The sequence below is a fragment of the Amycolatopsis sp. NPDC057786 genome (assembly GCF_042797905.1).
Classification (GTDB): Bacteria; Actinomycetota; Actinomycetes; order Mycobacteriales; family Pseudonocardiaceae; genus Amycolatopsis.
In genome coordinates this window covers 1-43,617 of the sequence record NZ_JBHVKW010000012.1, presented here as the reverse complement: position 1 = coordinate 43,617, position 43,617 = coordinate 1, and the positions used below count along the sequence as shown (strand labels likewise).

General features: G+C 69.9%; 44 protein-coding genes and 1 pseudogene. 29 read left to right on the top strand and 16 right to left on the bottom strand.

The features are described from left to right. Positions 1-104: 104 nt before the first annotated feature. On the bottom strand, positions 105-560 hold the full coding sequence (locus tag ACFVM3_RS10475; protein ID WP_378437503.1) for a GtrA family protein: 456 nt from the start codon (positions 558-560) through the stop codon (positions 105-107). A 172-nt stretch (positions 561-732) separates the two neighbouring features. Here ACFVM3_RS10475 and ACFVM3_RS10470 point away from each other — a divergent pair. Together ACFVM3_RS10470 and ACFVM3_RS10465 are read left to right on the top strand one after the other, a co-directional pair. Beyond that, positions 733-933 (top strand): annotated as a pseudogene (locus ACFVM3_RS10470) (hypothetical protein); the annotation flags it as partial. Between the two features lie 96 nt (positions 934-1,029). Further along, a complete protein-coding gene (locus ACFVM3_RS10465) occupies positions 1,030-1,341 on the top strand; it encodes an iron-sulfur cluster biosynthesis protein (RefSeq protein ID WP_378437501.1) in 312 nt (103 codons plus the stop codon). Between the two features lie 113 nt (positions 1,342-1,454). Here ACFVM3_RS10465 and ACFVM3_RS10460 read toward each other — a convergent pair whose 3' ends face one another. Both ACFVM3_RS10460 and ACFVM3_RS10455 read right to left on the bottom strand, forming a co-directional pair. Further along, entirely contained in the window at positions 1,455-2,579 is a 1,125-nt protein-coding gene (locus tag ACFVM3_RS10460) for a glycerate kinase (protein WP_378437499.1), read from the bottom strand. Next, positions 2,576-3,541 (bottom strand): 2-hydroxyacid dehydrogenase, encoded by a 966-nt coding sequence (locus tag ACFVM3_RS10455; protein ID WP_378437497.1) that lies wholly within the window; start codon positions 3,539-3,541, stop codon positions 2,576-2,578. The genes ACFVM3_RS10460 and ACFVM3_RS10455 overlap by 4 nt, the downstream gene beginning before the upstream one ends. Positions 3,542-3,699: 158 nt before the next feature. On the opposite strand from ACFVM3_RS10455, the gene ACFVM3_RS10450 reads away from it, so the two are divergent. Further along, positions 3,700-4,308 carry a hypothetical protein gene (locus ACFVM3_RS10450; protein WP_378437495.1) on the top strand — a complete coding sequence of 203 codons (609 nt, stop codon included), beginning with the start codon at positions 3,700-3,702 and terminating at the stop codon, positions 4,306-4,308. On the opposite strand, the gene ACFVM3_RS10445 is transcribed toward ACFVM3_RS10450, so the two are convergent. The 3 genes from ACFVM3_RS10445 to ACFVM3_RS10435 all read right to left on the bottom strand — a co-directional run bounded on the left by ACFVM3_RS10445 (position 4,221) and on the right by ACFVM3_RS10435 (position 6,463). Next, positions 4,221-4,904, bottom strand: coding sequence for a type 1 glutamine amidotransferase domain-containing protein (locus tag ACFVM3_RS10445; protein WP_378437493.1), 684 nt, complete (start codon positions 4,902-4,904; stop codon positions 4,221-4,223). The genes ACFVM3_RS10450 and ACFVM3_RS10445 overlap by 88 nt on opposite strands. Next, positions 4,901-5,818: an acetoacetate decarboxylase family protein gene (locus tag ACFVM3_RS10440; RefSeq protein ID WP_378437491.1), complete on the bottom strand. Its 918-nt coding sequence runs from the start codon at positions 5,816-5,818 to the stop codon at positions 4,901-4,903. The genes ACFVM3_RS10445 and ACFVM3_RS10440 overlap by 4 nt, the downstream gene beginning before the upstream one ends. A gap of 69 nt (positions 5,819-5,887) precedes the next feature. Then, entirely contained in the window at positions 5,888-6,463 is a 576-nt protein-coding gene (locus ACFVM3_RS10435) for a TetR/AcrR family transcriptional regulator (protein WP_378437490.1), read from the bottom strand. A gap of 61 nt (positions 6,464-6,524) precedes the next feature. Here ACFVM3_RS10435 and ACFVM3_RS10430 point away from each other — a divergent pair, with 61 nt between their 5' ends. The 11 genes from ACFVM3_RS10430 (at position 6,525) to ACFVM3_RS10380 (ending at position 15,565) form a co-directional block, all read left to right on the top strand. Then, positions 6,525-7,784 carry an NADH:flavin oxidoreductase/NADH oxidase family protein gene (locus tag ACFVM3_RS10430; protein WP_378437488.1) on the top strand — a complete coding sequence of 420 codons (1,260 nt, stop codon included), beginning with the start codon at positions 6,525-6,527 and terminating at the stop codon, positions 7,782-7,784. Positions 7,785-7,896: 112 nt separating this feature from the next. Then, positions 7,897-8,706, top strand: coding sequence for a CoA transferase subunit A (locus ACFVM3_RS10425; RefSeq protein WP_378437486.1), 810 nt, complete (start codon positions 7,897-7,899; stop codon positions 8,704-8,706). Beyond that, positions 8,703-9,458 carry a CoA-transferase subunit beta gene (locus tag ACFVM3_RS10420; RefSeq protein WP_340687253.1) on the top strand — a complete coding sequence of 252 codons (756 nt, stop codon included), beginning with the start codon at positions 8,703-8,705 and terminating at the stop codon, positions 9,456-9,458. The genes ACFVM3_RS10425 and ACFVM3_RS10420 overlap by 4 nt, the downstream gene beginning before the upstream one ends. Next, positions 9,455-10,633, top strand: coding sequence for a thiolase family protein (locus ACFVM3_RS10415; protein WP_378437484.1), 1,179 nt, complete (start codon positions 9,455-9,457; stop codon positions 10,631-10,633). The genes ACFVM3_RS10420 and ACFVM3_RS10415 overlap by 4 nt, the downstream gene beginning before the upstream one ends. 28 nt (positions 10,634-10,661) lie before the next feature. Further along, positions 10,662-11,396 (top strand): protocatechuate 3,4-dioxygenase subunit beta, encoded by a 735-nt coding sequence (gene pcaH, locus ACFVM3_RS10410; protein ID WP_378437482.1) that lies wholly within the window; start codon positions 10,662-10,664, stop codon positions 11,394-11,396. Further along, positions 11,396-11,944, top strand: coding sequence for a protocatechuate 3,4-dioxygenase subunit alpha (gene pcaG, locus ACFVM3_RS10405; protein ID WP_378437481.1), 549 nt, complete (start codon positions 11,396-11,398; stop codon positions 11,942-11,944). The genes pcaH and pcaG overlap by 1 nt, the downstream gene beginning before the upstream one ends. Further along, the gene (gene pcaD / locus ACFVM3_RS10400; RefSeq protein ID WP_378437479.1) at positions 11,937-12,734 is read left to right on the top strand and encodes a 3-oxoadipate enol-lactonase; all 798 of its coding nucleotides are present in this window, start codon (positions 11,937-11,939) and stop codon (positions 12,732-12,734) included. Before pcaG ends, pcaD begins: the two co-directional genes overlap by 8 nt. After that, complete coding sequence (pcaC, locus tag ACFVM3_RS10395; protein ID WP_378437477.1) at positions 12,731-13,135, top strand: 4-carboxymuconolactone decarboxylase; 405 nt, start codon at positions 12,731-12,733, stop codon at positions 13,133-13,135. The genes pcaD and pcaC overlap by 4 nt, the downstream gene beginning before the upstream one ends. Before the next feature lie 157 nt (positions 13,136-13,292). Further along, positions 13,293-14,099, top strand: a complete 807-nt coding sequence (locus ACFVM3_RS10390) for an IclR family transcriptional regulator C-terminal domain-containing protein (RefSeq protein ID WP_378437475.1) — start codon at positions 13,293-13,295, stop codon at positions 14,097-14,099. After that, positions 14,092-14,661 (top strand): NTP transferase domain-containing protein, encoded by a 570-nt coding sequence (locus ACFVM3_RS10385; protein WP_378437473.1) that lies wholly within the window; start codon positions 14,092-14,094, stop codon positions 14,659-14,661. Before ACFVM3_RS10390 ends, ACFVM3_RS10385 begins: the two co-directional genes overlap by 8 nt. Positions 14,662-14,692: 31 nt before the next feature. After that, the gene (locus tag ACFVM3_RS10380) at positions 14,693-15,565 is read left to right on the top strand and encodes an AAA family ATPase (protein WP_378437471.1); all 873 of its coding nucleotides are present in this window, start codon (positions 14,693-14,695) and stop codon (positions 15,563-15,565) included. 3 nt (positions 15,566-15,568) lie between these two features. Here the strand turns inward: ACFVM3_RS10380 and ACFVM3_RS10375 are convergent, their stop codons facing one another. Beyond that, positions 15,569-16,588, bottom strand: coding sequence for an aldo/keto reductase (locus ACFVM3_RS10375; RefSeq protein WP_378437616.1), 1,020 nt, complete (start codon positions 16,586-16,588; stop codon positions 15,569-15,571). A 101-nt stretch (positions 16,589-16,689) separates the two neighbouring features. On the opposite strand from ACFVM3_RS10375, the gene ACFVM3_RS10370 reads away from it, so the two are divergent. From ACFVM3_RS10370 to ACFVM3_RS10355, 4 genes are all read left to right on the top strand, one after another. Further along, positions 16,690-17,256, top strand: a complete 567-nt coding sequence (locus ACFVM3_RS10370) for a TetR/AcrR family transcriptional regulator (RefSeq protein ID WP_378437470.1) — start codon at positions 16,690-16,692, stop codon at positions 17,254-17,256. 41 nt (positions 17,257-17,297) lie between these two features. Then, a complete protein-coding gene (locus ACFVM3_RS10365; RefSeq protein WP_378437468.1) occupies positions 17,298-18,509 on the top strand; it encodes an FAD-dependent oxidoreductase in 1,212 nt (403 codons plus the stop codon). Between the two features lie 79 nt (positions 18,510-18,588). Continuing rightward, complete coding sequence (locus tag ACFVM3_RS10360; RefSeq protein ID WP_378437466.1) at positions 18,589-19,689, top strand: VWA domain-containing protein; 1,101 nt, start codon at positions 18,589-18,591, stop codon at positions 19,687-19,689. Further along, complete coding sequence (locus tag ACFVM3_RS10355; RefSeq protein ID WP_378437464.1) at positions 19,682-20,794, top strand: XdhC family protein; 1,113 nt, start codon at positions 19,682-19,684, stop codon at positions 20,792-20,794. The genes ACFVM3_RS10360 and ACFVM3_RS10355 overlap by 8 nt, the downstream gene beginning before the upstream one ends. Here ACFVM3_RS10355 and ACFVM3_RS10350 read toward each other — a convergent pair. Beyond that, positions 20,772-21,251, bottom strand: a complete 480-nt coding sequence (locus ACFVM3_RS10350) for an Lrp/AsnC family transcriptional regulator (RefSeq protein ID WP_378437462.1) — start codon at positions 21,249-21,251, stop codon at positions 20,772-20,774. The two genes, ACFVM3_RS10355 and ACFVM3_RS10350, sit on opposite strands and share 23 nt — an antisense overlap. Before the next feature lie 70 nt (positions 21,252-21,321). On the opposite strand from ACFVM3_RS10350, the gene ACFVM3_RS10345 reads away from it, so the two are divergent. The 8 genes from ACFVM3_RS10345 (at position 21,322) to ACFVM3_RS10310 (ending at position 29,598) form a co-directional block, all read left to right on the top strand. Continuing rightward, entirely contained in the window at positions 21,322-22,287 is a 966-nt protein-coding gene (locus ACFVM3_RS10345; RefSeq protein WP_378437460.1) for a threonine/serine dehydratase, read from the top strand. A gap of 186 nt (positions 22,288-22,473) precedes the next feature. After that, positions 22,474-23,004 carry a (2Fe-2S)-binding protein gene (locus ACFVM3_RS10340; RefSeq protein ID WP_016336316.1) on the top strand — a complete coding sequence of 177 codons (531 nt, stop codon included), beginning with the start codon at positions 22,474-22,476 and terminating at the stop codon, positions 23,002-23,004. Further along, positions 23,004-25,442, top strand: coding sequence for a xanthine dehydrogenase family protein molybdopterin-binding subunit (locus ACFVM3_RS10335; RefSeq protein ID WP_378437458.1), 2,439 nt, complete (start codon positions 23,004-23,006; stop codon positions 25,440-25,442). The genes ACFVM3_RS10340 and ACFVM3_RS10335 overlap by 1 nt, the downstream gene beginning before the upstream one ends. After that, positions 25,439-26,293 (top strand): FAD binding domain-containing protein, encoded by an 855-nt coding sequence (locus ACFVM3_RS10330; protein WP_378437456.1) that lies wholly within the window; start codon positions 25,439-25,441, stop codon positions 26,291-26,293. The genes ACFVM3_RS10335 and ACFVM3_RS10330 overlap by 4 nt, the downstream gene beginning before the upstream one ends. 19 nt (positions 26,294-26,312) lie before the next feature. After that, a complete protein-coding gene (locus ACFVM3_RS10325) occupies positions 26,313-26,948 on the top strand; it encodes an SRPBCC family protein (protein WP_378437455.1) in 636 nt (211 codons plus the stop codon). Positions 26,949-26,975: 27 nt separating this feature from the next. Beyond that, positions 26,976-28,034, top strand: a complete 1,059-nt coding sequence (locus ACFVM3_RS10320; protein WP_378437453.1) for an NAD(P)-binding domain-containing protein — start codon at positions 26,976-26,978, stop codon at positions 28,032-28,034. Between the two features lie 52 nt (positions 28,035-28,086). Beyond that, a complete protein-coding gene (locus ACFVM3_RS10315; RefSeq protein ID WP_378437451.1) occupies positions 28,087-28,665 on the top strand; it encodes a TetR/AcrR family transcriptional regulator in 579 nt (192 codons plus the stop codon). A gap of 66 nt (positions 28,666-28,731) precedes the next feature. Next, complete coding sequence (locus ACFVM3_RS10310; protein WP_378437450.1) at positions 28,732-29,598, top strand: NAD(P)-dependent oxidoreductase; 867 nt, start codon at positions 28,732-28,734, stop codon at positions 29,596-29,598. Between the two features lie 4 nt (positions 29,599-29,602). On the opposite strand, the gene iolD is transcribed toward ACFVM3_RS10310, so the two are convergent. From iolD to ACFVM3_RS10275, 7 genes are read right to left on the bottom strand one after another with little or no spacing between them, the layout of a single operon-like run. Beyond that, on the bottom strand, positions 29,603-31,447 hold the full coding sequence (gene iolD, locus ACFVM3_RS10305; RefSeq protein WP_378437448.1) for a 3D-(3,5/4)-trihydroxycyclohexane-1,2-dione acylhydrolase (decyclizing): 1,845 nt from the start codon (positions 31,445-31,447) through the stop codon (positions 29,603-29,605). Next, positions 31,444-32,334, bottom strand: coding sequence for a 5-deoxy-glucuronate isomerase (gene iolB, locus ACFVM3_RS10300; RefSeq protein WP_378437446.1), 891 nt, complete (start codon positions 32,332-32,334; stop codon positions 31,444-31,446). Before iolB ends, iolD begins: the two co-directional genes overlap by 4 nt. After that, positions 32,331-33,263: a 5-dehydro-2-deoxygluconokinase gene (iolC, locus tag ACFVM3_RS10295; protein ID WP_378437444.1), complete on the bottom strand. Its 933-nt coding sequence runs from the start codon at positions 33,261-33,263 to the stop codon at positions 32,331-32,333. The genes iolB and iolC overlap by 4 nt, the downstream gene beginning before the upstream one ends. Beyond that, positions 33,260-34,045: an ATP-binding cassette domain-containing protein gene (locus ACFVM3_RS10290; protein WP_257485143.1), complete on the bottom strand. Its 786-nt coding sequence runs from the start codon at positions 34,043-34,045 to the stop codon at positions 33,260-33,262. Before ACFVM3_RS10290 ends, iolC begins: the two co-directional genes overlap by 4 nt. After that, positions 34,042-35,076: an ABC transporter permease gene (locus tag ACFVM3_RS10285; RefSeq protein WP_192742683.1), complete on the bottom strand. Its 1,035-nt coding sequence runs from the start codon at positions 35,074-35,076 to the stop codon at positions 34,042-34,044. Before ACFVM3_RS10285 ends, ACFVM3_RS10290 begins: the two co-directional genes overlap by 4 nt. Next, the gene (locus tag ACFVM3_RS10280; RefSeq protein WP_378437442.1) at positions 35,073-36,062 is read right to left on the bottom strand and encodes a sugar ABC transporter substrate-binding protein; all 990 of its coding nucleotides are present in this window, start codon (positions 36,060-36,062) and stop codon (positions 35,073-35,075) included. Before ACFVM3_RS10280 ends, ACFVM3_RS10285 begins: the two co-directional genes overlap by 4 nt. A 24-nt stretch (positions 36,063-36,086) precedes the next feature. Continuing rightward, positions 36,087-36,986, bottom strand: coding sequence for a sugar phosphate isomerase/epimerase family protein (locus ACFVM3_RS10275; RefSeq protein WP_378437440.1), 900 nt, complete (start codon positions 36,984-36,986; stop codon positions 36,087-36,089). 102 nt (positions 36,987-37,088) lie between these two features. Here ACFVM3_RS10275 and ACFVM3_RS10270 point away from each other — a divergent pair, with 102 nt between their 5' ends. The 3 genes from ACFVM3_RS10270 to ACFVM3_RS10260 all read left to right on the top strand — a co-directional run bounded on the left by ACFVM3_RS10270 (position 37,089) and on the right by ACFVM3_RS10260 (position 40,306). Then, the gene (locus tag ACFVM3_RS10270; protein WP_378437439.1) at positions 37,089-38,093 is read left to right on the top strand and encodes a LacI family DNA-binding transcriptional regulator; all 1,005 of its coding nucleotides are present in this window, start codon (positions 37,089-37,091) and stop codon (positions 38,091-38,093) included. Positions 38,094-38,097: 4 nt separating this feature from the next. Then, positions 38,098-39,099, top strand: a complete 1,002-nt coding sequence (locus tag ACFVM3_RS10265) for a Gfo/Idh/MocA family oxidoreductase (protein WP_378437437.1) — start codon at positions 38,098-38,100, stop codon at positions 39,097-39,099. Positions 39,100-39,778: 679 nt separating this feature from the next. Then, positions 39,779-40,306: a hypothetical protein gene (locus ACFVM3_RS10260; RefSeq protein WP_378437435.1), complete on the top strand. Its 528-nt coding sequence runs from the start codon at positions 39,779-39,781 to the stop codon at positions 40,304-40,306. On the opposite strand, the gene ACFVM3_RS10255 is transcribed toward ACFVM3_RS10260, so the two are convergent. Continuing rightward, positions 40,303-43,290 carry a BTAD domain-containing putative transcriptional regulator gene (locus tag ACFVM3_RS10255; RefSeq protein WP_378437434.1) on the bottom strand — a complete coding sequence of 996 codons (2,988 nt, stop codon included), beginning with the start codon at positions 43,288-43,290 and terminating at the stop codon, positions 40,303-40,305. The two genes, ACFVM3_RS10260 and ACFVM3_RS10255, sit on opposite strands and share 4 nt — an antisense overlap. Positions 43,291-43,617: the final 327 nt, after the last annotated feature.

Below are 43,617 nucleotides of genomic sequence, written 5' to 3'. Positions count from 1 at the left end.
CCCCAACCCCTTTGTGGCGCTGTGTTGGGCCCCCACGGGCGCTCCCCCGACACTGGGGCGCTGAGGCTGCCAACAGGACTTACGGGGCGGCACTTGAAGGGGGCTTAGGCGCTCCGGCGCGCGAAGACCCACCAGCGAAGGACCGCGAAGCGCGCGACGCCGCCCACGACGCTGGCCGCGAGCAAGGCGCCTGTCTGTTCCAGTGCGGTCGGCTCGGTGATCACCGCGTCGAGCGAGGCGAGCACGATCGAGCCGTACGCGGCGTAGAAGGCGAAGGTCGCCAGATCCTGGAAATGGCGTTTGCCGGCGTTGCTCTTCCGGGTGGCGAAAGTGACCCTGCGGTGGAATTCGGTGTTCCCGACGGTCGTGACCGCGAGCGCGACCAGATTGGCGAACTGGGGGCCGAGGATCGGCTGCAGGGCAAGGAACAACACCGCCTGCAGGCCGGTCGCGGCGACGCCGGCGACGACGTACCAGGCGGCATGGTTGCCGAGTTCGTGATGCCGCTCCGGCGCGCGCCGGATGATCCGGTGCCCTGGCGCCCACCTGGTGGTGGTCATGCCGACGACGCTACTCCTTCTTTTACAAACTTGTGAAGGTAATGAACCACCTGAGAAACTGTGATCCCCGCGACAGCGCCGCCGTTTGGCCTGCGGAGACGCCGGGTAAGCCACAGGGACCGGGTCGAGTACAGCACGCCCCGGCCAACGTCCGACCAGGAGGGAGCGGCCGATGAGCGACCGTGAGACCGCGGAACCGGAAACGTTGGATCCCAGCGAGGCACTCGACGAGGACGAACTCCGCGTCGACCCGCTCGAAGAAGGTGTCGAACCGCCCGAGCACTGGAGCGGGGCGGACCGCTTCGGGACAACGCCCGCGGAGATCCGCGAAGGGGAGTCGCACGCCATGCGGCTGGCCGAGGAGGAGCCGGACGTCGGAGAGAAGTGATCTTCACTCAGACGGCGGGCCACGCCGACAGCCCCTAGCGTGGTCGGTCAAGTGCAAGACCGCGACGAAGGAAGGGCAGAGATGCTGACAGTCACCGAAGCCGCCGCCGAGGCGATCACCGCACTGACCGGCCAGGAGAACGGCCAGGACGGGGGCGGACTGCGGTTCGCGATGCATTCCCAGCAGGGGGACAGTCCCCAGCTGGCGGTTTCCGTCGCTCCCGAACCCGAAAGCGGCGACAAGGTACTCGGCGCCGACGGCGGCCCGAAGGTGTTCTTGGAGCCGGAAGCAGCCGCGTTGCTCGACGACAAGGTGCTCGACGTCCAGCAGGACGAAACCGGCGAAGTCGCCTTCGCCGTACTCCCGCAGGCTCAGCCCCAGCCTGGCAACTGAGCCCCGCGGGTTCTAAGACTTCTTCGCGCGCCGGTCGCGGTTGTCCCGGTCCGTGAAGGACTCCTTGAGGGATCCAGAGTCCCCTCAAGGAGTCCTTCACGGACCCGACGGTCTTAAGTCCGGGCCCAGGCGCGGACCAGCTCGCCGGCCCGCTCGCGCAGGAGTTCCGCCGCGTGCGCACGCGCGTGGTCGAGCGAAGGCGCGTGGTCGATCAGGGCGGCGCTGCCCACGACCCCGAGGCCGGCGAGCTGGCTCTGGTCCAGCTGGATGCGTCCGGCCAGCACCATCAGCGGCACCGCGTGTTCCCGCGCGCGGGCCGCGATGCCCGCCGGGGCCTTGCCGTCGAGGCTCTGCTCGTCCAATGAGCCCTCGCCGGTGATGACGAGGTCGGCGCGTTCGATGGCGTCGGCGACCCCGGTGAGCCCGGCGATGAGCTGGAAACCGGATTCGACGCTCGCGCCGAGTCCGGCGATCGCGCCGGCGGCGACCCCGCCGCCCGCGCCGGCTCCGGGAAGATCGGAGACATCAGGCGTCCCGGCGGTCCGTAACACCTGTGCCCAGCGGGACAGGGACTCGTCCAGCTGCTCGACTTCGCGCGGGCCCGCACCTTTCTGCGGGCCGAAGATCGCGGCCGCGCCACGGGGCCCGAGCAACGGGTTCGTCACGTCGGTGGCGACGGCGACCTCGACGGAGCCGAGCCGATCGCGCACCGGGCCGAGTTCTGCCAGCGCGACCCGGCCCAGGGTGCCGCCGCCGAGCCCGACCGGAGCGCCGAACGCGTCGAAGACCCCCGCGCCCAGTGCGGCGAGCATCCCGGCGCCGCCGTCGGTGCTCGCCGTTCCGCCGACGGTCAGCACCAGGCGTCGCGCGCCGTTGTCGAGCGCGTGCGCCAGAAGTTCACCGACGCCCCAGGTGTGCGCGGCCAGCGCCACTTCCGGGCTCGGCTCCACGAATTCGATGCCGCACGCGCGGGCCGATTCGATGTAGGCCGTTCCGTCGAGCATCACGTAACGCGCGTCGACGGAGTCGTCGAGCGGCCCGCGGACCCGGAGTTCCACGAGACGGCCACCTGCCGCGACGAGGACGTCGAGCGTTCCTTCGCCGCCGTCGGCGACCGGACAGGAAGAGACCTCGGCTTCCGGCAGCGCGTCGCGGACGCCGTGGGCGATCGCCTCCGCGGCCTCGACCGCGGTCAAGCTTCCCTTGAACTTGTCGGGCGCGATGACCACGCGAGTCATGGACGAACCTCCGTCAGCGGGTTTCCGCCGGTGAGCACCGACGCGACGTTCTCGGCCGCGAGCACGGCCATGGCGGTACGGGTCTCGACCGTCGCCGATCCCAGATGTGGCGTCAAGACGACGTCTTCACGGTTCAGCAGGCGGGGTTCGACCTCGGGTTCGGCCTCGAACACGTCGAGGCCCGCCCCGGCGATCTCGCCCGCTTCGAGGGCGTCCGCCAGTGCGGCCTCGTGGACGACCGGGCCGCGGGTGGTGTTGATCAGGTACGCGCCCGGTTTCATCGACTTCAACGCGTCCGCGTCGATGAGGTGCCGGGTCTCCGGCGTCAGAGGGCAGTGCAGTGACACGACGTCGGAGCTTTGCAGCAGCTCGCCGAAGGACACGTACTTCGCGCCGAGGGTCTTCTCGACGTCTTCGGCGGCCCGCGATCGTCCTGAGTAGACGATCCGCATCCCGAAACCGAGCGCCCGGCGCGCGACCGCCTGTCCGATCTTGCCGAGGCCGACGATCCCGAGCGTCTTGTCCTGCAGCGAGGAACCGAGCAGGAAACCCAGATGGAACGACCACGGGGTGCGCGAGCGGATCAGCCGTTCGCCCTCGCCGAGCCGGCGGGTGACCGCGAGGATCAGCCCGAACGCCAGATCCGCGGTGGCGTCGGTGAGCACACCGGGGGTGTTGGTGACGGTGATCCCGCGCTCGGACAGCGCCGCGACGTCGACGTTGTCGTAGCCGACGGCCACGTTCGCCACGACCTTCAGTTCCGGGCCCGCCGCGTCGGCGACCTCGCCGTCGAGCCGGTCGTGCAGCATGCCGACGATCGCGGACGCGCCCCGGACGAACTCGAGCAGTTCGTCCCGCGTCAGCGGCCGGTCGGCGCGCGACAGTTCCACCTCCCCGGCTTCGGCGAGCACTTTCCGTGCTTCGTCGGGGATCCACCTGGTCACCGCGATCTTCGAGGTCACGTCGTCAGCCTAGTGTGCGGCAGTTGGTATCCCAAACGTGGAAATCCCCACTATGAGTGAGGCGCTTCCCCTGCGCGGGGGAGCCGTCATGCTCGGGTGTCCCGGGATGGTGATGAGTGCGGAAAGGCTCCGTGAGCAGGGGATTCCAGGGGTGGAGCATGAGACGATCACGAGATCTCGCGGCTGTCGGTGCCGCGATGGTCCTCGCCTCGACACTCGTCGCGGCAGGCCCGGCGTCCGCCGCGGAAGGGGGAAAGCCGTCCGAGCCGAGCCTGGTGGGAAGCGCGAAGCTGCTGCGCAAGGACGGCCAGGACGTCCGGTTCGCCTTCGACGCGCACGGTCTCTTCCCGGAGAGCCGGGGGACGTTCCGGGTCAGTCACGCGGGCGAAGGGTTCTCCGCCTACTTCCGGGGCAGGATCGACTGCCTGGTCGTCGGCGGCCCGGTCGCCGTGGTCACCGGCATCGTCGAGGACACGGACGTCCCCGGCCTGAAGGACCGGCGGGTCGGGATGACGGTGTACGACGACGGCAGGCGTGACCGGCTCGGCTACAGCTGGGGGCCGGACCCCGAGAACAAGCAGATCGTGCCGCCGTGCCTGAGCACCGCGACCTTCGAACGGGTCGAGAGCGGGGACTTCAAGGCCGTCGAATGGTTCCCGCCCGGCAGTGGGTCGGCTGATCACAGGAGTTCGGCCACCTTCTTCGCGGTCTCCTTCGCGGATCCAGGGTTCTGGCCGGTGACGAGGTTGCCGTCGACCACCGCGTAAGAGACGAAGGGCAGCTTCGCCTTTTCATAGAGCGCGCCGCGCTTCTTCATCTCTTCTTCGGCGTTGTAGGGCACGAGCTTGTCCACCTTCGCGAGGACTTCCTCACGCCAGGCGAAACCGGTGACCTTGCGTCCCGCGACAAGGTGCGAGCCGTCGGACAGCTTCGTGTTCAGCAGGCCGCAGTAGCCGTGGCAGACGGAGGAGACGATGCCGCCGCGTTCGAAGATCTCACGGGTGATCCGCTGCAGCTCTTCGCTGTCCGGGAAGTCGTACATGACCGCGTGGCCGCCGGTGAAGTAGATCGCGTCGAAGTCCGCCGAGTCGATCTCGCCGGGCGCCGCGGTGTTCTCCAGCAGCGCCATCCGCTCCGGATCGGCATGCCAGGCCTTGGCGGTCTTGTCGTAGCTGGGGAATTTCAGCGAGCGGGGTTCGAGCGGCGATCGTCCGCCCTGGGGGCTGACGATCGTCTGCTCGAAGCCTCGTTCGGCGAAGACGTGGTAGGCGTGGGTGAGCTCGGAGAGCCACAAACCCGTGGGGTGCGACGGATCGTCGTAGTGACCGACGTTGGTGACGACGTGCAGAACGCGTTTGGTCATTCGCGGGCCTCCTGATCCCGGACGGAGGTGGGGACCGGCAGGTGGAGGGCGAGCTGTCCTTCGGTCATCACGTCGAAACGGATCGGCAGGCGGGGTTCGAGCGAGCGGACGTCGTCGGAGAGGCGGCCCTCGCCCAGCCGGAGGCCGGCGCCGCGCGGGAACGTCGCGCTGCCCGCCGAAAGGACGTTCGTCTGGCTCAGTGTCGCATGCCACGCGTCCCCGATGGTGGTGTACGACGTGAGGCTCGAGACCTGCTCGCCGGACCGGTGCGCGGTCTGGCGCGGTGTCGCCGCCGAAAGGGCGAGGTCGGTCTCGCCGCGGTCGTTCGCCACGTGCGCTTCAGTGCGCTCCGCGTCGATGTCGACGTCCAGACTCGTCACCCATTTCGGGAATCCGTAGCCGTCGTGGCCGCGAACCTGGGCGATGTCGCTGCTGACCGGCAGTGACAGCACGTACGAGTGAAGATGGTCGTTCTTGAGCCCGGTCACGAGATCGAAGAACCCGAGCCGTCCATGCCGGGCGGGCCGGACCGCGATGCCCACGGCGGCCTCGGTGTAGAAGTCGATGTCGCACACGTCGTACCGGAACACCATCACCGACACCAGGCCGAGGCCGGGTGCGACCTCCAGCGGCGAAAGCTCCTCGGGGAGGCGGCGCCGGATCGCCCGGGAAGGTGCCGTCAGCGTCAGCCGGGCCGTCGCGATCCGGTAGTAGAAGTTGGGCGTCAGGGTCGGCCCGATCGGTGAGTCGACCCGCGTCTTGGGGAGCCGCCGGAAGAAGCCGACGCCGCTCACGCGCGGGTCGGCGGCGACGGTGTCGAGGTCGGTGTCCATGCGGTAGCGGTCGTACAGCCCACCTTTCGGGACGTCGACCGAGCGCCCGCCCAGCTCGACGGTGACCGTGTCCTGAACCATCGGATCTCCAATGTTTACGGCGCTTACATCGGCCACTGTAAGGATCGATGTGAGCGCTGTCAACACCGGTCAGTGCGGTCGTGTCGCCAGGATTGCGGCGAAGGCGGCGCGCACGTGCTCGGCGACCTCGTCGTCCGACTCCACCTGGAGCTTGCCGTCGAGGAACAAGTACGCCAGTCCGTGCGCCAGCGCCCAGCCCGCCGAGGCGAGTGCGTCCGATGGCTCGGAGAACACGTGCGCCATCGCCAGTCGCAGGAGTTCGTGGATGTCGGCCGCGGCTCGGACGCGCTCCTCGCTTCCCGTGTCGCAGGCGTTCCCGAACATCAGTCGGAACAGCGCCGGGCGGCGCAGGGCGAAATCGACGTAGGCGACCGCGAGTTCCGCCAGGTCCGCCGCCGACGCCGGAAGCTCGCGTCCCTTCGAGAGGTCTTCTTTCAGGTCGCGCAAGCCTTGCGCGGCCAGGGCCGACTCCAGGGCGTCCCTGTCGGCGAAGTGCCGGTACGGCGCTGTCGCCGAGACGCCGGCTTCACGGGCGACGGCGCGCAGGGAGAACTGCTCGCCGGCTTCGAGCATGCGCATCGCCGTGGCCAGCAACGACGCTCTCAGGTCGCCGTGATGGTAGCCACTCTTCGTCGATGTTGACACTGCTTACATTCCCTTCCTATGCTCATGTGAGCAATGTAAACATACGCGTTCGGGAGCAACGATGTCATCCGCAGTCGAGAAGACCTCCTCGCCGGTGTTCGAACCCTTCACGCTTCCCAGTGGCTCGACACTGCCGAATCGCCTGGTGAAGGCCGCGATGGAGGAGAACATGGCGAGCCGCGGGCAGGTGCCCGGCAAGCCGCTGTTCGAGCTGTATCGCCGGTGGAGCGAGGGCGGGGCCGGGCTGCTTATCACCGGCAACGTCATGGTCCACGCGGAGGCGCTCACCGGACCGGCCGGTGTCGTCCTCGACGCGGGCTCGCCGCTGGAACCGTTCCGCGAGTGGGCGTCGGCCGCGAAAAGCGGTGGTGCGCGGGTGTGGATGCAGATCAACCACCCCGGGCGTCAGGTCGGGGCGGACATGCCCGGCGTCGCCTGGGGGCCGTCGGCGGTCCGGGTGGACGTCGGCAAGAACAGCAAGCGATTCGCCGTCCCGGTCGAAATGTCCCCGCGGCGGATCGAGGAGACCGTGGCGCGGTTCGCCGAGACCGCCCGCCGCGCCGAAGAAGCCGGCTTCGACGGCGTCGAAGTCCACGCGGCGCACGGTTATCTGCTCTCCCAGTTCCTCTCCCCGCTGGCCAACCGTCGTGAAGACCGGTGGGGCGGAAGCCTGGAGAACCGGGCGAGGCTCCTGCTCGACGTCGTCCGGGCGGTCCGTGCCGTCGTGGCGCCCGGATTCGCCGTCGCCGTGAAGCTCAACTCCGCCGACTTCCAGCGCGGTGGCTTCGACGCCGACGACGCGGCGTCGGTCATCGCGATGCTCGCGCCGCTCGGCGTCGACCTGGTCGAACTCTCGGGTGGCAGCTACGAGAGCCCGGCGATGACCGGGCGGTCGGGCGACGATCGCACCCGCGCGCGGGAGGCCTACTTCCTGACCCTCGCCGAACAACTCGTGCGGACGAGCGCGCTGCCGCTGATGCTGACCGGCGGCGTGGTCCGGCGGCCGGTCGCGGAAGAGGTGCTGGCGAGCGGGGTCGAGCTCGTCGGCATGGGCAGCGCGCTGGCCGTCGATCCCGGGCTGCCCGCCAAGTGGCGGTACGACGCGGCCGCCAAGGTGGAGCTCGAACCGGTCCGTATCGGCGACAAGGCCGTCGCGTCCGCCGCGGGCATGGCTCGTGTCCGGCGGCAGCTGCGCCGTGTCGGCGCGGGACGGCGGACGAAGCCCGGTGTCGATCCGAAGCTGGCCCTGGTGGTGGAAACGGTGCTGCAGGCCGTCGCGCTTCGCCGATACCGCGGCTGGCTGCGCGGTCGCGCCGTCTGATCCGGATTCGCCGGTTCGAAGCAGTGCCACGATCGGCTCCGCTGTGCTATGTTCATATGAAGAACATGTGTGCGCGATCCGAACAAGCGCTTCGAACAAGCCGGGAGTGGGGATGGCTGAGCTGCTGTCGTTGAAGGAGGCCGTGGCACGGCTGGTGCACGACGGGGACACCGTCGCGCTGGAGGGCTTCACGCACCTCATCCCCGTGGCCGCCGGTCACGAGATCATCCGCCAGCGCCGCACCGGGCTGACGCTGGTCCGCATGACCCCGGACATCGTCTACGACCAGCTCATCGGCGCGGGCTGCGCGAGCAAGCTGATCTTCTCGTGGGGCGGCAATCCCGGAGTCGGCTCGCTGCACCGGTTCCGTGACGCCGTCCAGCACTCCTGGCCGGTACCGCTGGAGATAGAGGAACACAGTCACGCGGGCATGGCGAATCGGTACGTCGCCGGCGCTTCGGGCCTGCCGTTCGCCGTCCTGCGCGGGTACACCGGCACCGATCTCGCCACGCACACCGACACGATCAAACCCATCACCTGCCCGTTCACCGGTGAGCGGCTGGCCGCCGTGCCCGCCCTCAACCCGGACGTCACGATCGTCCACGCCCAGCGCGCGGACCGGTCCGGCAACGTCCAGATCTGGGGGATCACCGGCGTGCAGAAGGAGGCGGTGCTCGCGGCGAAGCGGTCGCTGGTCACCGTCGAGGAGGTCGTGGACGAGCTGGAGCCCCGGCCGGGCGCGATCGTGCTGCCGTCGTGGGCCGTCACCGCCGTGGCCGAGGTGCCCGGCGGCGCGCGGCCGTCGTACGCGGCGGGCTACTACGAACGGGACAACGACGCCTACCAGGCATGGGACGCGATCGGCCGGGACAGGGAGAGCTTCACCCGCTGGCTCGACGAGCTGACGGGAGTGAAGGCATGACCGAGTACACCTCCGACGAGATGATGAGCGTCGCCGCCGCTCGCGCGCTCGGCGACGGGATGTCCTGTTTCGTGGGCATCGGCCTGCCGAGCACGGCCGCCAACCTGGCCCGCCGCGGGCACGCGCCGAATCTGACGCTCATCTACGAATCCGGTTGCCTCGGCGCCAAACCGAGCAGGCTCCCATTGTCCATCGGCGACGGCGAACTCGCCGACACCGCGGACGCCGTGGTCAGCGTGCCCGAGGTCTTCAACTACTGGCTCCAGCCGGGCCGGATCGACGTCGGTTTCCTCGGCGCCGCCCAGCTGGACAAGTTCGGCAACATCAACACCACCGTCATCGGCCCGGACTACGCCAATCCCAAGGTGCGTCTCCCCGGCGCGGGCGGCGCTCCGGAGATCGCCGCTTCCTGTCGCGAGGTGTTCGTGGTGCTCCGGCAGAGCACCCGCACCTTTGTCGAGAAGGTCGACTTCGTGACCTCGTTCGGCCACGGCACCGGCAAGGGCGATCGCGAGCGCCTCGGCCTTCCCGGCGCCGGGCCGACGCTGGTGGTCACCGACCTCGGCCTGATGCGGCCCGACCCGGAGACCTCCGAGCTCACGCTGACCGAGCTGCACCCCGGGGTCGAGGTCGATCAGGTCGTCGCGGCGACCGGGTGGAAACTGAAGGTGGCAGGCGACCTGGGAACCACCCCGGCGCCGACCGAGGCAGAACTCCGCATCCTCCGAGACCTCACAAGGGCGAGCGCATGACCGACGTCTTCCTGTTCGACGCCATCCGTACCCCGTTCGGCAAGTACGGCGGGGCCCTGTCCGGGGTCCGTCCGGACGACCTCGCCGCCACCGTCCTGCGGGCGCTGGCCGAGCGCAACGACCTCGACCCGGCCACCGTCGACGAGGTGGTGCTCGGCGACGCCAACGGCGCGGGCGAGGACAACCGGAACGTCGCGCGGATGGCGGCGCTGCTCGCTGGCTGGCCGACGACCGTACCCGGCGCCACCGTCAACCGCCTGTGCGGATCCGGCCTCGACGCCGTCATGCAGGCCAGCCGGTCGGTCCAGGTCGGCGACGCCTCGCTCGCCGTCGCGGGCGGGGTGGAGTCGATGAGCCGCTCGCCGCTGGTCATGCAGAAACCGGAGAAGGCCTTCCCGGCGGGCAACCAGACGCTCTACTCCACCGCGCTGGGCTGGCGCATGGTCAACCCGAAGATGCCCGAGCAGTGGACGGTCTCGCTCGGTGAGTCCACCGAGCAGCTCGCCGAGCGCTACGGCATCGGCCGCGACGAGCAGGACGCGTTCGCCGTCCGTAGCCACGTCAACGCCGCCCGCGCCTGGGACGAGGGGTTCTACGACGACCACGTCGTCTCCGTCGAGGGCGTCGAACTCACCCGCGACGAAGGCATCCGGCCCGATTCCAGTCCGGAGAAGCTCGCGAAGCTCAAGCCGGTGTTCCGTCCACAAGGGACGGTCACGGCCGCGAACGCCTCGCCGCTGAACGACGGCGCCTCCGCGCTGCTGCTCGGTGACGAGGCGGCGGGGAAGCGGCTCGGCAAGGCGCCGCTGGCCCGGATCGCCGGCCGGGGCGCGGCGGGTGTCGATCCGGACGTCTTCGGCATCGGCCCGGTGCGCGCGGCCGAGATCGCCCTGGAGCGGGCCGGGATCGGCTGGGAAGACCTGGCCGCCGCCGAACTGAACGAGGCCTTCGCGGCGCAGTCGCTGGCCTGCCTGCGGGACTGGTCGAAACTCGACCCGGAGATCGTCAACGTGAACGGCGGCGCGATCGCGATCGGGCATCCGCTGGGCGCCTCCGGCGGCCGGATCCTCGGCACGCTGGCCCACCACCTGCGCCGCACCGGCGGCAGGTGGGGCCTGGCCGCCATCTGCATCGGCGTCGGCCAGGGGCTGGCCGTCGTCCTCGAAGCCCAGTGACCCACTGACCCGCGCTGGAGGGAACAGCATGTCCGCACCCGCAGAACTGAGGCTCCCGCGCTACCGGCGCGATCCTGAGGGAACACATCCGCCGCTCGACTACGCCGGCTACCGGTCGACGGCACTGCGGCACCCGAAAGAGCCGTTGATCGTGCTTCCTCATCTGCTGACCGAGGTCACCGGCCCCGCGCTGGGGCCGGGCCGGATCGGCGAATTCGACAACGACCTCACCAAGGGACACGCGGGGGAGCCGCAGGGCCAGCGGATCATCGTCACCGGGCGGCTGCTCGACGGCGACGGGCGGCCGATCCGCGATTCGCTCGTGGAGATCTGGCAGGCGAACGCGGGCGGGCGGTACCGGCACACCGGCGACCGCTGGCCGTCGCCGCTCGACCCCAACTTCGACGGCGCGGGCCGGACGCTCACCGATTCCGAAGGGCGCTACACCTTCACCACCATCAAACCGGGCGCGTATCCGTGGAAGAACCACGACAACGCCTGGCGGCCGGCGCATATCCACTTCTCGGTGTTCGGCAGCGCGTTCACCCAGCGGCTGGTCACCCAGATGTACTTCCCGGAAGACCCGCTGTTCTCGCAGGACCCGATCTTCAACTCCATCCCGGACGAGAAGGCAAGGCAGCGGATGATCGCGCGTTTCGACCTCGACCGCACCGAAGCCGAGTGGGCGCTGGCCTTCCAGTTCGACATCGTCGTGCGCGGCCGCGAGGCTTCGGTCTTCGAGGACGAGGAGGACGAGCACTGATGCCGGAGACGACGCCTTCCCAGACCGTCGGCCCGTACCTCTCCATCGGCCTGCCCTGGCCGGACGGGCCGGACGTCGTCCCCGCGGACGAGCCCGCCGCGGTCCGGATCCACGGCCGCGTCTTCGACGGCGCGGGCGAACCGGTCCCGGACGCGATGATCGAGACCTGGCAGGCCGACGCCGACGGCCGGTTCGATCACCCCGACGACCCGCGCGGGCCGGTCGCGAGCGGGTTCCGGGGCTTCGGACGCTGCCCCACCGATCCGGGTGGCAACTACGAGATCAGGACTCTCATGCCCGGTTCGCTGCCCGGTCCGGCGGGCAGCACGCAGGCGCCGCATATCGACGTCTCGGTGTTCGCGCGCGGGCTCCTGCACCGGGTGGTCACCCGGATCTACTTCGAGGACAACGACAACTCCGGGGATCCGGTACTGGCTTCGGTCCCGGAAGCCCGCCGGGGCACCTTGGTCGCCACCAAGGCCGGCGACGGCTACCGGTTCGACATCCGGCTGCAGGGCGAGGGGGAGACGGTGTTCTTCGATGTCTGAGCCAGTGCGAGTGCACAGTTCGGTGAAAGTGCACAGCGTCGCGGAAGGGCCGGTGGACGGCCCCGTCGTGGTGTTCAGCGGATCGCTCGGCAGCGATCACCGCATGTGGGAGCCACAGGTGAAACCCTTGGCGGAGCAGGGTTTCCGCGTGATCCGGTACGACACTCGCGGGCATGGCGCGTCACCTGTCCCGCCCGGTCCGTACACCCTCGCGGACCTCGGCGGTGACCTGCTCGCGCTGCTCGACGAGCACGGTGCCGAGCGTGCCCATGTCGTCGGGCTCTCGCTCGGCGGGATGACCGGGATGTGGCTGGGCGTGAACGCGCCGGACCGGATCGCGAGCCTCGTCCTGTGTTGCACGTCCGCGAAGCTCGGGCCGCCGAGCATGTGGGCGGACAGGGCGAAGACGGTCCGGGAGAAGGGCACCGCCGCGGTCGCCGAGGCCGGGGTCGGGCGCTGGCTGACCGCCGGTTACGCCGCCGCCGACCCCGAGCGGGCCGGGTATCTGCGCGAGATGATCGCGAGCGTCCCCGCCGAGGGCTACGCGTCGTCCTGCCAGGCCATCGAAACGATGGACCTCGTCGGTGACCTGCCCAAGATCGCGGCTCGGACCCTGGTGATCGCCGGGGCCGAGGACCCGGCCACCCCGGTCGAGCACGCCGAGGTGATCGCGGGCGGCATCCCGGACGCGCGGCTCGAAGTCGTCGAAGGCGCCGCGCATCTGGGGAGCTTCGAACAGCCCGAGCGGTTCACCGCGTTGATCCTCGAACACCTGGAGGCCGCCCGATGACCGACGACACCTACGAGACCGGAATGAAGGTGCGCCGCGAGGTCCTCGGGGACGCACACGTGGATCGGGCGGTCGCCCGCACCACCGAGTTCAGCCGCCCGTTCCAGGACTACATCACCCGGGGCGCCTGGGGATCGGTCTGGTCGAGGGACGGGCTCGACCGCAAGACCCGCAGTTGCGTCACCCTGGCCGCACTCACCGCGCTGCACGCCCACGACGAGCTCGCGATGCACGTCCGCGCCGCCGTCCACAATGGACTCAGCGCGCAGGAGATCTCCGAGGTCTTGCTGCACACCGCTGTCTACACGGGTGCCCCGGCCGCCAACACCGCGTTCGCCGTCGCCCAGCGGGTCCTGGCCGAACTCGGTGAGCCTGCCGCCCAGGAAGGGGGAGGAAGCTAGGACGCGTCCGGTAACTCTGTCCGCGGTCTTCGCGCCCAAGCGGTTCCTGACGGCACGGGCAGTTCCGGTACGAGGCTGAACCGCCCGCACCGTCAGGAACCACTCGGATCACGAAGCCCATCGAACAGAGTTGCCGGACACGTCCTAGGGTTCTCCTATGGACGAAGGCGAGGTGACCGAGCGCGGGGCGCATCATGTCCAGTCGCTGGAGCGCGGGCTGGCCGTGATCAAGGCGTTCAACGCGGACGCGGCCGAACTCACCCTGAGCGACGTGGCCCGCTCGACCGGGCTCACCAGGGCGGCCGCCCGCCGGTTCTTGCTCACCCTCGCCGACCTGGGGTACGTGCGCACGGACGGCAAATACTTCTCGCTCACCGCGCGGGTCCTCGAACTCGGTTACTCGTATCTGTCGAGCCTGTCGCTCCCGGAGGTCGCCCAGCCGCATCTGGAGCGGCTTTCCGCCGAGGTGCACGAGTCGAGTTCGGTCTCGGTGCTCGAAGGCAGGGACATCGTCTACGTCGCGCGCGTTGCCGTTTCGCGGATCATGACCGTCAGCATCAACGTCGGCACCCGCTTCCCGGCCCACGCGACCTCGATGGGACATGTCCTGCTGGCCGGTCTCGATGACGCAGACCTGCGGGACTACCTCGCCAGGGCGAAGCTCGACAAGCTCACCGCGCGGACCAAGAGCCGCCCGGAGGAATTGCTCGCCGAACTGGTCAGGGTCTACGAGCAGGGCTACGCGATGGTCGACCAGGAACTCGAAGAGGGCCTCCGTTCGATCGCCGCGCCGATTCGTGACCGGCAGGGCAAGGTCGTGGCCGCGGTCAACCTCTCCACCCACGCCAGCCGCACCACACGTGAGTCGGTCGAACAGGAACTGCTGCCGCCCCTGCTCGCGACGGCGCGCGCCATCGAGACCGATCTGGCCTCGGCGCCGCCCACCAAAGCGCGGCATGGCTGAGGTCGCCGGGCTGCTGCTCGCGGCCGGAGCGGGACGCCGGTTCGGCGGGCCGAAGGCGCTGGCCGTCCTCGACGGCGAGCCGTTCGTCGTCCGGTCGCTGCGCGTGCTCACCGACGCGGGCTGCGCGCCGGTCCGGGTGGTGCTGGGTGCCTCGGCCGCGGAAGTCCGCGAGCTCCTTCCCGAACCCGAGGCCGCGGTCGTGGCCGAAGACTGGGAGTCCGGCATGGGCGCGTCCTTGCGCGCGGGCCTGAGGGCGCTCGCCGGAACCGATGCCGAAGCCGCCGTCGTGCATCTCGTGGATCTGCCTGGCGTCGGCGCCGAAGTGGTCCGCCGGGTCGCCGCCGGGGCCGGCGAAGTCACCGTCGCGCGTGCCGCGTACGAAGGCGTTCCCGGTCACCCCGTCGTACTCGGCCGCCGATGGTGGCCGGAGATCGTCGCGGGCGCGTCCGGGGACAAGGGCGCCCGCGACTGGCTCAAGGGACGCCAGGACCTGCGGCTCGTCGAATGCGGTGACCTCGGCATCGGGCACGACGTGGACCGCCGCGAGGATCTTCCGGGCTGATCTCCCGCTCGCCGAGGCTTACGATCGGCACGTGACCGTCGAATCGCCCGAGAAACTGGCCGAAGCCCTCGAAACGGTCGGCTACCTCGCCGACGACGGCATCGCCACGGCCGGGTTCCTCGCCGTGGCACTCGGCCGTCCGCTGTTCTGCGAAGGCGAACCGGGCACCGGCAAGACTTCGCTCGCGCTGGGACTGGCCGAAGCGCTCGGCATGCCGCTCATCCGGCTCCAGTGTCACGAGGGGATAGACGCGGCGCAGGCACTGTACGAATGGGACTTCCCCCGCCAACTGCTGCATTTGCGCGCGCTGGAAGCCGCGGGTGACGGCGGACTCGACGTCGAGGCCGCCGAACAGTCCCTCTACACCGAACGCTTCCTGCTCTCCCGGCCGTTGCTGAAAGCGTTGCAGACCGCTCCGTGTGTCCTGCTGGTCGACGAGATCGACCGGGCAGACGACGAGTTCGAAGCCTTCCTTCTGCAGCTTCTCGACGAGAACGCGGTGACGATCCCCGAGTTCGGCGAGGTGCGCGCCGAACATCCGCCGCTCGTGGTGCTCACGTCCAACCGGACGCGTGAGGTGCACGACGCGCTGAAGCGCCGCTGTCTCTATCACTGGCTCGAACATCCGGACCTCGGCCGCGAGATCGAGATCCTGCGCCGCAAGATCCCGGCCCTCGGCGAGGCGCTCGCGACTCAGATCGCGACGGCCGTGCAGCGGCTGCGCGCGATGGAGTTGCTGAAACCGCCCGGGGTGGCCGAATCCCTTGATTGGGCTCAGGCACTCCTCGCGCTCGGGATGTCCGAATTGGACGCCGCGACCGCCGCCCGGACCCTCGGTTCGGTGCTCAAGTACAGCGAAGACCTGGACAGGGTCCGGGCCAAGCTGGACAAACTGCTCGCCTGAGCGTCAGCGGCGCCGAAGCGACGCGTCGAGCAGGGCGGGCGGGGTGTCGTGCTTCTCCTCCGGGGCCAGGTCGGTGCCCGGGGCGACGATCTCGTCGATCGCGTCGAGGATGTCGGCGGAGAGCACGGTGTCCGCGGCGGCGAGTTGCGACTCGAGGTGGTCCGGCGTGCGGGGGCCGATGATCGCGCTCGTCACCCCCGGATGCGCGACGACGAACCCGAGTGCGAGCTGGATCAGGCTCAGCCCGGCCTGGTCGGCGACCTTGACCAGCCGTTCGACGGCTTCCAGCCGGGCCCGGTTCGCGGGTCGGCTCAGGTCGAAACGCTGGGGCAGGACCGCCGAACGGTTCGTGCTGATCTCCCGGCCTTCCCGGACCGCGCCGGACAGCCAGCCCGATGCCAGCGGGCTCCACGCGAGCACCCCCATCCCGTATTCCTCCGTCACGGGCAGGACCTGCGTTTCGATCCCGCGCTGAAGGATCGAGTAGCTGGGCTGCTCGGTGACGTAGCGGCCAAGGCGGAACTCGCTGGCGGCCCACTGGGCCTGCACGATGCGATACGCGGGGAACGTCGACGAACCGAAGTAGCGGATCTTCCCCGCCTGCCGTAGATCCGTCAGCGCGGAAAGGGTCTCCTCGTCGCTGGTCTTCGGGTCCCAGCGGTGGATCTGGTAGAGGTCGACGTGGTCGACCCCGAGGCGGCGCAGGCTGTTGTCCAGTTCGGTGACCAGCCAGCGACGGGAAGCGCCCTGGTGGTTGCGCTCGTCGCCCATCGGCATGCTCGCCTTCGTGGCCAGCACGATGTCCTCACGGCGGCCCGCGATGGCCTTCCCGACCATTTCCTCCGACTGGCCGGCGCCGTACATGTCGGCGGTGTCGATGAGGTTGATCCCGCCCGTCAGCGCGGCGTCGACGATGGCGGTGGCCTCGTCCTGGGTGGTGCGCCCGATCGCGCCGAAGTTCATCGCGCCGAGCGCGAGGGTGCTGACCTGCACGCCGGTCCTGCCCAAGGTGCGGTACTGCATGACGATGTCCTCCATGGCAAAATGAGCAAGCGGAACGTTGCTCCGCTAACGATACGGAGCAGTGTTCCGTTTGGCAAGCCCGGTGGCAGAGGAGTGGCGTGATGAGTGAAGAGGGCACCAAGTCCAAACGCGCGGACGCCCGCCGCAACGAGAAGACCTTGCTCGACGCCGCCGCCGCGGTCTTCGTCACCTCGGGCGTCGAGGCGCCGGTCCGCGACATCGCGGCCAAGGCGGGCGTCGGGATGGGCACGATCTACCGGCATTTCCCGACCAGGGCCGACCTCATCATCGCCGTCTACCGGCATCAGGTCGACGCGTGCGCCGAAGCCGGGCCGGAGCTGCTGGCGTCGAGCGATTCCCCCTATGCGGCGTTACGGCGCTGGATCGACCTGTTCGTCGATTTCCTGGTCACCAAACACGGTCTGGCGGCGGTGCTGCAGTCCGACAACGCCGGATTCGAGACGCTGCACACCTACTTCCTCGACACCCTCCTGCCGGTATGCGCCCGCTTGCTCGACGCGGCGGCGGAAGCGGGCGAGATCCGCTCCGATCTGGAGGCGCTCGAAGTCCTGCGCGGCGTCGGGAACCTCTGCATCGGTGCCGAAAGCGATCCGCGCTACAACGCGCGCAAAATGGTCGGCGTCCTCATCTCGGGCCTCAGGACCTAGGTCCATGGCGGCGGCGCCATTCCGCACGCTACAACTCGGTCATGGAACGTACGCAGTGCTGTGTGGTGGGGGGCGGTCCGGCGGGAATGGTGCTCGGGCTCCTGTTGGCGCGAGCCGGGGTCGAGGTCACCGTTCTCGAAAAACACCAGGATTTCTTCCGCGATTTCCGCGGTGACACGGTGCATCCGCCGACGTTGATGCTGCTCGACGAACTCGGGCTCGGTGCGCGCTTCGCGGAATTGCCGTCGCGACGGCTTGAGAAGATGCGGATGCTGATCGGCGACGCGACCATCGTCGCCGCCGATTTCAGCCGGATTCCGGGGCCGCACAAATACATCGCGATGGTTCCGCAATGGGATTTCCTGAACCTGCTCGCCGAAGCCGCAGCCGAGGAACCCACGTTCACGCTGCGCATGGGGGCCGAGGTGCTCGGCCTGCGCGACGGTGGCGGCGTGCGTTATCGCGATTCCGACGGCGAGGAGCGGGAACTGGCCGCGCCGCTCGTGGTCGGCTGCGACGGCCGGGACTCGCTGATCCGCGCCGAGGCGGGGCTCGTGCCGAAGGAGTACGAGGTGCCGATGGACGTCTGGTGGGTCCGGGTGCCGAAACTCGAAGACACCGGCAAGGAAGCGCAGGTGTTCGGCCGATTCGAGGGCGGGTTCGCCGGTGTGACGATGGACCGCGGCGACTACTTCCAGACCTCGTTCCTGATCAGGAAGGGGCAGGACGCCGCGCGACGGGCCGAAGGGATCGAGAAGTTCCGGGAACGGATCGGCGGCCTGTTCGGCTGGAACGACGAGCAGTTGAGCGAGATCCGCGGCTGGGACGACGTCAAACTGCTGAAGGTGCGGATGTCCAAGCTCCCGCACTGGTACTCCGGCCGGGTGCTCTGCATCGGCGACGCCGCGCACGCGATGTCGCCGGTCGGCGGTATGGGCGTCAACATCGCGGTGCAGGACGCGGTCGCGGCCGCGCGGATCCTCGCCGCCCCGCTGCTGCGCGGGACGCTGACCGCGCGGGATCTCGCCCGCGTGCAGCGCCGTCGGTCCGTGGCCGTCTCGCTCGCCCAGCGGCAGCAGCTGGAGGAGCACAAGATGATCATCGAGCCCGCTCTCGACGGGACGCTGAACGAGCGGACAGTGCCGCTGCCGCTGCGGATATCGGACCGGTTTCCACAGCTGACCGCCCTCGCCGCCTTCATGGGCGGCATCGGTCCCCTGCGGGAGAAAACCCCGGCCTTCGCCCGCCGCTGACCCGCGTTTCGTCCTCTGGATGCGGTACTTGCACGCGCAAGACCGCATCCAGAGGACGAAACGCGCGCACAATGGGGGAGTGAGCGATCCACTGGCGGGCTTCGTCGGCTTCGCGGAGGCATTGCGCGAAGCCGGTTTGCCGTGCGACGCGCACCGAGTGCGGGCGTACCTCGAAGCCGTCGGCGAGATCGATCTGGCCGATCCGGACCAGCTGTACTGGGCCGGACGGTTGACGCTGTGCGCGGATCCCGACGACCTTCCGCGTTACGACGCCGCGTTCGACGGCTGGTTCACCGAAAAGGAAACCGGGTCACGGCGGCGCGGCCGGGAAGCGGCCCCGAAACGCGCCAGGATCGCCACGCTCGCGCAGGCGGGCCAGGGCGAGTCCGCCGCGGAACCCGACGAGCTCCGCGTGGCGGCGAGTGAGGAAGAGATCCTGCGGCACCGCGATCTCGCCGAGCTGAGTGTCGCCGAACGCGCTCACCTGCGGGAACTGCTCGCGAAACTGCGCCCGGTGCTCCCGTCACGGTCGTCTCCACGCCGTCGCGCGGCCCGGCGGGGCGCGCTCGATCCGTCGCGCACGCTCCGCGCGATGCTGGCCGGGGGTGGCGAGCCCGTGCGCCTGGCATACCGGCGGAAGGGGGTCCGACCGCGCCGCGTCGTCCTCCTGATCGACGTGTCCGGCTCGATGGGGCCGTACGCCGATTCCCTGTTGCGGTTCGCGCACGTGGTGGCGCGGCACGCTCCCGGCCGGGTCGAGGTGTTCACCCTGGGCACCCGGCTCACCAGGGTCTCCCGCCAGCTCCGGCTGCGCGATCCCGAGCACGCGATGCTCGCCGCGGCCGCCGCGGTCCCCGATTTCGCGGGCGGGACGAGGCTCGGCGAGACCCTGCGGGCATTCCTCGACCGGTGGGGACAACGCGGTGTGGCCAGGCGATCCGTGGTCACCGTGTTCTCCGACGGCTGGGAACGGGGCGACCCCGGCCTGCTCGGCGAGCAGCTCGCCAGGCTGCGACGGCTCGCGCACGTCGTATTCTGGGTGAATCCGCACGCGGGGCGGGAAGGTTACGCTCCCGTGCAGTCCGGCATCGCGGCCGCGCTCCCGTACCTCGATCGGCTGCTCGCCGGGCACAGCTTGGCCACATTGGAACGACTGCTGGTGGAGATCGCCGATGCGTGACGTACTGGACGAACTGCACCGCCGCTGGGCGGCAGGCGAGACGGTGGGGGTCGGCACCGTGGTGGCGACGTTCTCGTCGGCGCCGCGGAGCCCGGGCGCGGCGATGCTCGTCGCCCCGGACGGCACGGTCACCGGCAGCGTCTCCGGTGGCTGCGTCGAAGGCGCCGTCTACGAGCTCGCGCAGCAGGTGGTCGCCGAACGCGCGCCCGTGCTGCAGCGCTACGGCGTATCCGACGACGACGCGTTCGCCGTCGGGCTGACCTGCGGCGGGATCATCGACATCTACGTCCAGCACATCGACCGCGACTCGATGCCGGAGTTCGGCGACGTCGTCGAATCAGTCCACAGTGGACAGCCGGTCGCCGTGGTCACGGTGATCGAGCACGAACGGGAGGGCCTGGTCGGCGAGCATCTGGTCGTCTGGCCGGATCGTGTCGCGGGTTCGCTCGGCTCGTCGCGGATGGACGACGCCGTCGTCGACGACGCGCGCGGCATGCTCGCCGGCGGCCGCACGGGCACCCTGCACTACGGGCCGGACGGGCAGCGCCGCGGCGAGGGGATGACGGTCTTCGTCAACTCCTTCGAGCCGCCCGCGCGTCTGCTGGTCTTCGGCGCGATCGACTTCGCCGCCGCGATGGCGAAAATGGGCGCGTACCTCGGCTACCAGGTCACGGTCTGCGACGCGCGGCCCGTGTTCGCGACGAAGAGCCGTTTCCCGGACGCCGACGAGGTCGTCGTCGACTGGCCGCATCGCTACCTCAAGGCGGAGGCCGACGCGGGCCGGATCGACGGCCGGACCGCGATCGCCGTGCTCACCCACGACCCCAAGTTCGACGTGCCGTTGCTGGAGGTCGCGTTGCGCCTCGACGTCGGCTACGTCGGCGCGATGGGCTCGCGCAAGACCCACGACGACCGGTTCGCGCGGCTGCGTGAAGCGGGGGTCACCGAGGCGGAACTCGATCGGCTGTCCTCGCCGATCGGCCTCGATCTCGGCGCTCGTACCCCCGAGGAGACCGCGGTGTCGATCGCGGCGGAGATCATCGCGCTGCGGTGGGGTGGTTCGGGATCGCGGCTCGCCGAACTCAGCGGCCGGATCCACGGCTGACGCCGGGCACCGGCACCGCCTGGCTCGACTTGACCACCTCGAACGCGGGCAGGGTTTCGAACCGTTTGACGTGCTCGTCGAACAGCTTCCTGGACAGGGTCCGGCTCGCCTTGAGATCCGGGGTGAGCAGGACGACCACGTAGTCCCACTGCCCGACGATGCTGTAGCAGTGCTGGACCCGGGGTTCGGCCAGCATCCGCTCGCGGAAGGCCATGTGGTGCTTTTCGTCGTCGTCGGTCAGCGCGACCAGGATGACCGACGTCATCCCCGCGCCGAGCGTCTCCGGATCGAGCACGGCGACCTCGGCGCGGATCACGCCGGCGGCGCGCAGCCGGGTCAGCCGCCGCTGGACCGCGCTGGGGGAGAGGCCGATGGCGTCGCCCAGATCGTGCAGGGGGCGGGCGGCGTCGGCCTGGACGAGGTCGAGCAGCCGATGGTCGATCTCGTCGAGAGGCACGCAAGATTTTTGCACGCGGGCGGGAAAATTTACAATCGGCGTGATCGGTTCGCGGCCTAGCTTGAGTGTCATGGACCTGAAGCTGGACAACGTCGCCGAGGCGGCGAAGGTGATCGATCCCGTTTTCCTGAACTCCCCGCAGTACAGCGACGAACAGCTGAACGAACGGCTCGGCCGTTCCGTGCTGGTGAAGATCGAGACGCTGAACCCGTTGCGCAGCTTCAAAGGCCGGGGCGCGGACTACTTCGCGGCCGGGCTGGAGCCGGGGACCACGATGGTGTGCGGCACCAGCGGCAACTTCGGGCAGGCCGTCGCGTTCGCCGCCAGGAAGCGCGGTTTGCGGGCCGAGGTGTTCGTTCCGGCCGACATCTCCCCGGTCAAACTGCGGCGGATGAAGACCTTGGGGGCACGGGTGCGCCGGGTCGAGGGCGAGGCGAAGGACGCCGCGGCCGCCTTCGCCGCCGAAGCGCCGGACCGGGTTTTCGTGGTCGACGGCCGTGAGCCCGCGATCTCCGAAGGGGCGGGCACGATCGGGCTGGAACTGGCAGGGGCGGGTGCGATCGACACGGTCGTGCTCCCGGTCGGCGACGGCGCGCTGATCGCCGGCGTCGCGCTCTGGCTCAAGGCGCATTCTCCGGACGTCCGCGTCGTCGGAGTCGGGACCACGTCGGCGCGGGCGATGGCGACGAGCTGGCGGGCCGGTGAGCCGGTGACCGTCGATCGGGTGAACTCGTTCGCCGGTGGCATCTCGATCCGTACCCCGGAACCCGAATCCGTCCGGCGCCTGCGGTCACTCGTGGACGACTTCGTGCTGGTCGAGGACGACGATCTGCGCGCGGCCATGCGGCTGGGCGCGGAAACCCTCGGTGTCCTGCCGGAACCCGCCGGTGCCGCCGGGCTGGCCGCGCTGACCGTGCGCGACATCCCCGGCGACCGGGTCGCCACCGTGGTCACCGGGGCGAACGCCGCCTGGCCTCGGGAGTACCGAATGGACACTCGTACTTCCTCCGCATCTGCGCCGATATCTCTTTCCTGACGGCGCGCCTGCGGAGCCGTTCGTGAGTCACCCCCTGGTGGGGGTTGCCCTGGCAGGCCCTGAGTAGCACGCTCGACTGTGAGTCCGATCACGGTCACTCCGGGGTCGGTCCGTGACAACCGAATGACCGGCCGCTCCCGAACGACCCCGGACCAGCGCGGGGTTTCTCTTGCTTTTGGAGGCCTGATGCGCATCACCGTCACCGTCGACGGCACCAGCTACACAGACGACGTCGAGCCCCGCACCCTCCTCGTGCACCATCTGCGCGAACGGCTCGGGAAGGTGGGTACCGTGGTCGGTTGCGACACCAGCAACTGCGGTGCCTGCACCGTCCACCTCGACGGGCACAGCGTGAAATCCTGTTCGGTACTCGCGGTCCAGGCCGACGGCTGCGAGGTCACCACGATCGAGGGACTCGCCCGCGACGGCGAACTGCATCCGGTGCAGAAGGCCTTCCACGAGAACCACGCCCTCCAGTGCGGTTTCTGCACTCCCGGCATGATCATGCAGTCGATCGACCTGCTCGCCGACAATCCCGATCCGGACGAGAAGGCGGTCCGCGAAGGACTCGAAGGCAACCTGTGTCGCTGCACGGGTTACCAGAACATCGTCCGCGCGGTGCGCGACGCCGCCCACGAGATGCGGCCCGGCGCCGGACCCGAAGCCGAGCGGCTCGCTTCGGACACCGCTTCCCGTGTCGGCGCGGGTGGTGAGTGATGACCTCCACGATCGAACCGGAGGTCGGCAAGTCTCGTCGCCGCAAGGAGGACGAGCGCCTCATCACCGGCAGGACCCGCTGGACCGACAACCTGACCCTGCCCGGCATGCTGCACCTCGCGGTGCTCCGCAGCCCGTTCGCGCACGCCAAGATCGTCTCGATCGACGTCACCGAGGCGAAATCCGCGCCCGGTGTGGTCGCGGTCTTCACCGGGAAGGACCTCGATCCCGAGAGCGCCATCGGCATGCCGTGCGCGTGGCCGATCACCCCGGACATGAAATCGCCGAGGCGGCCCATCCTCGCCTCGGACACGGTGAACTTCGCCGGTGAGGGGGTCGCGGTGGTCGTCGCCCGCACCTCGGCCGAAGCGCACGACGCCCTAGAAATGATCGACGTCGACTATGACGAGCTGCCGGTCGTCCTCGGGTTGGAGAACGCGCTCGCCGAGGGCGCGCCGCTGGTGCACGAGGATCTTGGCACGAACCAGAACGCGTTCTGGGTCTTCGACTCCGCCGACGCGGGCACCGGATCCAGCGTCGAGGACGCGATCTCGAATTCCGAGGTCGTGCTCAAACGGCGGTTCCGTCAGCAGCGGCTGGTGCCGGCGTTCATGGAACCGCGGGCGTGCGTGGTCGACCCGACGGGCAATCAGCTGGTGATGTGGTCGGCCACCCAGGTCCCGCACATCCTCAAGACGATGACTGCGGCGACGCTCGGACTTCCCGAGCACAAGGTGCGGGTGATCGCGCCCGACGTCGGTGGCGGGTTCGGCGGCAAGATCGCCGTGCTGCCCGAAGAGACGATGTCGACGCTCATCGCCAAACGGCTCGGCAAACCGGTCAAGTGGACCGAGTCCCGTTCGGAGACGATGGTCGCCGCGCACCACGGCCGCGACCAGATCCAGGACATCACCATCACCGCGAACCGCGACGGCACGGTGACCGGACTCAAGGTCGAACTGCTCGCCGACATGGGCGCGTACCTCGGCCTCGTCGGCCCCGGCGTGCCGATCCTCGGCGCGTTCATGTTCAACGCGATCTACAAATTCCCGGCGTACCACTTCGCCTGCACCAACGTGTTCACCAACACCACGCTCACCGACGCCTATCGCGGCGCCGGGCGGCCGGAGGCCACGTTCGGGATCGAGCGGATGATGGACGAACTCGCCGTCGAACTGGGCATGGATCCGATGGAGATCCGCGAGAAGAACTGGATCAAGCACGAGGAGTTCCCGTTCACCACGGTGGCCGGGCTGACCTACGACTCGGGCAACTACGAGGCCGCCACCGCCAAGGCCAAGGCGCTCTTCGACTACGACGGGCTCCGCCGCGAACAGAAGGAACGGCGGGAATCAGGCGACCCGGTCCAGCTCGGCATCGGCATCTCGACGTTCACCGAGATGTGCGGTCTCGCGCCGTCGAGGGTGCTCGGCTCGCTGGACTACGCGGCGGGCGGCTGGGAACACGCGGAGATCCGCGTGCTGCCCACCGGCAAGATCGAGGTCATCACCGGCGCCTCCGCGCACGGCCAGGGCCACGAGACGGCGTGGAGCCAGATCGTCGCCGACAAACTCGGCGTCCCGTTCGAGGACATCGAGGTCATCCACGGTGACACCCAGTCTTCGCACAAGGGGATGGACACCTACGGTTCCCGGTCGCTGGTGGTCGGCGGGATCGCGGTGGTCAAGGCGGCGGACAAGGTCCTCGCCAAGGCCAAGCCGATCGCGGCGCATCTGATGGAGTGCTCCGAGGACGACCTCGAATTCTCGGCTGGCAAGTTCTCGGTCAAGGGCACGGATTCCTCGACGTCCATCCAGGACATCGCGTGGGCCGTGTTCTCGGCGCACAACCTGCCGGACGGGGTCGAACCGTCGCTGGACTCGTCGGACACGTTCGATCCGGAGAACTTCTCGTTCCCGCACGGCACGCATCTGTGCGCGGCCGAGGTCGACACCGAGACCGGGCGCGTGCGGCTGCGCTCCTACGTCTGCGTCGACGACGTCGGCGTGGCCGTCAACCCGCTGATCGTCGAGGGCCAGGTGCACGGCGGGCTCGCGCAGGGCATCGCGCAGGCGTTGTTCGAGGAGGCCGTCCACGACGAAGGCGGCACGCTGACCACCGGGACCTTCGCCGACTACCTGCTCCCCTCGGCGGCGGATCTGCCCAGTTTCACCACCGACCGCACCGAGACACCGTCGACGACGAACCCGTTGGGCGCCAAGGGAGTCGGGGAGGCGGGCACGATCGCCTCGACCCCGGCGGTGGTCAACGCCGTGGTCGACGCCGTCCGGCACTTCGGGGTGAACGACATCGAAATGCCGTTGACCCCGATGCGGGTCTGGCACGCCATCCAGCACGGGTCGGCCGCCGCGGGCGGGCTCGGCTCCGAAGCGGGTGGCGGTCTCGGTTCGATCGACGCCACCGGAGGTGCCCAGTGATCCCGGCCCCGTTCGAGTACGTCGCCCCGTCCACAGTGGACGAAGCGATCAGCGCGCTCGCCGAGGCGGGCGAGGACGCCAAGGTGCTGGCGGGCGGGCAAAGCCTGCTGCCGGTGCTGCGGATGCGGCTCGCCACGCCGACCACGCTCGTGGACCTCGGGAAGGTCGCCGAACTGCGCGGTGTCCGGGAGGACGGCGACGCGCTGGTGATCGGCTCGATGACCACGCATTACGACGTCCAGCGGGACGCGCTGGTCGCCGAGCACGCCGCGTTGCTCAAGGCCGCCACCGACACGGTGGCCGATCCGCAGATCCGCCACCGTGGCACGTTCGGCGGTGCCATCGCGCACGCCGATCCCGCCGGTGACCTGCTCGCTCCGGTGCTCGCGCTCGGCTGCGAACTCGTCGTCGCCGGGCCGGGCGGGCGGCGGACGGTCGCCGCGGCGGACTTCTTCCAGGACATGTTCACCACCGCGCTCGCCGCGGACGAGCTCCTGGTCGAGGTCCGGGTGCCGAAGCACACCGGCTGGCACGCGCATTACGAGAAGTTCAACCGGGTCGCGCAGGCGTGGTCGATGGTCGCGGTCGCGGCCTGTGTCCGCACCGAGGCGGGCACCATCGAGGAGGCGCGGGTCGCGCTGACCAACATGGGCTCGACCCCAGTACGGGCCGCCGGAGTCGAGGAGGCGCTGGTCGGCTGCGCGGCCACCGCTGAGGCGATCCGCGGCGCGGCCGAACGCGCGGCCGAGGGCACGAACCCCACGGCCGACGGCAACTCCGACGTCGAATACCGGCAGCACCTCGCGCGGGTGCTGACCGGCCGGGCGGTTCTCGCCGCGGCAGGTTCCTGAGAAGAAGGGAGGTCGGCCCGTGCGGCTCGACCACGAATTCACCGTTCCCGCCCCGGTCGGCGAGGTCTGGAAGGCCGTCGTCGACCCGGAGCGAGTGGCGCCGTGCATGCCGGGCGCCACCGTCACCGAGGTGGACGGGGACGCCTTCAAGGGCACGGTGAAGGTCAAGCTCGGGCCGATCTCCCTGCTCTACAAGGGAACCGGCCACTTCGTCGAGAAGGACGCCGACGCCAAGAAGGTGGTGATCAAGGCCGCGGGCAAGGACGCGCGGGGAGCGGGCACGGCGTCGGCGACGGTGACGCTGACCCTGACCGAGAAGGACGGCGTCACCCACGGCGCCGTCGCCACGGAGCTGGCGGTCACCGGCAAACCCGCGCAATTCGGGCGCGGGATGATCTCCGAGGTCGGTGGCAAGATCCTCGACTCGTTCGCGGACTGCCTGTCCGGCAAGCTCGCCACCACGCCCGAGCCTGAGAAACCGCAGGAACGCCCGCCGTTGCAAGCGGTCAAGCCGGTGACGGAGGGCGAAGCCATCGATCTGATGGAATACGCGGGCGGATCCGTGGTCAAACGCGTGGCACCGGTGCTGGTGGTGCTCGCCGGGGTGCTCCTCGTCGTCGCGATCGTGCGGGCTGTGACGCAGCGGACGAAATAGTGGCTTCTGCCGACCGTTGAACCCGGTATGAAGGCGGATCACGAAGTCGACGTGGCGGTGATCGGGGCGGGCCAGGCGGGTTTGTCGGCGGCGTATCACCTGCGCCGCGCGGGATTCGCCAATGAGGCGGGCTTCGTCGTGCTCGACCACGGCAAACGGCCCGGCGGCGCCTGGCAGTACCGCTGGCCTTCGCTGATCGTGGAGAAGGTCCACGGCATCCACGACCTCCCCGGGATGGCCTTCGGCACCCCGGATCCCAAACTGCCGGCGGCCGAGGTCGTTTCCGACTACTTCGGCCGCTTCGAACGCACCTACGATCTCCCCGTCCACCGGCCCGTCGATGTCCTGTCGGTGAGTGCCGAGGACGATCGGCTTGTCGTGGCGAGCGCGGCGGAAACCTGGGCGGCGCGCGCGGTGATCAGCGCGACCGGCACCTGGGACCGGCCGTTCTGGCCGCACTATCCGGGGCAGGAGACCTTCCGAGGCCGTCAGCTGCACACCGCCGATTACACCGGCGTCGAGGACTTCCGCGGCAAACGCGTCGTCGTGGTCGGCGGTGGCTCGTCGGCCGTCCAGCTGTTGCTGGAGATCGCGCCGTTCGCGCGCTCGACGCGGTGGGTGACCCGGCGCCCGCCGGTGTGGCGGGACGAGCCGTTCAACGAGAACTGGGGCCGTGAAGCCGTCGCGAAGGTCGATCGGCGTGTCCGCGAGGGCCTGCCGCCGAAGAGTGTCGTCAGCGTGACCGATCTGGCGGTGACGCCCGAGGTACGCGCCGCCCTCGACGCCGGGATCCTCGACCGTCACCCGATGTTCCAGCGGATCACGCCGGACGGCGTGGCATGGGCGGACGGCACCTTCGAGCCCGCCGACGTCATCCTGTGGGCCACCGGGTTCCGCGCCGCGATCGACCATCTCGCGCCGCTGCGCCTGCGCGGGGCAGGCGGGGGTATCCGGATGGACGGCACCCGCGTCGTCGCCGAACCGCGGCTGCACCTGGTCGGCTACGGCCCCTCCGCCAGCACCGTCGGCGCGAACCGGGCGGGCCGCGCGGCCGTCACCGAGATCCGGCGCCTGCTCGGACACTGAGGTCCCGGCTCGGTATTTGACCGATCGTTACAAAACGTGGCATGCTGCGGCCATGCCCCGCCCCAAGGGATTCGATCCCACCGAAGTGCTCGATGCCGCCGTCAGTACGTTCTGGCGCAAGGGATACGCCGCCACCTCGGCCCAGGACCTTGTCGACGGAACAGGGCTGGGGCGGGGGAGCCTGTACAACGCGTTTTCGGGCAAGCAGCAGCTGTTCAGCGAGGCGCTGCGCCGCTACGAGGAGACGACGGCCGTCCGGATCGAGGAGATGCTGGCCGGGCCGGAGTCCATCCGGGCGCGGGTCAGGCGTGTCCTGATGGACGTCGCCGACGACGAGCTGGACCCTTCGGCCGCGCATCGCGGCTGCCTCGCCGTCAACGCCGCCATCGAGCTCGGCGGGATCGACGACGAGGTCACCGCCCGCGTCCGCCACGACTTCGAACGGGTGGAGAACGCGTTCCACGCCGCCTTCGCCACCGCGAGGGAGGCGGGCGAGATCGGCCCGGACCGGGACCCGCGAGCGCTGGCGAGGTTCGCGCTCGCCGCGATGTACGGCCTGCGGGTGCTGGGAAAGACCGCGGACCGGCAGGCGCTCACCCAAATCGTCGAAACCACCGTCCAGGCGTTGTGAGGTTCCCGGGTTTCGGGCCGGATTTTTTAACGACCATTCCACTACTGGCAGGGAGCAAACCAAGTCATGACGAAGACCGTCGCGGTGCTCGGGGCCGGAATCATCGGTGCCCCGGTCGCACGCAATCTGAGCAAGGCCGGATTCGAGGTCCGTGCCTGGAACCGAACCCCGGCCAAGGCCGAAGCCCTGTCCGGGGACGGTGTTCGGGTCGCGGCGAGTGCCGCGGAGGCCGTCGCGGGCGCGCCGGTCGTGCTCACGGCCCTCACCGACGGCCCGGCGGTACTGGAGGCCATCCGCGCGGCCGGCCCCGCCGCCGGAACGATCTGGGTCCAGCTCAGCACCGTCGGTGACGCGGTCGACGAACTGGTCGCGTACGCCGACGAGCACGGCCTCGTCTTCGTCGACGCACCGGTGCAAGGCACTCGCCAGCCCGCCGAACTGGGCCAGCTGATCGTGCTGGCGGCGGGTGCCGCCGACGCACGTGAGACCGTCCAGCCGCTGTTCGACGCCATCGGCAAGCGCACGCTTTGGGTCGGCGGAGACGGCCGCACGGGCGCGGCGAGCAGGCTCAAACTGGTGCTGAACACCTGGGTGATCGCGCTGACCCACGGCGTCGGCGAGGCGCTCGCACTGGCCGAAGGGCTCGGTGTGGACCCCAGGCATTTCGTCGACGTCGTCACCGGCGGGCCGATGGACAATGGCTACTTCCAGGCGAAATCCACCGCGATCCTCGAGAACGACTACACCACCGCCTTCTCGGTCGACAACGCGGAGAAGGACTCCCGGCTGGTACTGGAAGCCGCGGCCCGCGCGGGTGTCCGGCTGGACGTCGTCGAAGCCGGTCGAGCCCGCTTCGCCCGCGCGTCCGAGGCCGGGCACGGCGACGAGGACATGGCGGCCGGCTACTTCGCCAGCTTCACCGATCGCAATTAGTCCTCTAAAGGCGATCGTTCACGTAGCGCACCTGGCCGGACTTGCCCCGCTCGAACCCCTCCCTTCCCGCGAGGTGTTCCGGAACGCCGACTTCCCACCAGGCGCCTGCTTCGGTCCACGAGTCCGGCTGGGTGCGCACCACGACCACAGCCGGCCGGTGCTCGGCCACCGCGGCTTCCCGCGCCTTCGCGTACGCCGCCCGCACGTCGTCCACAGTGGACGCCGTGAACACCGCGCATCCCAGCGATTCCGCATGCCGCGCGAAGTCGACGCGAGGAGGAGTGGTGTGCGCGCTCCGGCAGTCACCGAGGAAGTTGTTGAACGGTTTGCCGCCCTGACCCTCCTGCAGCCGGGCGATGACCGCGTAACCGTCGTTGTCGCAGACCACCGCCACGAAGGGATGCCCGGCGAAGGCGGCCGAGAACAGCTCGGAGTTCAGCATCAGGTACGAACCGTCGCCGAGCATCGTGGTGACCAGGCCCTCGGTATGCGCCATCGCCGCGCCCCATGCGCCCGCGAGTTCGTAGCCCATGCACGAGAACCCGTACTCGACGTCCATGCCGATCGAGCCCGAGCCGCGCCAGCCGCCGATCAGTTCACCCGGCATCCCGCCGGACGCGGTCATCACGTAGTCGTGCGGCTCGGAGAGATCGTTGACCGCGCCGACTACCTGTGCGTACGTCGGCACCTCGCCGGAAGCGGCGCGCAGGGTGTCGATATGCGCGTCCCAGCGGCCCCGCTCCGCCGAGGCACGCTCTGTCCACAGTGGATCGGCCTGCCAATTCTCCAGTTGGCCCGCCAGATCCACGAGACCCGCGTCGGCGTCGCCCACGACGGCCAGCGCGCCGTGCTTGACCGCGTCGAACCGGGCGGCGTTCAGGGTGATCAGCCGGACGCCGGGGGAGAACACCGTCCAGGACGCCGTGGTGAAGTCCTGCAGGCGAGTGCCGACGGCCAGCACCACGTCGGCCTCCGCTGCCAGGACGTTCGCCGAGGCCGAGCCGGTGACCCCGAGCGGGCCCGCGTGCAGCGGATGGCCGTGCGGGACCAGCGTGCGCCCCGCCGTGGTTTCGGTGACCGGGATGCCGTGCCGTTCGGCGAAGGCCAGCGCGCGCTCACCGGCGCCCGAATAGCGGACACCACCACCGAGCACCAGCAACGGTTTCCGCGCCGTCCGGAGCAGGCCTGCCGCTTCGGTGAGCGCCCGGCGATCAGGCCGCGGGCGCTGCGGGCGATGGGTCACCGGCGCGAACAACGCGTCCGGGAAATCGTAGGTCTCCGCCTGGACGTCCTGGGGGAGCGCCAGCGTCACCGGCCCCGCGTCCGCCGGATCGGTCAGCACCCTGGCGACCTGCGGCAGTGTCGAAAGCAGCTGCTCCGGCCGGACGATGCGGTCGAAATACCGGCTCACCGCGCGGAAGGCGTCGTTGACCGTGGCCGTCGGATCGCCGAAATGTTCCACCTGCTGCAACACGGGATCCGGCGCGCGGCTGGTGAAGGTGTCCCCTGGGAGTAGCAGTACCGGCAACCGGTTCGCGTGCGCGACCCCGGCCGCGGTGACCATGTTCAGCGCGCCGGGACCGATCGACGACGTCACCACGCCGACCTGCCGCCGGTGCGTGGCCTTGGCGTAGCCGACCGCCGCGAGCGCCATGCCCTGCTCCGTCTGCCCTCGCCATACGGGGAGCTCGTCCCGGTGCTCTTCCAGCGCGGTGCCGAGACCCAGGACGTTGCCGTGCCCGAAGATCGCGAACACCCCGGGGAACAAGGGGACTTCCCGCCCGTCCAGGGTTTCCGACCGCTGCGCCAGCAGCCAGCGCACCAGGGCCTGTGCCGTGGTCAGCTTCATGAGACCCGCCCTTCATGGCTCGTGACCGGGCAGCGCGGATCGAGCTCCTGGTCGTTCCACGTCTCGCGGACCCAGCCGTGCGCGGGGTCGTCGCAGAAGGCCATCGACCGCTCGTCGGCGGGCCCGGCCAGGACGTTCAGGTAGTACATCGGATAGCCGGGCGCGGCGACACAAGGACCGTGGTAGCCGCGCGGGATCAGGAAGACGTCGCCGTCCCGGACCGCGACGTCCTCGTCCAGTTCACCGTCGGAGGTGTACGTCCGGTGCAGGCCGAATCCTTCGCGTGAAGGGGTCACGCCGTCGCGGCCCGCGATGCGGAAGTAGTAGATCTCCTCGTTGACGACCTCGCATTCGGACGCCTCGTCGTGTTTGTGCGGCGGGTACGACGACCAGTTGCCATCGGGGGTGATCAGCTCGCAGGCGTTCAGCTTGTCCGCGTGGTCCCAGACACCGGGGACGCCGAAGTTGGTGACCTGCCTGGTCGCCTGTCCGGCTCCGCGCACCTCCACCGGCACGTTTTCGGCCGGTCCGTAACGCGGTTCGAGACGGCGGCTGCAGCGAGCCATCGGCAAGGCGACCTCGATTCCCGCGACTGTCGACAACTCGACTTCGGCATCCCGTGGCACATAGGCGAAATCCGTGACGCGGGTGAACACGGAATCGCGACCGCCGAGTGCGAAGACCTCTCCGTCGACCCGCACGGTGCAGGCACCCGCCAGCGGCAGGACGAACGCTTCGTACTCGCCCGTGCGCACCACCCTGGACTCCCCGGCGGCCAACGAGAGAACCCGCAGGCCGCTGTAGTCCCAGCCCGCCGAATCCGGGCTGAGCCGGACCGGGTCCCGCTCGTCCGAAAGCGTCCCGAGTGGACGGTGCAGCTTGCTCACAGCAACTCCTCGATCTCGTCGGCGGTGGGCATGGCGTCGGCGCAGGCGAGCCGGGAGGCGACGAGCGCGCCCGCCGCGTTGGCGTAGGTGGCGATGCGCACCGGATCCCAGCCGGACAGCAGACCGTGGATCAGCGCGCCGCCGAAACCGTCCCCGGCGCCGAGCCCGCAGACGACCTCGACCCGCTGGGGCGGCACGGTCCAGCGACCCTCGGCGGTGGCCACCAGCACCCCGTCCGCGCCTTTCTTGATCACGGCCAGCTCGACACCTCTGGCCAGCATCCGGGACGCGGCCTCGTCGGGGTCCGCCGTGCCGACGGCGACCTCCGCCTCGGTGCGGTTGCCGACGGCGACCGTGACGTGGTCGAGCATCCAGCCGATCTCTTCCTGCGCCGTCTCGGTGTCCGGCCAGAACATCGGCCGGAAGTCGAGGTCCAGCACGGTGTGCGAACGGCGTCCGCGCCGCTGGAGCATCTTGCGCTGGGTGCCGCGCGCCGGCTCGACGGAGACACCGGTGCCGGTGACCCACAGCAGCGGAACGGATTCCACGATGTCCCAGGGCACGTCGTTCTCGGTGATGGTCAGGTCCGGGGCGATGGGGGACCGGTAGAACAGCAGCGGCGGATCCGCGGGCGGGTCGAGGGCGCAGAACACCACCGGCGTCTGCAAACCGGCCGCCGTCCCGACGTGCTCGGGGGAGACGCCGAACTCCCGCAGCGCCTGCCGCACGTACTCGCCGAAGCCGTCCGGGCCGACCTTCGTCAGCACCGACGTCGAGCGGCCGAGCCGCGCGGCGGCGACCGCGACGTTGGTCGCGGTGCCGCCGAGCGACTTGGCGAAGGTGCTGACCCCGGCCAGCGGCACGCCGCTCTGTTCGGGGTAGAGGTCCACCCCGACCCGGCCGACGGTCAGCGCTTCGAGAGCGGTCATGAAGGGGACTCCGCGGCTCGCAATTCGTGTTCGAGGGCTTCCAGTTCCGCGCCGCCCGCCATCTGCCGGGTCAGCTCGGCCAGATCGATCTCGGACTTCTCGTACGCGCCGAGCGACGCGCCCCGTTTGAGCAGCAGGAAGCGATCGGCCACCGGGTACGCGTGGTGCGGGTTGTGCGTGATCAGCACGACGCCGAGCCCCCGGTCACGGGCCTGTGCGACGTACTTGAGCACGACACCCGCCTGTTTGACCCCCAGCGCGGCCGTCGGCTCGTCGAGGATCAGCACCTTCGCCCCGAAGTACACCGCGCGGGCGATGGCGACGCACTGCCGCTCACCACCGGACAGCGTGCCGACCGGCTGCTCGACGTCACGCAGGTCGATGCCCATGTCGGACAACGCCTTCTTGGTCGTCTCGCGGCCCTTCTTCCGGTCGAGCGCGCGGAACGGGCCGAAACCGACCGTCGGTTCGGAGCCGAGGAAGAAGTTCCGCCACACGCTCATCAGCGGGACGACCGCCAGATCCTGGTACACCGTCGCGATTCCGCGATCGAGCGCCTCACGCGGCGAAGCGAACTTGACCGGCTCGCCCTCGACCAGGAACTCGCCCTTGTCGTGCTGGTGGACCCCGGCGAGGATCTTGATCAGGGTGGATTTGCCGGCGCCGTTGTCGCCGAGCACGCAGGTGACCTCGCCCGCGTCGACCACGGTGGAGACGTCGCGCAACGCGATCACGCTGCCGTAGGTCTTGCCGACGTCCTTGACCTCGAGAAGACGACTCATCGCCGCACCCTTTCCGCGCGCCGCCGGAAGGCGTTGTTGACCAGGACCGCGGACAGCAGCATGACCCCGAGGAACAACATGAACCAGTCGCTGTCCCAGCGGGCGAACACGATGCCCTGCCGCGCCATCCCGAAGATCAGCGCGCCGATCGCGGCGCCGATCGCCGAACCGAATCCGCCGGTGAGCAGGCAGCCGCCGATGACGGCCGCGATGATGTACTGGAATTCCAGCCCGATGCCCTGGTTCGCCTGGACGCTCGCGAATCGCAGGATGTTGATCGAACCGACCAGCCACGCGGCGAGCGCGGTGGTCATGAACAGCAGGATCTTGGTGCGCACCACCGGGACCCCGACCGCGCGCGAACTCTGCGCCGAGCCGCCGACGGCGAAGATCCAGTTGCCGAACCGGGTCCGGACGAGCAGCCAGGCCGCCAGCACGGCGAACCCGATCCACCAGACGATGGAGATCTGGAACGCGGTCCCGCCGATGTCCACTGTGGACGCGAAGACGAACCCCGCGGACTCGTAGCCGTCGGTCGACCGCATTCCGGACACCTGGACGGTGCCGGTGACCAGTCGGGTCACGCCGAGGTTGAGCCCCTGCAACGCCAGGAAGGTGCCGAGGGTGACGATGAAGCTGGGGAGCCCGGTGCGCATCACCAGCCAGCCGTTGAACGCGCCGACCGCGAGCGCGAAGACCAGCGACGCGAACAGCGCGAGCCAGACGTTCCAGCCCGCCTGCGTCGCCAGTGTCGCGGTGACGAGCGCGGTGGACGCCGTCATCACGCCCGCCGAGAGATCGAATTCGCCGCCGATCATCAGCAGGGACACCGCGACCGCCATGATGCCGAGCGTCGAGGCGTCGTCGAGCCAGGTCGCCACGCCGCTGCCGCTGAAGAACTGGTCGGTGACGAGGGTGAAGAACAGGAAGACGACGACGGCGCCGAGCAGCGCGCCGATCTCGGGGCGGACGACCAGCCGGTCGAGCAGCCGGGGTTTCGCGATCCGTTCGTCGAGCGTGGTGGTTGTCATCGCGTGCCCCTTTGCACGTACTGGCCGACGGTGTCCACAGTGGATTTGTCGACCAGGTCGGGGCCGGTGAGCACCGGTTTCCCGCCGCCGACGACGTTCGCGTTGTCCCGGTAGAGCTTGAGGAACTGCACCGGGAGATAGCCCTGCTCGTACTGTTGCTGGTCGACCGCGAAGACCACGTCGCCCGCCTTGATCGCGCCGACGACGTCCGTGTTGAGGTCGAACGTGCCGACCTGGGCCTTCGAGCCGACCGCCTTGATCGCGCTCACCGCCCGAGCCGCGACCTGGGAGTTCAACGTCAGAACGGCGTCGAGGGCGGGGTCGGTCTGCACCGCGCCCCTGATCCGGGATTCGGCGTCGGTGGGGTTGCTGATGTCGACCTGCAGGGTCTGCACGTCGCCCGCGAAGCCGGTCTTGGCGCCGTCGCACCGCTGCGCCTGCCCGACGTTGCCCGCTTCGTGGACCACGCAGAGCAGCTTCTTCTTGCCGAGTTCCCGGAACTTCTTCCCGGCCTCCTCGCCGGCGATGGTCTCGTTCTGCCCGACGTGGGTGAGCGCGCCGTAGCCCGCGCTCTTGTCCTCGCCGGAGTTGATGGTGATGACCGGGATCCCGGCGCGGACCGCGTTCTCGATCGAGGTCTTGAGCGCCTCCGGGTTCGCCATCGACACCACCAGCCCGCCGACCCGCTGGGCGACCGCGTTGTCGATCAGCTTGGCCTGGTTGCCGGGGTCTCCGTCGGAGTTGTACTCGACCTGGACGTCGAGCTGCCTGCCCGCCTCCTCGGCGCCGTTCTTGACCACGTTCCAGAACGCGTCGCCCGCCGTGCCGTGCGAGATGACCGCGACCCGCAGCGGACCACTCGGTTGCGCAGTCGTCGCCGGGCCCGCGCCCGCGGCGGGTTTCTCCTCGGCCTTCGGCCCGGTGCACGCGGACAGGAGCAGCAGCCCCGCCACGACCACCAAAGCCTTCTTCAAGCGATGGGACATCGTCGTCTCTCCTCGCTTCTTCCGTTACCTGGCAGCCGGGAGCCGGCTGACGATTCCGTCGAGATGCGCCAGGCTCCTGGCGACATCCCGCTTCGGCAGATCCTCCGGGCTCCCCTCGCTCAGCGCGGTGTCCTGTTCGAGCACGTACCACCCGTCGTAGCCCGCCTCGTGGACGGACCTGACCATCGTTTCGATGTCGACGTCCCCGTCGCCGAGGGGGACATAGAGACCTTTGCCCACGGCCTCGGCGTAGGGAAGCCTGCCGGCGCGGACGTCTTCGGCGAGTTCGCCGCGCACGTCCTTGAGATGCAGATGCCCCACCCGATCGGGGTACCGCTTCGCCAGCGCGACCGGATCGGTCCCGCCGATCAGGAGATGCCCGGTGTCCAGGCACAGCGGGAGTGCGGAATCGGCGAGGAAACGCTCGACCTCCTCCTGGGTCTCCGCGTGCGTCCCGACGTGCGGGTGCAGCACGGTGCGAAGGCCGTGGCGCGCGGCGATCTCCCCGATCTCGCCGGAGGTCTCGACGAGGGTCGTCCATTGGGTGTCGCTCAGCTTCGGCCGGTCGTCGTAGCCGTCGAGACCGGTGGCGGCGGCGAGTACGAGCACGTCACCGCCGCAGGCCGCGAACAGAGCGGCGGACTCCTCGGCCTCGGCCCGCGCGGCTTCGGGATCCTTGTGCAGTACCACGGCGAGGAAACCGCCGACCAGTTCGAGTTCGTAGCCGCCGAGCAGTTCGCGCAGCGCGCCCGGATCACGCGGCAGGTAGCCGGGCGGGCCGAGTTCGGTGGCGCGCACCCCCAGCTCCGCCATTTCGCCCAGTACGGTGCCCGCGTCGAGCACGCGGCCCCAGCCGGGGACTTCGCAGACACCCCAGGAGATCGGGGCGGCGGCGATGCGGATCCGGGGTGTCGTGGCTGTCATCGGCGGCCTCCGGGAGATCGGGTTAGAGCGCTCTATTGATTAGAGCGCTCTAATCATGTAGCGTCCGTCACAGTAAAGTCAAGAGCAAGGGGGAGAGTGGAAATGGCGCGACCGACGATGGAGGACGTCGCCGCGAAGGCGGGGGTGTCCCGTGCGCTCGTGTCGCTGGTGATGCGGAACGCGCCGAACGTCTCCGACGAACGGCGCACGCGCGTGCTGTGCGCGGCGCACGCGCTGGGTTACGAACCGCACGCGATGGCCAGGTCCTTGGCGAGCCGGACGTCGACCGTCCTCGGCGTGATGGTCTCCGACCTCCGCAACGCCTTCTTCGCCGACGTCGTCGAGGGCCTGGACGCGGCGGCCGAGGCGGCCGGGTTCCACTTGATCCTCAACACCGGCGGCCGCAGTCCCGCGCGCGAACGTGCCGCACTGAAGAGCCTGCTGTCCTTCCGGCCCGCCGGGGTGATCCTGCTGTCGCCGGTGGTCCCCGCTTCGGCGATCGAGGAAGCGGCCGCGCAAGGTCCCGTCGTCCTGGTGTCGCGCACTTCCCGCGCCGCGGGCGTGGACACGGTGAACGACGACGGCGAGGCCGGTTCCGCGCTCGCCGTGGACCACCTGGTTTCCCTGGGGCACCGAAGGATCGCCCATCTGGACGGTGGGCTCGCCGCCGGTGCGGCGGCCCGGCGCCGGGGTTACCAGCGAGCCATGCGGAGGCATCGGCTGCACCCGATCATCGTGCGCAGCGAGCATACGGACACCGCCGGGGAGAAGGCGGTGCACGAACTGCTCAGCGATCCCCCGCAAGGAGGAATGCCGACGGCGCTGGTGGCGGGCAACGACTTCAACGCCGTCGGCGCGATCTCCGCGCTCGAAGAGGTGGGCCTGCGGGTGCCGGAGGACGTTTCCGTGGTCGGCTACGACAACACCTCGCTCGCCGCGCTGCGTCATCTCTCACTGACCACCGTGGACCAGCCGCGCACGGAAATGGGCAGGCTGGCCGTCGAAGCGCTGCTCGAACGGATCCGGGGCGAACGCGCCGAACCGGTCCGGCATCTGCTGCACCCGTCGCTGGTGGTCCGTTCGACCACCGCCGCTCCAGAAAGGTAACCACATGAGGTTGGGACTCGCCGGCACCGGCCGGATCGGCACTTCGCACGCCGAGACCTTGAAGAGCTTCGACGAGGTTTCCTCCGTGGTCGTCGCCGACGTCGACGCCGCGCGTGCCCAGGCCACCGCCGCGAAACTCGGCGTCGAAGCGGCGGCGGACATCCCCTCGCTTTTCGCGTCCTCTTTGGACGGTCTGGTGATCGCCGCGGCGACGGACGCGCATCCGGAACTGATCCTCAAGGCCGTGGACGCCGGCATCCCGGTGTTCTGCGAGAAGCCGGTCGCCGCCGACATCCCGGGAACGCTCGCGGTGATCGACAAGATCTCCGGTGCCGACGTGCCGGTGCAGATCGGTTTCCAGCGCAGGTTCGACGCGGGCTACGCCGCCGCCCGGGCGGCGGTGGCCTCGGGCGAACTCGGCTGGCTGCACACGCTGCGCGCGACCACGCTCGATCCGGCACCGCCGCCCGCCGAGTACGTCGCGCACTCCGGCGGTCTGTTCCGCGACTGCGGTGTGCACGACTTCGACGTCGTCCGGTTCGTGAGCGGCCGTGAGGTCGTCGAGGTCTACGCGGTCGGCGCCAACAAGGGCGAGCGGTTCTTCGTCGACGCCGGTGACGTCGACACCGCGGCCGCGACGCTGACGCTGGACGACGGAACCCTGGCGGTGGTTTCGCTGACGCGCTACAACGGCGCGGGCTACGACGTCCGGCTGGAAGTCCTCGGCTCGGCGGGCAACGCCGTGGTGGGCCTGGACGACCGCGCGCCGCTGACCTCGGTGGAACCCGGTGTCCAGCCGTTGCCCGGCCCGGCCTACCCAGGGTTCATGGAACGCTTCCGCCCCGCGTACATCAGCGAGCTGAAGGCGTTCCTCGACGTCGCCGCCGGTCGCGCACCGAGCCCGTGTGGCGCGGCGGACGCGCTGGAGGCGTTCTACATCGCCGAGGCGTGCGAGGTCTCGCGCCGCGAACGGCGCCCGGTCCGCGTGGACGAGGTCCGCGTCTGACCGACCGGCACGCGTGACTGACCGACCGGCACGCGTGACTGACCGACCGGCACGCGTGACTGACCGACCGACACGCGTGACTGACCGGACGACACGCGTGACTGGGCGGCCGACACGCGTGATCCGGTGGACGACACGCGCGTGGCCGGGGCTCGCGCCGAGTCGGCCGTCCAACCACGCGAGACGGCCTTCTGATCACGTGTGTCGTCCTTCCAGTCACGCGAGACGTCCACTCGCGCACCCGGCGGGGCATACCTGAGACACGGTCGGCTCCAGCGACCCGAAGCAGTCACGAGCACTTGCCGCCGGTATCACGTGCGAAGGTCGATTTTCCTCAGCCGAACACTCAAGGCCGTGTCGCGAAAGCCACTTTGGGGGGCAGCACACGCGCGCTAAGGTGGGTGTCGGCCCCGGCCGGGGGCGGCCCGCCGCCCGGGCCCCGCCCTCAGGCCGGTGAGCCCCACCCCCGGTCGGGCAAAACCACGCTCGCAAAGTTGGCTTTCGCGACACGGGCCGGGGCCGACTCGCCGCCTGCACCGCACCCCGCACGGACTCCGCACCGCGCACCGCGAAGGCAGTTTCCTGCCATGAACGGTCCGCCACGGGCCGACTTTCGCTACGGTGACCGCGAACCACAACAGGCGGCCGGTTCGTGCCGCCGAACGCGCGAGGAGTGCGGATGCAGCCGAATCCACCGCAGCCCGGCTTTCCGCAGCACGGTCAGCCGACGGCGAGCGGACCTCAGCCGTGGGGCCAGACGGCGCGGCCCAAGCCGAGGGCCAACGCCGCGGCGGCGATGATCGCGGGCATCCTGGCGCTGCTCGCCGCCGCCATGCTCGTGTGGTTCGCGCTCTACAACGTCATCGTCGCCACGGAGGCGGACGGCCGTCCGTCGGGTATCACGGTGCAGAACATGGTCACCGGTGTCATCTCCGCCATGTTCCTGGTGATCGCGGCGGTATTCACGCTCGCCCGCCGGATTCCCGGCGCGTGGACGCTGTTCGGGCTTTGCGCGTTCTCTGTGGTGGCGTTCTTCGTGGGGGCGCCCTTGGTGTGGGGCACGCCCTTCGGCACTCAGGTCAAGTGGCTCTTCAGCTTCGACGACGGCGACAGCACCGCGATGGCGCTGACGATCATCCTCGCCGTTCTGACGGCGATTTCGGCGGCGATCGCCGCGGGCGTGAAGTCGTACGACACCAAGAACTAGAGCTCGTCCAGGATCAGTTTCGCGCGTTCCTCCACGAGCCGGTAGCCGGAGCGCGCGGCGAGTTCCTGTGCCAGCTCGCCGTGCGTCCGGGCTTCCGCGAGCTTTCCCAGTTTCAGCAAGGTTTCCGCGAGCCCGGTCCGTGCGGCGGCCTCGCACCAGAAAAAGCTGGTCGTGCGGGCGATGGACAACGCGAGCCGATAGTGCTCGGCCGCCTCCTCCGGCAGGCCGAGCCGCAGGCAGACCTCGCCGAGCCCTACCAGCGTCCAGGCTTCGGTGCCCCGGTCGCCGATCTTGCGGGTGAGTTCGACGGCTTCGAGCGCGTCCGCGCGGTTCTGCTCGCTCGGGTCGCGCCTGCTTTCGAGCACGGCCCTGCCGGACAGCGCTGTCGCCTCGCCGTAGGTGTAACCCAGCTCGCGGTTGGCCGCGAGCGCGCGGGTGTAGAAGTCGTAGGCGTCGTCGAGGAGACCGAGGTCGCGGTGCACGTTGCCGAGGTCGACCAGCAGGACCGCGACGCTGAACCGGGCGCCGTCCCGTTCGGAGACGGCGAGCGCGCGGGTGAAGTTGGCGAGCGCCTCGTCGAGCTGACCCGTCTGCCAGTACGGGAAACCGAGGTTCGCCAGTGCCATCGAGACGGCGGGCATGTTGAGTTCTTCGCACAGCCGCAGGGATTCCAGCCCGCAGCGGATCGCCTCCTGCGGGTCGCCGAGACGCTGGTGCACCGCGCTCAGATTGTTGAGCACGGCCGCGCGGCCGGCGTCCCAGCCGTCGAGGAGGTCACCGCGCAGGGCGCTGGTGAGGTGTTCGCGCGCTTCGTCGTAGCGGCCGCTGTTGACGCAGGCCAGCGCGATGCTCAGATGCATCGCGGCCTGAGCTTGGCCGGCGCCGCTGCGGCGGGCGGCCTTGAGCGCGGTCGAGGCCGTGTCGATCCATTCCGCGTGATGCCCGCGCTGGTGGAAGAAGGCGCGGAGCGCGTCGGCGAGATGCCACGAGAACTCGGGCGGGCCGTGTTCGGCGCTGTGCTCGACGGCGGCGGCGAGGTTCGGCCATTCGGCGTCCAGCCAGGCCAGCGCCTCTTCGGTGTCGGCGAAGGGTTTGTCCGCCGGTGCTTCGCGCGGCAGGCGCAGGAAATGCGGGATGAGGGCACGCCCTGCGGCGTCGGCGGTGCTCAGGTAGCTCTCGAAGAGGCGCCTTTCCGCGGCGTCACGTTCGGCCTTGGAGTCCTCCGACAGCGTGCGGCCGGCCGCGAAACTGCGGAGAAGGTCGTGAAACCGGTAGCGCCCAGGGGTGTAGCGCTCGACCAGGTGCGCCGCCGCGAGCGCCTTGAGTTGTTGGTTCGCCTTCGAGTGCGGAACGCCGGTCAGCGCCTGCGCGGCGGGAGCGGTGAACGTCTGGCCGGGAACGAGCGCGAGACGACGGAACAGCTCGCGGTGCTCCTCGGGAAGCGCCCGGTAGGAGACGCCGAACGCCGTGGTCACGGCACTTTCCTCGGCGCCGTCGACGGTCAGCTCCGCCAGCGGGTCACCGCCGGCGAGCTCGCGGGCGAGTTCGGCGATCTCGGGTTCGCCACTGGCACCGAGGTTGGCCGCCGCGATCCGGAGGGCGAGCGGGAGATGCCCGCACAGCCGCGCCAGTTCCGCGGCCGCGACGGCCTCGGCGGCGACGGTTTCGCTGCCGAGCACGGCTTCCAGCAGATGCCGCGCGTCCTCGGCGGGCAGCACGGACAGCGGGAGCGCGCGAGCGCCGGTACGGGCGATGAGATCGCCGAGCCGCTGGCGGCTGGTGACCAGGACGGTGCCCGACGGCGGCAGCAGCGGCAGCACCTGGCCGCTGTCGCGCACGTTGTCGAGCACCAGCAGCACCCGGCTGTCGGCGAGAAGGGAGCGGAGCAACGCCGCCCGTGTGTCGGTGTCCGGCGGGATCGCCTTGGGCGCGGTACCGAGTGCCTGCAGGAGCTGGGTGAGCGCGACGGCCGGGGTGAGCGGTTCGTGCTCGGGGTCGAAGCCGCGCAGGTCCAGATAGAGCTGGCCGTCGGGGAACGCGTCGCGGACGCGGTGGGCCCAGCGGACCGCGAGCGCGGTCTTGCCGACGCCGGCGGTCCCGCTGATGACCCAGATGTCGGTGCCGCCGCCGGGGTGCCGGGCGGCCTCGTCGAGCCGTTCCAGTTCGGTCGCGCGCCCGGCGAATCCCCGGACGTCGTGCGGCAACTGGGCCGGGCGGACCGGCTCGGCCTTGAGCCCGGCCGTCGCGGGTTCGAGCGCGGGATCGGCGGCGAGGATGGCGGCTTCCAGCCGTCGCAGCTCGGGGGAGGGATCGAGGCCCAGCTCGGAACCGAGCCTGTCCCGCAGCGCGCGGAAGGCCTCGAGAGCGTCGTCGGTACGGCCTTCGCGGTGCAGCGCGAGCATGAGCTGGCCGACGAACCGCTGGCGCAAGGGATGCGCGGCGACCAGCTCGGTCAGCTCGGCGAGGACCTGCCTGCCGCGGCCGAGCCGCAGCTGCGCTTCGGCGCGATCCTCCAGCGCCGTCCAGCGTGCCTCGTTCATGCCGCCGCGGAGCCGCTGGGCGATCTCGCCGCTCACCACATCGGACAACGCTTCGCCACGCCACAAGCCGAGCGCTTCGTCCAAAAGCTCCACGGCGGTCGCGTCGTCGGCGCCGCGGGCACGCGCGGTCAGGTCGGTGAAGCGGTGCAGGTCGACCTGGCGCGGGTCGACCTTGAGCAGGTACCGGGTCCCCTCGGAGACGATCTCCGGCCCGCCCGCGCCGCGGAACACCGCGCGCAGCCTGGACACCAGCGCTTGAACAGTGTTCCGTGCACTGGCAGGGGGTTCTTCGGGCCAGAGCAGGTCGATGATCCGGTCACGCGGCACCGGCTTGCCCGCCTCCAGCAGCAGAACCGCCAGCACGAGCCGTTGTTTGGGCGAGCCGAGATCGACCGGAACGCCACCGGCCCACGCCTCGACGGCGCCGAGGACGCGGAACTCCACGCGGCCACCTCCGCTCACCCTCGTCAGAGCCTGCAAGCGTAGTGCAAGCGCCCTGCATCCGGACGGCGTCATCCTTGCCTGGTGTCCACCGAGGACCCGTCGCCGGAACCGTTGCCCAACCAACCAGACGGGCAGGACCCCCCATTCGGTTCCGGTACGACGGTGGACACCTTCACTTGCACAGGCACCGCCATCTGAGGGCGGTGGGGGTTGGGGGTAGTGCCAGCTCGACGTCTTCCCCCGTGTCGTCGAACTGGCACTTCTTCTTGACTGGGGCTGGGGTTTTCCGTGAAGGCCCCCTTGAGGGACTCAGAGTCCCTCAAGGGG

What these genes read in the sequence shown, in the direction of transcription:
- ACFVM3_RS10375 (WP_378437616.1), bottom strand. Translation starts at nt 16,588, where the DNA reads ATGCAGTACCGCACCTTGGGCAGGACCGGCGTGCAGGTCAGCACCCTC.
- ACFVM3_RS10355 (WP_378437464.1), top strand. Translation starts at nt 19,682, where the DNA reads ATGCGTGACGTACTGGACGAACTGCACCGCCGCTGGGCGGCAGGCGAG.
- ACFVM3_RS10475 (WP_378437503.1), bottom strand. Translation starts at nt 560, where the DNA reads ATGACCACCACCAGGTGGGCGCCAGGGCACCGGATCATCCGGCGCGCG.
- ACFVM3_RS10290 (WP_257485143.1), bottom strand. Translation starts at nt 34,045, where the DNA reads ATGAGTCGTCTTCTCGAGGTCAAGGACGTCGGCAAGACCTACGGCAGC.
- ACFVM3_RS10335 (WP_378437458.1), top strand. Translation starts at nt 23,004, where the DNA reads ATGACCTCCACGATCGAACCGGAGGTCGGCAAGTCTCGTCGCCGCAAG.
- ACFVM3_RS10365 (WP_378437468.1), top strand. Translation starts at nt 17,298, where the DNA reads ATGGAACGTACGCAGTGCTGTGTGGTGGGGGGCGGTCCGGCGGGAATG.
- ACFVM3_RS10390 (WP_378437475.1), top strand. Translation starts at nt 13,293, where the DNA reads ATGGACGAAGGCGAGGTGACCGAGCGCGGGGCGCATCATGTCCAGTCG.
- ACFVM3_RS10415 (WP_378437484.1), top strand. Translation starts at nt 9,455, where the DNA reads ATGACCGACGTCTTCCTGTTCGACGCCATCCGTACCCCGTTCGGCAAG.
- ACFVM3_RS10385 (WP_378437473.1), top strand. Translation starts at nt 14,092, where the DNA reads ATGGCTGAGGTCGCCGGGCTGCTGCTCGCGGCCGGAGCGGGACGCCGG.
- ACFVM3_RS10270 (WP_378437439.1), top strand. Translation starts at nt 37,089, where the DNA reads ATGGCGCGACCGACGATGGAGGACGTCGCCGCGAAGGCGGGGGTGTCC.
- iolC (WP_378437444.1), bottom strand. Translation starts at nt 33,263, where the DNA reads ATGACCGCTCTCGAAGCGCTGACCGTCGGCCGGGTCGGGGTGGACCTC.
- ACFVM3_RS10445 (WP_378437493.1), bottom strand. Translation starts at nt 4,904, where the DNA reads ATGACCAAACGCGTTCTGCACGTCGTCACCAACGTCGGTCACTACGAC.
- ACFVM3_RS10275 (WP_378437440.1), bottom strand. Translation starts at nt 36,986, where the DNA reads ATGACAGCCACGACACCCCGGATCCGCATCGCCGCCGCCCCGATCTCC.
- ACFVM3_RS10345 (WP_378437460.1), top strand. Translation starts at nt 21,322, where the DNA reads ATGGACCTGAAGCTGGACAACGTCGCCGAGGCGGCGAAGGTGATCGAT.
- ACFVM3_RS10425 (WP_378437486.1), top strand. Translation starts at nt 7,897, where the DNA reads ATGGCTGAGCTGCTGTCGTTGAAGGAGGCCGTGGCACGGCTGGTGCAC.
- pcaH (WP_378437482.1), top strand. Translation starts at nt 10,662, where the DNA reads ATGTCCGCACCCGCAGAACTGAGGCTCCCGCGCTACCGGCGCGATCCT.
- ACFVM3_RS10285 (WP_192742683.1), bottom strand. Translation starts at nt 35,076, where the DNA reads ATGACAACCACCACGCTCGACGAACGGATCGCGAAACCCCGGCTGCTC.
- pcaD (WP_378437479.1), top strand. Translation starts at nt 11,937, where the DNA reads ATGTCTGAGCCAGTGCGAGTGCACAGTTCGGTGAAAGTGCACAGCGTC.
- ACFVM3_RS10265 (WP_378437437.1), top strand. Translation starts at nt 38,098, where the DNA reads ATGAGGTTGGGACTCGCCGGCACCGGCCGGATCGGCACTTCGCACGCC.
- ACFVM3_RS10465 (WP_378437501.1), top strand. Translation starts at nt 1,030, where the DNA reads ATGCTGACAGTCACCGAAGCCGCCGCCGAGGCGATCACCGCACTGACC.
- pcaC (WP_378437477.1), top strand. Translation starts at nt 12,731, where the DNA reads ATGACCGACGACACCTACGAGACCGGAATGAAGGTGCGCCGCGAGGTC.
- iolD (WP_378437448.1), bottom strand. Translation starts at nt 31,447, where the DNA reads ATGAAGCTGACCACGGCACAGGCCCTGGTGCGCTGGCTGCTGGCGCAG.
- ACFVM3_RS10450 (WP_378437495.1), top strand. Translation starts at nt 3,700, where the DNA reads ATGAGACGATCACGAGATCTCGCGGCTGTCGGTGCCGCGATGGTCCTC.
- ACFVM3_RS10280 (WP_378437442.1), bottom strand. Translation starts at nt 36,062, where the DNA reads ATGTCCCATCGCTTGAAGAAGGCTTTGGTGGTCGTGGCGGGGCTGCTG.
- ACFVM3_RS10320 (WP_378437453.1), top strand. Translation starts at nt 26,976, where the DNA reads ATGAAGGCGGATCACGAAGTCGACGTGGCGGTGATCGGGGCGGGCCAG.
- ACFVM3_RS10315 (WP_378437451.1), top strand. Translation starts at nt 28,087, where the DNA reads ATGCCCCGCCCCAAGGGATTCGATCCCACCGAAGTGCTCGATGCCGCC.
- ACFVM3_RS10370 (WP_378437470.1), top strand. Translation starts at nt 16,690, where the DNA reads ATGAGTGAAGAGGGCACCAAGTCCAAACGCGCGGACGCCCGCCGCAAC.
- ACFVM3_RS10260 (WP_378437435.1), top strand. Translation starts at nt 39,779, where the DNA reads ATGCAGCCGAATCCACCGCAGCCCGGCTTTCCGCAGCACGGTCAGCCG.
- ACFVM3_RS10310 (WP_378437450.1), top strand. Translation starts at nt 28,732, where the DNA reads ATGACGAAGACCGTCGCGGTGCTCGGGGCCGGAATCATCGGTGCCCCG.
- pcaG (WP_378437481.1), top strand. Translation starts at nt 11,396, where the DNA reads ATGCCGGAGACGACGCCTTCCCAGACCGTCGGCCCGTACCTCTCCATC.
- ACFVM3_RS10420 (WP_340687253.1), top strand. Translation starts at nt 8,703, where the DNA reads ATGACCGAGTACACCTCCGACGAGATGATGAGCGTCGCCGCCGCTCGC.
- ACFVM3_RS10460 (WP_378437499.1), bottom strand. Translation starts at nt 2,579, where the DNA reads ATGACTCGCGTGGTCATCGCGCCCGACAAGTTCAAGGGAAGCTTGACC.
- ACFVM3_RS10440 (WP_378437491.1), bottom strand. Translation starts at nt 5,818, where the DNA reads ATGGTTCAGGACACGGTCACCGTCGAGCTGGGCGGGCGCTCGGTCGAC.
- ACFVM3_RS10340 (WP_016336316.1), top strand. Translation starts at nt 22,474, where the DNA reads ATGCGCATCACCGTCACCGTCGACGGCACCAGCTACACAGACGACGTC.
- ACFVM3_RS10430 (WP_378437488.1), top strand. Translation starts at nt 6,525, where the DNA reads ATGTCATCCGCAGTCGAGAAGACCTCCTCGCCGGTGTTCGAACCCTTC.